52 protein-coding genes and 1 pseudogene (1 of these 53 cut by a window edge) are annotated in these 57,671 nt (G+C 45.8%); 23 read left to right on the forward strand and 30 right to left on the reverse strand.

Going from position 1 to position 57,671, the window contains the following annotated elements:
* The 3 genes from ACYOR7_RS13700 to ACYOR7_RS13710 all read left to right on the forward strand — a co-directional run.
* The coding region (locus ACYOR7_RS13700) for an Ig-like domain-containing protein (protein WP_479914286.1) at positions 1–807 on the forward strand (807 nt) is incomplete at its 5' end.
* A gap of 264 nt (positions 808–1,071) precedes the next feature.
* Positions 1,072–1,902: a hypothetical protein gene (locus tag ACYOR7_RS13705; RefSeq protein WP_479914287.1), complete on the forward strand. Its 831-nt coding sequence runs from the start codon at positions 1,072–1,074 to the stop codon at positions 1,900–1,902.
* Between the two features lie 763 nt (positions 1,903–2,665).
* Positions 2,666–3,202: a hypothetical protein gene (locus ACYOR7_RS13710; protein ID WP_479914288.1), complete on the forward strand. Its 537-nt coding sequence runs from the start codon at positions 2,666–2,668 to the stop codon at positions 3,200–3,202.
* Positions 3,203–4,043: 841 nt separating this feature from the next.
* On the opposite strand, the gene ACYOR7_RS13715 is transcribed toward ACYOR7_RS13710, so the two are convergent.
* The 3 genes from ACYOR7_RS13715 to ACYOR7_RS13725 form a co-directional block, all read right to left on the reverse strand.
* Positions 4,044–4,439, reverse strand: coding sequence for a response regulator (locus ACYOR7_RS13715; protein ID WP_479914289.1), 396 nt, complete (start codon positions 4,437–4,439; stop codon positions 4,044–4,046).
* Between the two features lie 98 nt (positions 4,440–4,537).
* A complete protein-coding gene (locus ACYOR7_RS13720) occupies positions 4,538–4,948 on the reverse strand; it encodes a response regulator (protein ID WP_479914290.1) in 411 nt (136 codons plus the stop codon).
* A gap of 394 nt (positions 4,949–5,342) precedes the next feature.
* Positions 5,343–5,663, reverse strand: coding sequence for a hypothetical protein (locus ACYOR7_RS13725; RefSeq protein WP_479914291.1), 321 nt, complete (start codon positions 5,661–5,663; stop codon positions 5,343–5,345).
* Between the two features lie 543 nt (positions 5,664–6,206).
* Between ACYOR7_RS13725 and ACYOR7_RS13730 the strand changes: the two genes are divergently transcribed.
* On the forward strand, positions 6,207–6,884 hold the full coding sequence (locus ACYOR7_RS13730) for an AIM24 family protein (protein ID WP_479914292.1): 678 nt from the start codon (positions 6,207–6,209) through the stop codon (positions 6,882–6,884).
* A 38-nt stretch (positions 6,885–6,922) separates the two neighbouring features.
* Here ACYOR7_RS13730 and ACYOR7_RS13735 read toward each other — a convergent pair whose 3' ends face one another.
* Positions 6,923–9,379 carry a sensor histidine kinase gene (locus ACYOR7_RS13735; protein ID WP_479914293.1) on the reverse strand — a complete coding sequence of 819 codons (2,457 nt, stop codon included), beginning with the start codon at positions 9,377–9,379 and terminating at the stop codon, positions 6,923–6,925.
* 39 nt (positions 9,380–9,418) lie between these two features.
* On the opposite strand from ACYOR7_RS13735, the gene ACYOR7_RS13740 reads away from it, so the two are divergent.
* From ACYOR7_RS13740 to ACYOR7_RS13755, 4 genes are all read left to right on the forward strand, one after another.
* A complete protein-coding gene (locus ACYOR7_RS13740; protein WP_479914294.1) occupies positions 9,419–10,387 on the forward strand; it encodes a hypothetical protein in 969 nt (322 codons plus the stop codon).
* Positions 10,388–10,704: 317 nt separating this feature from the next.
* Complete coding sequence (locus ACYOR7_RS13745; protein ID WP_479914295.1) at positions 10,705–11,379, forward strand: hypothetical protein; 675 nt, start codon at positions 10,705–10,707, stop codon at positions 11,377–11,379.
* A 2-nt stretch (positions 11,380–11,381) separates the two neighbouring features.
* Positions 11,382–12,107, forward strand: a complete 726-nt coding sequence (locus ACYOR7_RS13750) for a hypothetical protein (protein WP_479914296.1) — start codon at positions 11,382–11,384, stop codon at positions 12,105–12,107.
* Between the two features lie 214 nt (positions 12,108–12,321).
* Complete coding sequence (locus ACYOR7_RS13755; protein WP_479914297.1) at positions 12,322–12,558, forward strand: DUF4242 domain-containing protein; 237 nt, start codon at positions 12,322–12,324, stop codon at positions 12,556–12,558.
* Between the two features lie 659 nt (positions 12,559–13,217).
* Here the strand turns inward: ACYOR7_RS13755 and ACYOR7_RS13760 are convergent.
* The 4 genes from ACYOR7_RS13760 to ACYOR7_RS13775 all read right to left on the reverse strand — a co-directional run bounded on the left by ACYOR7_RS13760 (position 13,218) and on the right by ACYOR7_RS13775 (position 18,122).
* On the reverse strand, positions 13,218–13,388 hold the full coding sequence (locus ACYOR7_RS13760) for a hypothetical protein (protein WP_479914298.1): 171 nt from the start codon (positions 13,386–13,388) through the stop codon (positions 13,218–13,220).
* Between the two features lie 850 nt (positions 13,389–14,238).
* Positions 14,239–15,162: a mechanosensitive ion channel family protein gene (locus ACYOR7_RS13765; protein ID WP_479914299.1), complete on the reverse strand. Its 924-nt coding sequence runs from the start codon at positions 15,160–15,162 to the stop codon at positions 14,239–14,241.
* Positions 15,163–15,714: 552 nt separating this feature from the next.
* Positions 15,715–16,500, reverse strand: a complete 786-nt coding sequence (locus ACYOR7_RS13770; protein ID WP_479914300.1) for a hypothetical protein — start codon at positions 16,498–16,500, stop codon at positions 15,715–15,717.
* 200 nt (positions 16,501–16,700) lie between these two features.
* The gene (locus ACYOR7_RS13775; RefSeq protein WP_479914301.1) at positions 16,701–18,122 is read right to left on the reverse strand and encodes a multicopper oxidase domain-containing protein; all 1,422 of its coding nucleotides are present in this window, start codon (positions 18,120–18,122) and stop codon (positions 16,701–16,703) included.
* A gap of 642 nt (positions 18,123–18,764) precedes the next feature.
* On the opposite strand from ACYOR7_RS13775, the gene ACYOR7_RS13780 reads away from it, so the two are divergent.
* Complete coding sequence (locus ACYOR7_RS13780) at positions 18,765–20,387, forward strand: chloride channel protein (RefSeq protein WP_479914302.1); 1,623 nt, start codon at positions 18,765–18,767, stop codon at positions 20,385–20,387.
* A 75-nt stretch (positions 20,388–20,462) separates the two neighbouring features.
* Here ACYOR7_RS13780 and ACYOR7_RS13785 read toward each other — a convergent pair whose 3' ends face one another.
* Positions 20,463–20,975, reverse strand: a complete 513-nt coding sequence (locus ACYOR7_RS13785) for a hypothetical protein (protein WP_479914303.1) — start codon at positions 20,973–20,975, stop codon at positions 20,463–20,465.
* A gap of 178 nt (positions 20,976–21,153) precedes the next feature.
* Here ACYOR7_RS13785 and ACYOR7_RS13790 point away from each other — a divergent pair, with 178 nt between their 5' ends.
* On the forward strand, positions 21,154–21,480 hold the full coding sequence (locus ACYOR7_RS13790) for a hypothetical protein (protein ID WP_479914304.1): 327 nt from the start codon (positions 21,154–21,156) through the stop codon (positions 21,478–21,480).
* A gap of 1,232 nt (positions 21,481–22,712) precedes the next feature.
* A complete protein-coding gene (locus tag ACYOR7_RS13795) occupies positions 22,713–23,132 on the forward strand; it encodes a hypothetical protein (protein WP_479914305.1) in 420 nt (139 codons plus the stop codon).
* Positions 23,133–23,262: 130 nt separating this feature from the next.
* Here the strand turns inward: ACYOR7_RS13795 and pstS are convergent, their stop codons facing one another.
* A complete protein-coding gene (pstS, locus tag ACYOR7_RS13800) occupies positions 23,263–24,360 on the reverse strand; it encodes a phosphate ABC transporter substrate-binding protein PstS (RefSeq protein ID WP_479914306.1) in 1,098 nt (365 codons plus the stop codon).
* 1,451 nt (positions 24,361–25,811) lie between these two features.
* On the opposite strand from pstS, the gene ACYOR7_RS13805 reads away from it, so the two are divergent.
* On the forward strand, positions 25,812–25,943 hold the full coding sequence (locus ACYOR7_RS13805) for a hypothetical protein (RefSeq protein WP_479914307.1): 132 nt from the start codon (positions 25,812–25,814) through the stop codon (positions 25,941–25,943).
* Positions 25,944–25,963: 20 nt separating this feature from the next.
* Here ACYOR7_RS13805 and ACYOR7_RS13810 read toward each other — a convergent pair whose 3' ends face one another.
* Positions 25,964–28,528, reverse strand: a complete 2,565-nt coding sequence (locus ACYOR7_RS13810; protein WP_479914308.1) for a tetratricopeptide repeat protein — start codon at positions 28,526–28,528, stop codon at positions 25,964–25,966.
* A gap of 125 nt (positions 28,529–28,653) precedes the next feature.
* Between ACYOR7_RS13810 and ACYOR7_RS13815 the strand changes: the two genes are divergently transcribed.
* On the forward strand, positions 28,654–29,820 hold the full coding sequence (locus tag ACYOR7_RS13815) for a hypothetical protein (RefSeq protein WP_479914309.1): 1,167 nt from the start codon (positions 28,654–28,656) through the stop codon (positions 29,818–29,820).
* A 288-nt stretch (positions 29,821–30,108) separates the two neighbouring features.
* Positions 30,109–31,497 carry a patatin-like phospholipase family protein gene (locus ACYOR7_RS13820; protein ID WP_479914310.1) on the forward strand — a complete coding sequence of 463 codons (1,389 nt, stop codon included), beginning with the start codon at positions 30,109–30,111 and terminating at the stop codon, positions 31,495–31,497.
* 81 nt (positions 31,498–31,578) lie between these two features.
* Here the strand turns inward: ACYOR7_RS13820 and ACYOR7_RS13825 are convergent, their stop codons facing one another.
* The 5 genes and pseudogenes from ACYOR7_RS13825 to ACYOR7_RS13845 form a co-directional block, all read right to left on the reverse strand.
* On the reverse strand, positions 31,579–31,956 hold the full coding sequence (locus ACYOR7_RS13825; RefSeq protein ID WP_479914311.1) for a hypothetical protein: 378 nt from the start codon (positions 31,954–31,956) through the stop codon (positions 31,579–31,581).
* A 102-nt stretch (positions 31,957–32,058) separates the two neighbouring features.
* Positions 32,059–32,319, reverse strand: a complete 261-nt coding sequence (locus ACYOR7_RS13830) for a hypothetical protein (RefSeq protein ID WP_479914312.1) — start codon at positions 32,317–32,319, stop codon at positions 32,059–32,061.
* A 75-nt stretch (positions 32,320–32,394) separates the two neighbouring features.
* A pseudogene (locus tag ACYOR7_RS13835) lies at positions 32,395–32,502 on the reverse strand (winged helix-turn-helix transcriptional regulator); the annotation flags it as partial.
* Between the two features lie 140 nt (positions 32,503–32,642).
* A complete protein-coding gene (locus ACYOR7_RS13840) occupies positions 32,643–32,867 on the reverse strand; it encodes a hypothetical protein (RefSeq protein ID WP_479914313.1) in 225 nt (74 codons plus the stop codon).
* 1,996 nt (positions 32,868–34,863) lie between these two features.
* Complete coding sequence (locus ACYOR7_RS13845) at positions 34,864–35,469, reverse strand: cupredoxin domain-containing protein (RefSeq protein WP_479914314.1); 606 nt, start codon at positions 35,467–35,469, stop codon at positions 34,864–34,866.
* Positions 35,470–36,168: 699 nt separating this feature from the next.
* On the opposite strand from ACYOR7_RS13845, the gene ACYOR7_RS13850 reads away from it, so the two are divergent.
* The gene (locus tag ACYOR7_RS13850) at positions 36,169–36,504 is read left to right on the forward strand and encodes a hypothetical protein (RefSeq protein WP_479914315.1); all 336 of its coding nucleotides are present in this window, start codon (positions 36,169–36,171) and stop codon (positions 36,502–36,504) included.
* A gap of 191 nt (positions 36,505–36,695) precedes the next feature.
* Here ACYOR7_RS13850 and ACYOR7_RS13855 read toward each other — a convergent pair whose 3' ends face one another.
* From ACYOR7_RS13855 to ACYOR7_RS13890, 8 genes are all read right to left on the reverse strand, one after another.
* Complete coding sequence (locus tag ACYOR7_RS13855) at positions 36,696–37,337, reverse strand: hypothetical protein (protein ID WP_479914316.1); 642 nt, start codon at positions 37,335–37,337, stop codon at positions 36,696–36,698.
* 203 nt (positions 37,338–37,540) lie between these two features.
* Positions 37,541–38,041 carry a hypothetical protein gene (locus ACYOR7_RS13860; protein WP_479914317.1) on the reverse strand — a complete coding sequence of 167 codons (501 nt, stop codon included), beginning with the start codon at positions 38,039–38,041 and terminating at the stop codon, positions 37,541–37,543.
* Between the two features lie 283 nt (positions 38,042–38,324).
* A complete protein-coding gene (locus ACYOR7_RS13865) occupies positions 38,325–38,807 on the reverse strand; it encodes an Lrp/AsnC family transcriptional regulator (protein WP_479914318.1) in 483 nt (160 codons plus the stop codon).
* Between the two features lie 392 nt (positions 38,808–39,199).
* Complete coding sequence (gene sso10a / locus ACYOR7_RS13870) at positions 39,200–39,475, reverse strand: Sso10a family chromatin protein (protein ID WP_479914319.1); 276 nt, start codon at positions 39,473–39,475, stop codon at positions 39,200–39,202.
* 125 nt (positions 39,476–39,600) lie between these two features.
* Entirely contained in the window at positions 39,601–40,218 is a 618-nt protein-coding gene (locus ACYOR7_RS13875) for a hypothetical protein (protein WP_479914320.1), read from the reverse strand.
* 153 nt (positions 40,219–40,371) lie between these two features.
* Positions 40,372–40,638 carry an Sso10a family chromatin protein gene (gene sso10a, locus ACYOR7_RS13880; protein WP_479914321.1) on the reverse strand — a complete coding sequence of 89 codons (267 nt, stop codon included), beginning with the start codon at positions 40,636–40,638 and terminating at the stop codon, positions 40,372–40,374.
* A 651-nt stretch (positions 40,639–41,289) separates the two neighbouring features.
* Positions 41,290–41,415, reverse strand: coding sequence for a hypothetical protein (locus tag ACYOR7_RS13885; protein WP_479914322.1), 126 nt, complete (start codon positions 41,413–41,415; stop codon positions 41,290–41,292).
* 1,943 nt (positions 41,416–43,358) lie between these two features.
* Positions 43,359–44,051: a PepSY domain-containing protein gene (locus ACYOR7_RS13890; RefSeq protein WP_479914323.1), complete on the reverse strand. Its 693-nt coding sequence runs from the start codon at positions 44,049–44,051 to the stop codon at positions 43,359–43,361.
* A gap of 201 nt (positions 44,052–44,252) precedes the next feature.
* Here ACYOR7_RS13890 and ACYOR7_RS13895 point away from each other — a divergent pair, with 201 nt between their 5' ends.
* Together ACYOR7_RS13895 and ACYOR7_RS13900 are read left to right on the forward strand one after the other, a co-directional pair.
* Positions 44,253–44,693 (forward strand): hypothetical protein, encoded by a 441-nt coding sequence (locus tag ACYOR7_RS13895; protein ID WP_479914324.1) that lies wholly within the window; start codon positions 44,253–44,255, stop codon positions 44,691–44,693.
* A gap of 185 nt (positions 44,694–44,878) precedes the next feature.
* Complete coding sequence (locus ACYOR7_RS13900) at positions 44,879–46,075, forward strand: cytochrome P450 (protein WP_479914325.1); 1,197 nt, start codon at positions 44,879–44,881, stop codon at positions 46,073–46,075.
* A 689-nt stretch (positions 46,076–46,764) separates the two neighbouring features.
* Here ACYOR7_RS13900 and ACYOR7_RS13905 read toward each other — a convergent pair.
* On the reverse strand, positions 46,765–47,304 hold the full coding sequence (locus tag ACYOR7_RS13905; protein WP_479914326.1) for a 4Fe-4S dicluster domain-containing protein: 540 nt from the start codon (positions 47,302–47,304) through the stop codon (positions 46,765–46,767).
* An 841-nt stretch (positions 47,305–48,145) separates the two neighbouring features.
* On the opposite strand from ACYOR7_RS13905, the gene ACYOR7_RS13910 reads away from it, so the two are divergent.
* Both ACYOR7_RS13910 and ACYOR7_RS13915 read left to right on the forward strand, forming a co-directional pair.
* A complete protein-coding gene (locus ACYOR7_RS13910; RefSeq protein WP_479914327.1) occupies positions 48,146–48,277 on the forward strand; it encodes a hypothetical protein in 132 nt (43 codons plus the stop codon).
* Between the two features lie 13 nt (positions 48,278–48,290).
* Positions 48,291–48,458 carry a hypothetical protein gene (locus ACYOR7_RS13915; protein ID WP_479914328.1) on the forward strand — a complete coding sequence of 56 codons (168 nt, stop codon included), beginning with the start codon at positions 48,291–48,293 and terminating at the stop codon, positions 48,456–48,458.
* On the opposite strand, the gene ACYOR7_RS13920 is transcribed toward ACYOR7_RS13915, so the two are convergent.
* The gene (locus tag ACYOR7_RS13920; protein WP_479914329.1) at positions 48,455–48,973 is read right to left on the reverse strand and encodes an SRPBCC family protein; all 519 of its coding nucleotides are present in this window, start codon (positions 48,971–48,973) and stop codon (positions 48,455–48,457) included. The two genes, ACYOR7_RS13915 and ACYOR7_RS13920, sit on opposite strands and share 4 nt — an antisense overlap.
* Before the next feature lie 238 nt (positions 48,974–49,211).
* On the opposite strand from ACYOR7_RS13920, the gene ACYOR7_RS13925 reads away from it, so the two are divergent.
* A complete protein-coding gene (locus ACYOR7_RS13925; RefSeq protein WP_479914330.1) occupies positions 49,212–49,499 on the forward strand; it encodes a hypothetical protein in 288 nt (95 codons plus the stop codon).
* Positions 49,500–49,588: 89 nt separating this feature from the next.
* Here ACYOR7_RS13925 and ACYOR7_RS13930 read toward each other — a convergent pair whose 3' ends face one another.
* The gene (locus ACYOR7_RS13930) at positions 49,589–49,771 is read right to left on the reverse strand and encodes a hypothetical protein (protein ID WP_479914331.1); all 183 of its coding nucleotides are present in this window, start codon (positions 49,769–49,771) and stop codon (positions 49,589–49,591) included.
* A 420-nt stretch (positions 49,772–50,191) separates the two neighbouring features.
* On the opposite strand from ACYOR7_RS13930, the gene ACYOR7_RS13935 reads away from it, so the two are divergent.
* From ACYOR7_RS13935 to ACYOR7_RS13945, 3 genes are all read left to right on the forward strand, one after another.
* Positions 50,192–50,944 (forward strand): Lrp/AsnC family transcriptional regulator, encoded by a 753-nt coding sequence (locus ACYOR7_RS13935; RefSeq protein ID WP_479914332.1) that lies wholly within the window; start codon positions 50,192–50,194, stop codon positions 50,942–50,944.
* Between the two features lie 319 nt (positions 50,945–51,263).
* Complete coding sequence (locus ACYOR7_RS13940) at positions 51,264–54,260, forward strand: carboxypeptidase-like regulatory domain-containing protein (protein ID WP_479914333.1); 2,997 nt, start codon at positions 51,264–51,266, stop codon at positions 54,258–54,260.
* 52 nt (positions 54,261–54,312) lie between these two features.
* Entirely contained in the window at positions 54,313–55,026 is a 714-nt protein-coding gene (locus ACYOR7_RS13945; RefSeq protein WP_479914334.1) for an A24 family peptidase, read from the forward strand.
* A gap of 382 nt (positions 55,027–55,408) precedes the next feature.
* On the opposite strand, the gene ACYOR7_RS13950 is transcribed toward ACYOR7_RS13945, so the two are convergent.
* The 3 genes in view from ACYOR7_RS13950 to ACYOR7_RS13960 are tightly spaced (at most 19 nt apart) and all read right to left on the reverse strand, a layout consistent with a single transcriptional unit that may run on beyond the window.
* The gene (locus tag ACYOR7_RS13950) at positions 55,409–55,825 is read right to left on the reverse strand and encodes a hypothetical protein (protein WP_479914335.1); all 417 of its coding nucleotides are present in this window, start codon (positions 55,823–55,825) and stop codon (positions 55,409–55,411) included.
* Positions 55,826–55,840: 15 nt separating this feature from the next.
* Complete coding sequence (locus ACYOR7_RS13955; RefSeq protein ID WP_479914336.1) at positions 55,841–57,628, reverse strand: type II secretion system F family protein; 1,788 nt, start codon at positions 57,626–57,628, stop codon at positions 55,841–55,843.
* Positions 57,629–57,647: 19 nt separating this feature from the next.
* Positions 57,648–57,671: the 3' end of a type II/IV secretion system ATPase subunit gene (locus ACYOR7_RS13960; protein WP_479914337.1), read on the reverse strand. 1,677 nt of this gene lie beyond the right edge of the window; 24 of the gene's 1,701 nt are visible here — the last part of the coding sequence; its start codon lies beyond the right edge, outside the window — the gene reads right to left on this strand; the stop codon is at positions 57,648–57,650.

Genomic DNA, 57,671 nt, shown 5'->3' on the forward strand with positions numbered 1-57,671 from the left:
GGCAACGGAAACCTTTCTGCCGATAGTCAAAGCGTAGTAATCGACGAGAATTCGTCTGTGGAAATTACTCTGACAGGCTCTGGGCCAAATGGCTTCACCTATGAAATCGCAACGAGTCCAACACACGGAACACTGACAGGAACGGCTCCTAACATGATGTATACGCCCGATGCAGACTACTTTGGTACAGACTCGTTTACCTTCCACACACACAAGGGTGGAAACGACTCGCCAGATGCAACCGTAAACATCACCGTTAACGAAGTTATAGTTGACCCACCGCTGCCGACGACGAGTTGTGATGAAGGATATCACCTTGAGGCCGAAATATGCGTTCCCGATGTCATAGAGCCGCCAGTGCTTACCTGTGATGAAGGATATCATGTAGATAACAATTCGTGTGTCCTTGATCATGATGAGGAGGATCCATCGAACACCATCACCTGCGACGAGGGCTATCATCTAGAGAACAATACATGCATGGTAGACCAAACAGAAGAACAAAATAGTGATGGCAACGGTTCGTCCGATAATGGAAATGGCAACAACGAGCAACCTCAGACAGGTAGTTCCCACCACAACTGGGATGTCGCTATAAAATTTGCAGAACGAACGGAGAACATGGATTTCACACAGGTTCCAGAGAGCACGTCCGGACTTACTCTCTATCAAGCAATTAACGGGCCACTTGGCTTTAACTTCATGGACCTATTGAAGTCATTTGAGCTAAAGGATCTGAAAACATCAGACCTGACTCAGGGACAGATGGTGTGGCTATTGGAGCACTTTGACGAGCTGATGAAGTAATCACAGATGCGCTGGAGATTACCTCCTCTCCTTTTTATTTTCAACCTGGCCATCGTCTGAACCGTCCGCTTTTTTAAAACGGGATAATCGAAAAGTGATTCCTCAAATGGTTCCAGCTCCGATCGGTCATTACCTGCGACGACGGTGTGATTGAGAAATATTCCCGCTTGCAGCAACAGTAAGTTTTAACTACTGTCAACGTAGGCAGAGATTTAAATATAGATTTATAGATAGATTTAAATCTACTAGGATACAAGGGTTGTTATGAAGAACCAACTGATGGCGATGAATTGGCAGTCGAATAATTCCAAAACTGGTAACTCGTCTAATGCCAGAGAGGCTCTCCTATCTGAGCTAGGAGCCCTAGGTGTAAATACCGACGCCATCAGTTATGCTACTACAAGTCAGCTTTCCGGTCTCTGCCAAGGACTCAACAAAATAATAAAAGAAAACTATGTGCCAAAGAGCGGCCTCAGAAGAAAGGCAGAGGCCACGTTTCTTTCTACAATAACTTTGATGGCAACGATAATTTCAATAACCCTAACTGCCAATCTCACTACGCCTGTATCGGCGTACGGCGCCACAGGTCAAAGGGACCGACTTGTCATCTTTCTAGGGTACTCTGATAAAGAGGTAGCAAAGTGGCAGCGTCTGTATGATAGGTCATTTACAGACCTTCCAACTGAGTTTGCACCTCTCATAAAAAACCAAAATGTCAAGCTTGTGGCGGCACCACATACGAAAGACCTGCTTGGTGCCTATACCTCACTTTTGCCACAGCTTCGAAAAGACAACCCGACCGGTGTCTTTGTGTTCGTGGTCAAGCCAACGCAGGTCCGGGACTTTAGAATGGTAGCCTCTATGATGTATGGCGGAAGTTCGGATGTCTGGAAAGCACAAGGCGCGGCGGCAATCGACAAGGGCTTCGCAGTAGTGTTAGAAAATGAAGGACTGATAAGCACGGTGCAGCATGAAATGATGCACCTTATCGACTGCGGGACATGGCATAATGATGACTTTGGCGGCCCGCTTCCTAATGGTGAGATAAGGAAGTATCCCGGAGCTGCCTCTCTGACTTGGTGCAACGTCTCGTAGCTAAGCTCGCCATAACACGGCAATCTCGTCTGCCTTTTTGCTTGACTGCAATAGCTTGACATGCCACCCGCGCTCCCATGAAGATAGGCTTCTCTCAGAGGCGTGCAGAGGGAGCGCGGGTAGATGTGCTCGCTTCTTTTTTCTTACGAGAGATATTTGCAAGAAAATCAAGGTAAATATTCTCTGGGTAGTCAGAACTTAGAACGTCATCATAGCCTTAATGTCCCTATGAGTTCTAAATAAATGGCTTCTGAAGTGAGAAACAATATTTGCTCCCTGCCGGTGCTGCTCTCTCCCAATGCCAGAGCCAACAAATCGCAGGTATAGAATTATCATCCTATGCTGCTACCAATTTGTTTATCAATCATGCCCTTACCTGTCATGAGGGGATTGCAGTAGTTTGACTTGCAAAGGAATATGCATCCGTCACAAAGCTCAAAAGCCAGTCGGTGCGGGAAGATATGCAACAGGACAGAAGCGCTGCCAGATCTGTGAATTATTTATGAAGTGGGATGGGTTGTGGTGCCCATGCTGCGGGTACAGGCTTAGGACAAAGCCGAGAAATCTGAAGTACAAGGCAAAGCTGCGCGCCAAGACAAAGAATCAAAATAAAGTTATGCCAAAAAGTATGCCCGATAGGGTACCCCTCTTGATGAACTAGGGACCCTGAGGGACCCTTACTACTGGCTAGCCATGGCTACCTGTGAAGGCCACTAACTGCTCTTCTATAATGTATTTATGAAAGATGCTTATTAGATTCTTGATGCTGAGTAAAATATCAGTCTTGATCATTATTTCCGCCATCGCCGTATTCGTTCTTTTTCCAAACCTCTGTAGCATTGCTCTTGGCCAATCTGGCTCTGATAGCCAGAGTGGTCCTGCCGCGCCACAAGGCATATCGCTAAAACTTAAGGGAACAAGCAGCGGCGGATCGTACTTGGCAGAGGTTACTTGGTCTCCAGCTGAGCCGGGACAGAACAACAGCTTTTACGTGTCTATCTATGATTCCAATCACAAATGGCTACCGTCCGCGTTGTACAACTTCACCATCGACGGAGAAACAGAAGCAAAGAGGACGGGTGAAAATGCAAGCGAGACAACTAGGATATTCAGATATCAGTTTGCGCAACAAGGTGCTTACAGCATAGTTCTAAGCGACATCAACGGCTCTGGGGAATCTATCCAGATTCCAATTCAGGTAAATCCAGAGTTTCCCACATCTGCGGTTCTCGCATTGGCAAGTGTTATTGGGACAGTCGTCATTGTTGGAAGGACAAATATATTCAAACAAAACTACTAGAGACTACCCTTCACTGCCCGTTTCCCGTGAGAAAAGCTCAACTGTTACGCTCTTTGAAACTCTATGATCAGGCCTGTTTTAGTGCCTGCTGCCTCTATAGTACAGCATTCATTATTTTCAACGGGCAGCGATTCCAATGTCATGTTACATAAAGGACAGTTAGGAATCCTCTTTGCGCTGTCCAAGAGTGATGATATCCAATAGCATGAATTGCACAATAGCAAGGTAGTTTTACGATCTTTAGCCTGCATCATAGGGAACTAAAGGCAAGAAGGCAGACATATAAAAATATACTGTAATCTATGTATATCGTGCTCTCTCATATCGAACGATTGCTCTTGCTATCCTCCAATACGCTTCGGAGGGGCTCGCTATCCACTCGCTGATAGGAACCTATGCTGGTACCCATCTCTCCAAGCCTCAATACACATATCGTAGAGACCTGTGATGTACTTGTCATTCGATCGCAATCCCTCTGTTGCCGCCCTCTGCCTCAATGTTGCGACAAGTGTACCGGATAATATGGCCTTGTTTATTTCAATCAAGTTAGCGTTTTTATCAAAGAACTATCTGGCGCTTTTGCGTAACGCTTTCTCATGCTCTTGGCAAGACAAATCAAGAAACGCCCTCTTTTGCATTTTACAGAACTACAACTTCTTAATCTCTGTTATATTTGAGATTTTCATTTACAATACTCTGCATTATTGATTGGTATTGATATCGCGCTGATCACTCAGTCTGGGTCGCCCTCATGCTCATCATTTGTCGCGCCTTCTTCTTTTTGGCTCTTGCGCGTCATCATTTTGGGCGTTTCCTGCATTCGCATTTCCAAGATTCGCTCTTACTCTGTGACTGCTTTCTTCACATCCTTTTCGGACTGAAGGAGAGAACGAAGTACGTCACCAAGATTTTCCAATTCAAATGGCTTTTGCATGACCTCAACTTTATCCAATCCAGTATAATCGCCTACGCCTCTGCCATACGCTGTTATCATAAGAATAATTTGATGGGGGTTGATTGCAAGGATTTCCAAAGCCGCTGCCCTGCCATCCATTCTTGGCATTCTATAATCAAGAATCACGATATCAAAGGCCTCATTATTCTGGTTGGCTAGTCGATACTGTTCTAGGCACTCTATCCCATCCCGCGTTGTAATAACGTCAAAGCCCTCTCCCTCAAGAAAGATTTTATACATTAAAAGGATGTTTTTCTCATCCTCGGCTATCAAAACCTTCAATTCGTTATATAGAACCGGTGAACAAGCAACTATAAAAGTTAGCTATAACCAGATTAATCGACGGTCACATTTTTTACTTAAAGCCGCTGGCCCTTCATTTAGTATCTGCCGCTTGCAGAGGAATTTGATGCCTTCTTTTTCTTCTCTGCGAACCGGCCAAGCAGGCCAGTCAAGTCTGCAAGCTCAAAAGGTTTTTGCAAAATTGTCACGGATCTTTCTATTTCGAAGGAGGATTCGATGAGCTCTTTTACGTATGCCGTCACTATGACGATATTTTGGGTAGGTTCATGCTGCAAGATTTTGAGGGCCACTTCGCGTCCATCCATTTTAGGAATGCGATAATCAAGAATTATAACATCATAGCCCCTTTTTTCCTGCAACGAGAGCAAGTATTGCTGCAGGCATTCTTCACCATCAGTAGTAGCGGTGACATCGTGGCCTTCATCTTGCAATAGCCTCTTGTATAGAAGCAGGATGTTTGGTTCGTCCTCAACTACGAGTATTCGCATGACGGTCGGCTTTTTTATTGGGATTGCGAAGGGATCTTAAGAAGATTTCTATGATTCTCAGCTCATCATAGTTTTCTGAACAACTATCTGGTTCGTTTATGCTTTTGATGGCAAGGAAGCGCAGCAATAATTACTCCTTGTGTTTCCTAAACTGATCCTCTTATCGATTTTTCCCATCTCCGTTGCCTCCTGCTCTCGCATAATTGCGCACAAGAATTACTGTTGTTCCAACTTGTTTAGGTTGCCCTGCAACTGTAGTAGTAGTAGTTGTGCCAGGCATATAGAAAGAACCTTGCGCTTGGGTAAAGTAGTCGGTCATCGTGTTAGAGTTGATTGTACCGTTGCTATTGCACCTTTTGCACGTCGCGTAGATATTCTCAGAACACTTCGCCCATTAGGTTATATCCAGCTTCCTGCGGGAGCTGATGGAAATGTCAACGAGTTCAAAAAGGTTTGTAAACCTCCATCCGAGCCCTTTCTTTTCCGGAACCTTGTTCATTTCCTGACGGACCGCGTCTTCAAACACGGAAAAATCGCGGTTGAACCTGCCAACCTTTGAAGCCAGCCTGAAGTCGATATCCTCAATTAATCGCTCAATGCTCAGCTTTTGCTCCACGCTTTCTGTTTTTGCCAAGTATGTAAGCAGCCTCTCCCCCCCCCCCCTCTGCGCCTCCAGCCTCGCAATCTGCTTGGCAGAGTACTCATCGCAGTTCATGTTAAGAAACTCCTTGCCAAATCGCGATATTGCAGTCGGATGTCGTTGCTGATGGTGTTTCTGTCAACGCTATTCATTACTTGCTTTAGAGCCTCCCCGTAGAGAGTTTTTTGTCAAAACTTGCTTTTAGTTCAGAGTACCTGGAGATGATATCGGGGAGCAGCTCTGAAGAGACAACGTTGTTTTTCAAGAGATCATTTAACACCAACAGAGCGTCTTTGGCTATGGGATAACTTGAGCATAGAGGATGTTGCTTATCGTTTTTTCTATCCGAAAGGGTCTTTGCATTTCGCATCGGATTTTTGTGCTCAGCGAGGCGATTCATATTTTTAGAGCCGCAATAACTGGAATATCTGCAGTTTTGTACTCAAAAAAAATACACCAAAATAACTGACCAGAAATAGGTCAGCTTGCAACTGACGCCGTACAGAGATAGTTCATCAAGACAAGTTTCTTTAGTATATTCCGAGGAAGGAATTTTGGGAAAACATATTGTTGAATCTTCTTAAGTGACCACTACAATTGGCTTATCGGTAGTTATTCTTGAAGTTAATTGAAACAAAACATGAGCTGACTTTTGATGGAATGGAGATGACCATAGAAGGAGAATTGGTGCCCGTCGCGACAGTGAACATGACATCGTCATCCAAACCAATATTCTTCGAGCATCACATTCTGTTGTGGCGGGAGCCCACTGTTGACATTACAGCACGGATCTTGAAGGGGATAGGGAAACGCATGCTGGCAGGACTCCCTGTTGTCGTTACACAGGCTCAAGGCGATGGCCGAATCTCGTTTTCTCGGGACGCGGCCGGACAACTTGTGTTCCTAGAACTATCTGCAGGGGAGGAGTTGCATGTAAGAGAGCATCAGTTTCTCTTTGCTACTAATGATGTAGAATATTCGTTTTTCAGAGTAAAAGGTATCTCCAACTTGGTGTTTGGCGGCACCGGTTTTTTCATCGACTCCTTCAAAGGACCCGGACTTTTGGCACTTCATGGTTATGGCAATGTCTTGGAGAGGGAGCTTGCGACTGGCGAGCAGATAGATGTTGAGCCTGGCGCATTTCTTTACAAGCAGGCCTCCGTTAAAATGGATACGGTAAAACTTGGCATTAAGACAGGTCTGCTTGGCGGCACCAATATTTTCCTGAATAGATTTACTGGGCCGGGAAAGATTGGAATCCAATCTATGACGTTCCACCTCTATACAGGGGAGTAAGGACCTTCAAAAGCGGCTTACATCGCTAATATGTGGAGTTATAGCGGAAGCAATATTCTGAATGAAGCACCCCGATGTTGCTCCTGGCCGTCATTATCCTTATTACTATTATTGTAAGCCGAGATTTGTCCGCCATGCGCCTCGACAATGGCCTTGCTAATGTACAGACCTAGTCCTGTTCCGTGCTTGTTCAAGCTATTGACATCCTTTGTGACAAACTTTCCAAACAATTTGGGCATTATTTCCCTTGGAATGCCCGGCCCGGTATCACTAATTACAATTTCTACGAATGATCGCGATGGCAATGACGCCGCCGATGAGGATGGTGATTGAGAAACCGTGGCACCCGCTGCCTTATCCCTGAAACTCGCATCACCTAAGATCGAAGGCGTCAAGGCAGGAGTGACTGTGCTTTTACGTATGGTTACCGTACCTCCCCCCATTGTAAACTTTATTGCATTTTGAATAATGTTGTTCATCACCTGAGAGATACGGAGAGCATCAATACTCATTTCAGTATCTTCATCGATATTGATAACGATGTTTGGCATTTGTGCTGTCGTGTCATTATTATTATTGGGAACCTTGGCAGCAACAGATTCGGTTGCTACTGTTCCGTTCTTTTCTATATTTGTCACTTGGTAGGGCCTCACTATCTCCCGGATCAAGCTTCCAATTCTTACCTTTTGTTTATTCAAAACTAGATTGTTAGAATCAATTCTGCTTACCTCAAGAATGTCTGCAGAAAGTTGCCTTAGTCTCTGCGCCTGTCTAAGTATCACATCGATGGCTTCGTCCTTCTCTACATCACCATATTTTGCCATCTCCGCGTACAGAATGATGGGTTGAATTGGGTTCTTTAGTTCGTGCGATGCTATACCAATGAATTGCGTTTTCAAAGCATCTAGATGTCTCAGCTCTTCATTTGCCTTCTCAAGCTGCTGCTTTTGCGCCACAATGGTCTCATTTGATTTGGTGATCTCTTTGGTCTTTTCCCTCACCTGCCTGTCCAAATTGATGTTGTGACTGATAAACGAGGCTATGATGACCGTAAGAACGGCAGTAGCCGTGAGGATTGAAAACATCTGGATTCTACCCTGAAAGAGTATCGGTTCCACCTTGGCGTAAAAATCGGAAGTGGCCGACTCAAATATCAACATGTATTGTGGCTTGCCATAGTAATAAACCGGAAAGCCGCTTATCAGAAATTCCCCGTCTGCATTCTTGAAGACTACGTCTCCCCCCGAAGCCTTGAATCTGTCGCTTGCTATCACTGACTTTGGATCATCGCCGCTCTGAATCTCTTTGATGTCATCTCCAAATGAAGCGCCATTAGGATGCAGATGGCCAGTGTCAATGTTGCTTCTATCGCTATCGCTATTACTATTATTGGTTGTTGACGTTGTTGTGGTCATTACATACGTTAGCTGATTGCTGTCTAGCAAAGCAACTTCTTTGGAGGCAGAATTGATTACAGAATCATAATCTTCTGTCAGGTACCTTGCCGGTAGTGTCAGCACTAACATTCCAGCGTAGCTGCTGTCATTGCCTGCATCAAAAAGCGGCTGCGCAAATGATATCACTTTGGATCCCCCTTTGTTTTGATCATTGTTTTCGTCGTTAGTACTGTTATCAACTACACCTCCCGTTTCTGGAGTTGTTGCCTCTGCATTATCCTTGATATCTGCTGCCTCAAAAGAACCAGAGAACTTTGGCATGTGAAATTTCTGAACGTCCTTTGCCCAGCTGTATTCTAGAGTTCCGCCGGCTTTGAACAATGGCTCATTTGTATTTTTGGTGGGGCCGCCTCGGTTGTTACCTTCATCGCCATCAATATTAGCAACTTTGCTTTCTACAACCTTATTTTCCCTGTCAACAATTGTTATTTCAACGGGGCCATTGATACCTAGGCTGCCGTTGTTGTTATTATTTTTGTTGCTGCTATCTCCGTCCATTGTTCCTAATGCCATCGCCAATCCATTTTCTACAGAATTGAAAAGCTCATTCCTAATTTCCTCATTGTTGTCCAAATCTGAGAGGGTAGTCGTCAGCCGCGGTGTTGTTCCAGTCGCTGATGGTGACGATGGAAGCGCCAAAATCCTGCTGCCCGTAGTACTGCTATCAATGCGACCCATGATGCCTTCTATGGTATTGAATTTTAGGCTAGTAATCTTGGCAAGATTTTGTACAGTTGCAAATTGCTCTTCTCTACTTGAGGAAAAAACTTCTCCAAGTGTTGCAAATTCACTCGTAATCTGAAATAGAAAAAACAGGACATAGGACGCTATGATTATGGATATCACCACGGCTGTACCTACTTTCTCCTTCTCTAGGGAGCGGAATGGTTCCAAAAGAGGAAGATGAAAACGGCGATTATGCGAAGCTTTGTTGTCCTCTAATGTCCTTACCGCTACGGACCTTTCTTCTCTCTTTTCCCTAGCACGATCATCATCTTCTTCGCTATTTTCGCTCTTTCTTGGGTATTTAGAGGACATTTTTCCTACTTTTTCTAAAGGTTAGAACAGGTATGGTATATGCTTGCTTATAAGATATTAATTTATAGTTGTTCCTTACTAGGAAATATTACACGCCCGGAGATATCAATGCTCCCTGATCTTGCGGTTGCAAAGTTGCTGGCTGCTCCACTTAGAGTGCCTTGGGCAAGGCATCTATTGCTTGTTATCGGATTCTCAATTGCAATTGTTTTGCTAATTACTTCGGCGCAGGGAGAAACACAGGTCTTATTCCAGAATGATACCCTGGTGGTGACTTCTGCCGGCGCGTTTGCTCTCGCTCTGTTTATTTCGCACAATTTTGCGTTCCCTTCATATCGCAAGACCTTCGTAATGTTGATGATTGGCCTTGGATTATGGTGCGCGGCAGAAATAACATGGGCCTATTATGTCCAAGTCTTGCAAGTTGAGGTTCCGTTTCCGTCAGCAGCAGACTTGTTTTATCTTTCTGGATATTTTTTTGTCGGCTATTTTCTGTTACGTATAGTCCGACGACTGGTCAGCGCAAACAAGAGAAATGTGCTTGTCATAAGCACAATATCCGTTTCAATAGTGGCCAGCATAGTTAACATCTTTATCCTTGACTTGGTGCACGAGTCCTTTTCGGTCACATCTATGACTCTAGAAGAGTTGGCGACTTTAGCCCTTAGCGTTGCGTATCCTATCCTTGACGGGTTGCTTCTTATTCCGTCAATGATCATCTTGTATGAATCAAGGGGGAATAAAGGCCAGTACTTCTCATGGATTATGATGTCCATTGGCATGCTTTTGCTTGGAATTGGAGATACTGGTTTTGGATATACGGCGCTAAAGAATATAGAGGCGCTCGCGAATGAAGCCATGTGGGACATCATTTTTGCGTTATCGTATGTCTTTATCATTGGCTCCCTATTGCATGAATTAACTTCTCTAAGAAAGAAGGAAGACGACCTATTCTACAATTATTTCAACCAGGCTGATAACGGTGACTACAATAAGAATCCCGCCTAACAAGTCATCTGATTTTTTTGCTGCGGCTCCATGATATCCGGCGGTTGCTGCCTCGGCAGAGCTCCCACAACTACTCCTCTCTGTCCTAATTCTGAATTACATGGCCTGTACGTGACTTTGATGTGCCCGTCGTTGACGAGCGATACTAAAAAGAATGTCTTGTACAAATTACCGCTGCTCGAGATCTCTTAGTTATCACCAGTAGAGAAAGAGAACCGCTAAGCACACGCTAGTTCATCCGGGGAATGTACCAATCCCTTTTTTCCTCTCGTCTTCTCTCTGTTGCCTTGATGCAATTTTCGAAGAGGCATCTAACAATGACGAAAAGCAAAAGACGACTGTCGGCTGTCGCCTTGGGGTTAGCAATGGCGGCGATTGGCATGTTCGCCTACAGCAATGGATATGGTGGAACTGTTTTTGCCAGCCATAGTTTTGAAGCAGGCGTAAGTGGAAACAACATCCCTGACAATACGCATGTCAGGCTGGATGGTCTTTCACTCCCTGCTGGCGGAGTTCTACCAGTGTACGATGCAAGTCCAAACTTTGTCGCAGGTCATCTGCTCATAAGGTCACCATGCGATCCGGAAACACACGTACCAACTGTAACCGTAATTGCGGGCCACATCGACGAAAGTGCACATGGAACATTCGTAGACAAGGTACCTTTGTACTACATCTCTCATGCGTCAGGACCAAACAGCAATAACTGTGTCTTCCACGCACACATTCCCGACCCACTCAATGGAGGTGCTCCAAGGGTCACGGATATCGCACTGGTGAACTACTCTAATCAGACAATTGACTTTGGTGGAGGAGACATGGTTGACATCAATGTTCAGAGGGTTCTAGGGAACATAGCGGACGCGCCCTATACAACAACTCAGCTGCCTGGCAACCTGACAAACGGCAATCCCGTATTCGATCTCAATGATGACAACGCAGACAATGACGGACTTGGATTCGTGCACAAGGAGCAGGAGGGGGCACAATAAACATGAGTAACAAGAAAAACGCTATCTTTACAGCGACAACAATGGCCGCGTTAATACTCACCGCGGCGGCATTGCCACTTTTCTTGAATCAACAGCAGGCCTTTGCACACGCGCATACAGAGTTGGCAGTCAACAACAGCGAAAACATTGGCGGCGGCACAGAAGAAAAATCTGTTACTATGGTCGTAGGACATACCAGCGAGCCCACGTACGGAGCAGAACCCGGCATACATGATGGCGTGCACAATTTGGAGGTAATGCTAAGCGATGCGGCAACAACGCTTCCGCTAACCAACGCTTCACTCAAAGCTGACAAGTATTACTTCAAAGATATGCAGTCGTTTAACAACGCCACAACAGTTGAAGATGCAGACCAAGTTGTAAAGAACGTCACAATCACAGCAGTGTTTGGAGATCCCGGGCACTATGTGGCAAGACAGGTGATGCAGCCAGGAATTTACGGATACCACATTTACGGAAACATCAGCTACTTTGGCGTTGCAAATGTTCCAGTGGATACTACGGTGTTCTGTAAAGCTGATAATGGAAACACAACCAAGTTCAACAGCGAAGGATGGACAGGCGGATTTGGATGCACGGCGGACATTAAGGACACGGCATTTCCAAGAACAAATCCAATAGTGAATAGTACTGCTGCGGACGATGATAATAGCAGTGCACCGAGTTTGAAGGCACCAGATGCAGGTCCCGGCTCTGAAAGGTCATAAAGCGATTTAGGACAGAGAAAAGAAGGTGCCATACATACGGCATCTGACTTTTCTTCCCTTCTTTTTTTCTTATATTAATACTCGAATTGGATAAACAAAGGAGCAGGACAGAAGATAAACTATCTGTGCATTTGGGATTAGGAGTTGTTGAAAAGCAGGATTGATCAGCCGCTCAGGAAACCCTTTAAAAATCTCATTTGTAGAACTTTACTACATGCCAACCTTTCTGGACTCTCACAAGATGGGCAATGTAACGGAAGAGCAATTAAGACAGGCTATGAAAGCCCCGAAGGATGAGTACGGCGTGACGAACAAGAACATATACTTTAACAAGGCCGAGGACAAGGCTTTCTGTGTTCTAGATGCGCCAGATAAGGAGGCCATTCAGAAGCATCACCAAAAGATTGGCCTTTCATGCGATTCAATCACCGAAGTACAGAGCACGGCTTAGAAGAAAAAACTGCCTTGGATAAGCGCTACAGCTAGCTCATACGCACCCATGACGAGCCACCGAAGCAATATTCTTTAGTTATGCAGCTAAACTTTCATCTTTTATTACGTAAGTGACTCTCTCTCTGAATCGTTCACGCATTATGACTCGCAAAATTCCCTAGGATGCTTTGCCAAGCAAGTGTCAAATTGACCCCGACCTGCGGGCCCCGCCGGGAAAAGCCACAGAAAACCCGACGGGGCATACATGTATGTTGGCACGCAATTATGAGGGATTTTAGTAATAGTTTCAAGTGAATAATTTTAAGGAGTTATGAAAAATCTGATTCCGCAAAATTTAACTCGATTTTTAACCAGTGGTGCCATGGGACGAAGAAGAGATCGGGGCTCATCTCCGCTCTGTGTCCGTAAGTGGTTGCCACCTCTTGTCGACGGAGATGCGCCAGGATTTCCGCATTTTGCATCTGTTTGCTCTGTGTACCTGATGGTTTTATGTTAGTATACTAATCATCCCTTACTCTCAAACACGGGCAGGCTCCGCCGGACATTACTCCCTCGCGCTGGGGTTTATCACATCCGGCGGAGCCATCTAATTCCACGAATTCATCGCTACCAATGTTGGCTACCAGTAGTAACCACAAACAGTAATCTTGAGGTATGTTATTTCAGTATCTCCGAGTTAAGCTGTCTCTCTATTATCTTGGCGTCCCAATGGCCCCTGCTGCTTGCATTTGCCCTAGCTCTTTCAGCTTTGTCTTTAGAATCAAATACACCAAAGATTTCAATCGCTTTGCTATAAGGCGTCGTCAGGTAAACAACCCAGAGGTTCATAATTCCACATTGTCATTAACGCTCGCCTCGTTAAAGTTTCCTATTGGTGAAATGAGATTGGGTGCCCCGATAATCACTACCAGTTGTCGCTACTGATGGTAACAATTACCGAAAGTAGTCTGACATCTATCGAGCTGATCTCTGCCTCGGTATCTTCCAAATACATTTGATTACGCACATACATATTGGACTATTCGAATCTTCTAATAGCTTTGCATCTGTTTGCTCTGTACACTTTACTGTTTTAACATGCAGGGATAGTCATAACACACACAAATACACACCCTCTAAAGCATGGGCGGAGGGGCCCCGCCGACCTTTCCTACATCACGCAGATAGTGCTCACACGGCGGGGCCCTCGATTATTCGAGAGGGATTCTGGACTGGTCAACTGTTGACTTTTATCCTTGCATATGAGAGAGGGAGCCAAGATAGTGTAAAGTCATTAAAATGATATGTACATGATATGGATATGCAAGAATGTAGAGTAGCGACAGAAGCCTACCGAAAAAGGGACAACACTATCCTCTTCTCTGTGAAATGGTGGTCTGCAAATCGAGAGATTGAAAGCCACAAGACGGAATGCAGGTACTGCAAAGAATAGAATGTTAGCGATTCGACGCCTGCAAATAGTTGCAACGTACACTAGACTCTTTTATTTCGTGTCGAGAGAGATCTAGTTAGCCAACCGGTCATTTCACTGGCTCTGCCGGGGAATCCGTTCATACTCCCCACGCTCCATCCCCGGCGGGCTGTTTAGACGCCGACTTGCAACAAACAGGCGGGTGTATTATTATCATTATCTTCTTATTCCAACATGTAATAATTAAGAGACCAACACACACACTTCTCACCCACTCTTTTTCCTCTTTGTTGCTGCTCCCACTTCGTCGCCATCGTCGTCGTCAGTGGCCGTACGAACGCCTGCAAATACCTTGTCGTCTCGTAGATGCACCTCTCTTTGCGGCAGTGGTATCTCTATGCCGTTTCTGTGCAGAGCAAGTTTTAGTCGTTCAACCAACTCTTTCTTTACCGGAAACCATTCTGTGAAAGGCGCCCAGCACCAGGCGTTGATGTTGACTGCCGATTCGCCGATGCTGTCCACGTACACATCGGGCGTAGGTTCGATGAGGACAAGCGGCATGGAAGAGATGGTATTTTTTATTATTTTTATGGCCCGGGCGGGGTCTTCGTCAAGGGCAATTCTTATCTGAATTTCCACTCTTCTTGCAGCGGCGCCAGAAAAGTTGCGTATCTCTGAGGAGAATACCTCTGTGTTTGGCAGCCTGACGTACGTGCCGTCAAACATCCTAAAGCGCGTCGAAAGCGCGGTGACCTCAATTACCACCGCGGCAATGTCTGGCAGCTTGCCTGTGACAAGCACCGGGTCGCCAATCTTCATGGGCTTGTCTATGTACAGAAAGATTCCCGAGATCAGGTTTGAAAACAGGGACTGGGTCGCAAAACCTATTACAATACCGGCTATCCCGCCGGCCAAAAAGATGCCCGACAGGTCAAGCTTTGACATGCCAAGCGCGGACAGTAGGGCTATTGCGATTATCCCATAGTAGACCATGCGCCCAACGCCCTTGCGGGTCTCTGGCGGAAGCCTCGTACCGATGTACTTTGAAGTGAAAGCCTTGGCAAAGTACGCAACACCGACTCCTACGGCGATGATGACTATGGTAAGTATTATCCTGTACGCCTCGACTTCGGTCCCGAACACGTTTATGGTTCCCGGAATTCCAATCAGTTGGTTTGCTACTAGATTCATGTTCGTGTGTGTATATTTTTTCTCTCTAGCTGGCCCGATACCTCGCTGTGATGACGGCTCGAAGTATTATTGTTCTTCTGCGCACTATTATCATATAGTCTTGCTCCGTCCGTCATATCGGAAAACAGCAGAGACCTTCCTATAGAAGTTAGAAATCTATGAAATTACTTAAATGACTTTCTATAATCGCTGGCGTTCAATTCTGGTTTACGCGTCTGTCGCGCCGTAAACAGAATCTTCTACAGCTATGTCGTGTCTGTCTATCTATTTTGCGTATAATCACTAGATTGCATATGCAATTCCTTGTAAACGCGACGCTTATAGCACCAATGATGCGCTTGACCGTTGGGTAATTCAGTTTGCCTGGCTCTGTCCTAACGGAGAGCAAGGCCTTTGGGACAGGGCCGAACATACGCACTCCTTCAAATCAATTCCAGTTGTGAACTATTGAGACGCACCTGAGCGACAGGCGATTATTGCTTCTCCTATACGCATATACACACGTACTACGAATGACTGTGATTCTTTTGTTGTTGTAGTAGTATTATTGCGTCAATCCCCACTAGTAGTTTCTTGCATATTCATCTCTACTCCTACGAGGCGCATGGCAAACGACGCCTTGGTAGTATTGAAAATTATCTGGTCGTAGCTTTTTCCATCCTGCGGCAATAGTTCCTGCAAGACGGCGGAAAACATGCCCTTGTAATATAGCGACCAATTCTGTCCCATGTTGTGATGAATCATGACAAAGACCGAGGGTTCAGGGTTGGCTTCCTGCTTGACCAGCAACTCAAACCCTAAAACTTTGCACCTCAGCTCAATCCATTTCATAAAGCTCGTTAGATTATAGCCGGACTCAAATAGCAAGAAATCCCTTATGGTCTGATCCTTTTGCATCCTGCCTATCTCTTCAATTTCTTCTGAAGTTAGTCTCTCAAGCATGGTCAAGATCATGCTCTTGTGCAGGGGCATGAATCCTAGTCTTTCTTGAAAGCGTCCCCATGAAGTGTACTTTCTCAAGACAGTGATTATGAACGAGTTGACGCTTATGTCATCCTTGGCGGCTTCTTCTCTCAGAGATTCCAGCAGGTTGAACGGAATGCGCAGCAATAGCGGCCTGCTTTTGCTGGCTGGCGAGATTTTCTGCTGCTGTTTTTGTTGCCATCCCTTCTTCTGCTCTGGCTGGCGTCTTGCAGAATACTTATTGTTGCTATTATTATTACTATTGTTATTTTCCTTGTTATTGCTGCGAGTGGCTTCTTTGTCGTTCCTTTTTGATGATGAAGTAATGGTAGCTTTTGCATCTTTTGATGATGATAGTGGTGTCGTTGTCGTCACAATCATTGCAAGACTCTGAACGAGATGATAATACTTGTGAATACAGAGCAATCATGCGCAAATGAATGGAATTGAATGTCTCTGTAGCGGCTAGTTGGAGTTGTTTATTATGGATGACAGCGGAAAGTCAAGATAGCATAAAAAAAGGGAACGGGAAATTGGAGAGAGGACTTAGCCTCTCCTCTTTCTTCTCTCCTTCCTTACTTCACGTTCACCTTTCCTGTCATCCATGGGTGCAGGGAACAGTAGTAGTCGTACGTCCCTTGTTCTGCGAATGTGTGCTCAAATGTCTTCTTTGGGGAGATAAGCTCTGATGTAAATACGCCTTCTGTCTTGCTGGCAACTACGTGGAACGTGTTGTCATCATTCTTCCAAGTTACTGTGGTTCCTGCATTTACGGTAGTGCTGGCAGGTTCAAAGCTCATGTTGTTGTCAGCTGCGGCGCCCTTGGGCATAACCACTGTGTTGGCCTGTACAGTCGCGTTGCCTGTTCCATTATTATCTTCTTTGCTGTTGTTGCTGCCGCCATCTTTTGCTCCCATCTCGTGTCCAGCGTGATGGGACTCTGGTGATGTTGATGCTTCTTCCGCTACTATGCTTGGTGTTCCCGATGGGTCTTGCTTTTGCAGCTTTCTGGTAAGGTCTTCCTGCCATCCAATCATGCTGATTGATTTTGTTTTGGCAATGTCTACGCCGTCCACTGCACCTGCAGGAGCGTTTGTGACGTTAAAGTATGCCATCGTACCTTTTTCTTCTGGCAAGCCATGAAGGTGGAATAGGTATCTTCCCTCCCAGGGCCACTTGGCCTCAAATATCGCACCGTTGCCTGCCGCCACCTCCCATGTCTGCACCTTCATAGGGTCATTCTGCCAGATTCCTGATGGGTAGGCATCAAAGATGGTGCCATGGATGTGAAAGCCGTATGCCGGCGACGTGCCCATGTCTACATAATATACCCTGACAGTCTCGTTTGTCCTTACTTCCAAGGGATGGTCCCAGTACTGGTCTGCATAGCCGTTAAAGAAGACGTACTCGGGATTGTTTGTCAGCTGGTCCTTGGTGTCATATTCGCCTGACACCACCACATATTCCCTGGCTGGCGAAAGACCTTCCTTGGGATCGACTATCAGCGCGCCATAAAGCCCCATGCGTATGTGCTGCGTGACTGGCATCACATGGCAGTGGTACATCAAAGCTCCCGGAGGGCCTGCAATAAAGTCATACGTATATGTCCCTCCCGGCTCGACTACTTGAAAGACTCCATCGTCCTTTTCGTCATGGTCGCCGTGGAGATGAATCGTATGAGACATTGGAGTTTTGTTTATGAAGTGAAGGATGACCCTGTCTCCTTCGGTGGCCCGGAGAACAGGCCCCGGTATTGTTCCATTATATGTCCAAGCCTTGACCCTGACTCCAGACGCTATCTCAAGCGTCGTTTCTTCTCCAACCAGAGTGTACTCGACAGTTTTTGGAGAGGCGACTCCCTGCAAAGAAGAAGCATTCTTTGCTCCTTCTTCCTGCGCAGAACTCTGAAGTACTTCGGAATTGCCTGGCTGCAGAATAAAATACCCGCCAACACCCGTCAACGTCACCGATGCCGCTATTGCAACGGCAAGAGTCATAATAGGAAATCTCGTCGTCATCAAAGAAAATTTTCTCGATGTTGGCATTTAGCAAGGACGTTTATTCTGCAAGTGATGCTGGCGTACTGATTACATGTGATATCAGTATGAAGCATGAGCAAAATGCCTATACACATACACACGTGCGTGCATAGTAGTATATTGATGTGTGAATTTGACAGGATTACTATTAGTAGTAGTAATTGTGATCAAGAGTCGATTATTGTAGGCGTCGAAGTATCAAGCGACTGGACGTCACATAATGATGATGATGATGACAAATAGTATGTGTTAAATATGCCTAAGGGTTTAGAGGCGACTAAGTAAGTAATCCATCTATATCCTGCCATTCAGATGATGAGAATCGAGCTAAAAGAGATTTTTAAAGATGAAGAAAATTGTAAATATCCTATCATGGTCAACTTTCCAATCTAGTTTCAAGTTTCTGAATATTTCCTATCTTCAAAAATGGTCAATATTTGGAATATTGATCGGAGTCATTGCAGGAGCAAGCGCGATAGGCGTTTCAATACTCACTGCCTTTTTCACATCTCTCTTTCTGGACGTGGGAGCAGGATTCGTTCCACCTGTGCCCGGAATCGAGCGAGGAGGACAATATTCTTTTTTTTACAGATGCCTTGGATGTTTCCTATTGTAGGAGCCATAGGCGGCCTTGTAGTCGGCCTTATCTTTTACAAGACCAAATCTCGAGGAGAAGGAGGAGAAGAGAGGCACGGCACCGACTCTGTCATTGATGCATTCCACAACAGGCAAGGGGATATCCGGGCGAGAATACCCTTCATAACAGCCATCACCTCATCAATTACGATTGGTAGCGGCGGAAGTGGAGGGCTTGAAGGTCCAATGTCGCAGATTGGAGCAGGTTTTAGTTCAGTACTGGGAAGGATTTTCAAGTTTGATGCGTCAGATAGGCGAATTGCAGTTGCGGCCGGACTGGCCGCTGGAATAGGGAGCATATTCAAAATACCGCTTGGCGCAGCGCTGTTTAGTACTGAGGTTTTTTACAGGCAAGATTTTGAAGTTAAGGCTCTGGTCCCCTCGGTCATAGCGTCAGTAGCGGGATATACTGTTGTAGGGTTTATTCTCGGTTGGGCCCCGATATTTTCTCTGCCTCAAGACGCAGCCAAGTATAGCCATCCAGAATCTTTACTTTTGTATGGAATCATAGGATTGGTTTCTGCCGCCATCAGCATGGCATACGTGAGGCTGTTTCATTACGTCAACAGGTTCTTTTCGAACCTAAGGATACCCGCCTACCTCAAGCCTGCTATAGGGGGAGGCGCCGTAGGTGCCATCGCCATAGTGGCACCTCAGGTTCTGGGAAGCAGTTACGGGTGGCTTCAGCTGGCCATGCTTGGGAGCCCCTTGCTCTTGCCAATTTGGATAATCCTTGGGGTTATGGTGCTAAAGATAATTGCGACATCCGTGACCATAGGTTCCGGTGGTAGTGCCGGCGTATTTGCTCCAACCATGGTCATAGGCGGTCTCTTGGGGGCTTTCCTGGGGGGCCTTTTTCACTTGTTTGGTCTTTTCTTGTGGATTGATGTGTCTGCAACGGCCATTGTGGGGATGGTTGCATTTTTTTGTGCCACTGCCAAGACTCCAATTGCAACTATTGTAATGGGAAGCGAACTTACCAGCGGCTATGGACTGCTTGCCCCCATGATGATTGCCACCGTGGTTGCATATGCCGCTTCAAGCCTAAACAGTAGCATATTCAAGAGCCAGGTAACTTCTCGTAAAGACTCGCCAGCGCACAAACTTGACTATGACATGTCAGTATTGCGAACATTGAAGGTTCGTGATGCCATGAATTCACAAATTGTATTGGTCCGCAATACTGCTCGGACCAGCGATGTATTAGAACAGATGGAAGCCGGCAGAATCGAGCATGTAATAATTATTGGAGGAGGAAAAGGAGGAGGAGAAGATGATGGTGAAGACTTGCAGGCCGATGAACCCTATTCTTTGCCACAGCAGAAGGTCAAGGTGGCGACACTTTATGATGTATCAGCAGCAAATGCAGCCGGAATTTCCACCATGGGTGAAGTTAATCTCCGTGAAGCTCTTACAATAGCCGAGTCTGATTCGCTGATTGATGCTTTTAACATACTAATGTCTACCGGCAATGAAATTATCCTAGTTCATCATCAACAATCCAAGATCATAGGCTTACTTTCTTTTAGGGACATAGCCCAAGTATATCACCTGAAGATTCACAATAACAATAACCCTGACGAGTAATAACGGTGCCAGAGAACAAAAAGAAAGAAGAAAATGTAGGTTCTTGGGTCTGCCCATCTCTAGTTGTTTTTTTTACTATGCGGCATTTGTCACGTTGCCCATAAAGTTGTGCATCGTATTGTCTCTCATAGTGATGGCATCGATCGAGAACGCCACGGTGTATGGGTCACTAGATGCAGAGTGGGCCAGAAGTTCAGAGCCAACAAAGTCTACTGTTCCAGATGTGACATTTGACATTAGAGTTGTCACAGCATACGTTTTGCCTTCCATTTTCCATGTCTTTATTCCCATCAGATTTCCGGAGGCCTTTTGATTGGAAATGTCATGGATTGCTATTATATCTACGCCTTTTGATGCAGTAAACGTCACTTTGCCGTCGTAAACCTGCCCAGCTTGCGGCCATACAAAGTGAACTACTTGATGCGATTGATGGCCTTCTGCGTTGTGCGGGATTGAAGACTCTACCCAGCTTCCCGATATTCTGCGAGGGATGTTTTCAAGCGCTTCGGCACTGTGCGTGTACATGGCGGTTGAAATAGAGATGGTCAACAAAGAGACGATTCCTATTGCCGCGATTGTGGTTGCCAATATGCGATTTCGTGTAAACATTATTCTATTTGCATTATCATGTGGGTACATTAGTGTTTTCTCCTCCTGAATATAGTCGTAATTTCAAACTTTGAGTCTTTAAAAAATGGTAATCGAATACTGCAACTAACATTCAGTAGTAAACTCGTTAATACTCCGAAGTCGTAGACCCTTCTGGATGGCAGCAATTCCGCTGGAGGAGCTTGAAAGGATGGAAAAGCTAATCCACATTCTCGAAATCGTATTTACCATATTCAAGTATCTGCCTCTCATAATCGGAGTCCTTGCAGGCATATCTCTGATACTTGCAGCATTCAACTTTATGGAGAAGAGTTATGGATGGGCAATTGTCAATCTTGTACTCGGTGTTTCCGGAGTGCTCTTTGTAATCCGGTTGAACATGCGCCACCCACAACATTTCAACGAACCGGCTGAACTGGCGCATGAGCATGAGAGTACCCCGCCATCATCTTCTTCTTCTGCTGTTGTTGGAGCAGAAAAATAACTAAAGATAAAAATTCTTTAGCGGACTACTTTACTTCCTTTTCTTCTTCCTTTAGAGATAGGTATCCTTTGACTCCGCACGTTGGACATTCCTCAGTCAAGGCTTCCTCTCGCAATTTTCCCTTGTCAACCCTGACTGGAGCGCTCGATTTACACTGTGCGCAGTCTACCATTACCAGATAGTAATCATTATCCACAGAGAACTAAATGTGAAAAATCATATTAATGAGTTAAGTTTGAAGAATACCCGGCTCTAATGAGCTTGCGACACAATCTAACAAAGGCCAAAGGTTACTAGTCAGCTATTCCTCTACTGTCGGTACAAGGTAAAGAAGAATCATGTTTCTAGAGAACTAGTTTGTGCTAAAGTAATTTGGATAAAATGACAATGGTGTTGCCAAGGTAGGTGCGTTCATTTCGCTCTGTAGCCAAGTTTGTAATCCAAATCCTCTGGCAGGGCAGACACAATTTCAAGCAAGACCTCCCCACGGGCAATAGTCGTAGTGAAGAACTCTGCTTCCTGGTAGGAAGTTACATGTGTCATGTTCGTAGATCGTTTAGACTATGTTGGAAAGTCAAATAAAATCGGTTTGGCAAGTTTGTATATCAAGCATGTATGCAGTCGTGCTTGAGCAAGTTACATGCAGAGATGCACACGCTTCACAAATTGCCCCTAGCTGTTGTCTGGGTCGATATTCAACGGTAGGGGCAACGTTTCTTATAATCTTGGGAAGGTGCCAATCCTGCCAATGACGAGCCGGAAGAGCGCCTTCCATTGTCAAGTTCGCGACAACTGCAACGTGTCTCTTGTGTCTCGGTAAAAAATCTGCCCAAAGTAGTTGCAGTAGTAGATATATTCATTCAAACAAGATGATGACGAGAATCATTTGATAATGATAGTACTGCACTTACTCCCCTAGCAGCGCTAATCATTAACACTAAAGGCCAAAATGCCCATATGGTTAGTAAGAGCTTGATGATATTTTATCAAATAGCATGCTTGAAAAATAGCCTTGCAGTTGTCACATGCCCAAAACTGGTCCGACTTTGGCTCAGTCATAATGTTTGCGACGGCACTCAAACTTCTATACAAATCGCTTTGCGCTACTAAATCACTATTCTGCCCGTTCATCGCTAAATGAACCTCATGTCCATATATGATGGTTTTACACATCATTAAAATAGACGAATATAACGTCAGACCTTTATCTCCGTACATTACTAAGACTTCTGATGTCAAGTTCTACGTCTGTTGAGGAGAATACGGTAAAAGACGCTGCAGGCTTCGAAACTCAAGAAGAGGCAGAAGACGAAACGCCAGTGGCCGAAGAATCAAAGTCAAAGAAGATGACCAAGAGCAAAGGGAGGAGGACTACGAAGAAGTCAACCAGCAACTCTAACGGAAAATCCGACTCGGCGACGGCTATTATGCGAGCCATAGAAGCACAACAAGCAGACTTTTCCGGTGTTGCCCAGACATTATCAGTTATCGACGAACGCCTTAATTCCATTGACAAAATGCAGTCGCAGCTGGAGAGCTTCGAGGAAAGGCTATCACAAATAGAGAAAGTAACACAAGATACCTTATCCATTCTTCATCAGGTCAAGCTAAAGAAAAAGAAGAAGGGCAAGGGCAAGAAAAACAAAAAGTAAGGCATCCTGGGAATGAACGTATCCAAACAAGAGAAAGTAGAGGTCGGGAGGAGTCAAAGATGCGCCTTCAACTATTCCTCTCTCACTCTCCTCCCTTCCTCTCTCTCTCTGGATGCAATGACTCTTTAGGCTACTGAGTTTGTACTATCTGGTCAGCAAGGGACGTCTCCTTGTACGTCAACTCCTTCAGTGTTTCCATGTTGTGGTCCACCACTGTCTGCGGGAGAGGCACGTATCCAAGCGCGTCTGCGTACTTTTGCCCACTTGTTATCGCCCATGATACAAACTTGACCAAGTCTTTTGCCTTCTGCTCATCGACGTTCGGGTTTGTGCTCAGGTCTTTGTACAAGAGTAGGTAGCTAAAGCTAGCGATTGGATAGGACTGCGCACCCGGCGCGTTGAGAAGCGATACCGACTCCCAAGATTCTTCGCCCTTTGGCAGGTTTGACGTCATGTTTTGAACGGCGTTCCTAGTAGTTTCCAGTGTTGGCTCTACGAAATTGTTGCCATCCTTGTTCTGCAGGGATGCATAGGACATGTTTGTCGTCAGCGCATAAGCCAGTTCAACATATCCTATGGAATACGGAGTGTTCTTTATGGAATTTGCCACTCCCTCATTGCCCGGAGCTGCAATCCCTTTTGGCCATTGCACTGCCGTTCCTTTACCGACCGTGCTGTTCCATTCCTGACTTATCAGAGAGAGGTAGCTCGTGAAAACAAAGCTGGTGCCGGATCCGTCAGCCCTGTGAACTACGTTGATGTCCCTGGAGGGCAGTGGAAGGTCGGGGTTAATCTGCTTTATCTGAGAGTCGTCCCACTTCTTTATCCTGCCTAGGAATATGTCTGCCAGAATGGGTCCAGTCAATTTTACGCCCTTGTGTGGGACTTCGGGAATGTTGTACGCTGCAACTACGGAGCCAATTGTTTCAGGGATGTGCACTGCCGTTGCCTTGAGCGCAGACCTCTGTTTTTCAGACAGTGGCGCATCTGAAGCACCAAAGTCTACCGTCATCGCAGTAAACTGCTTTATGCCTCCGCCGCTGCCAATTGATTGATAATTCAAGGCCACGTTAGGGTTTTCCTTTGCATACTGTACCCTCCAAGTGTCTATCAGCGGAAATGGAAATGTTGCTCCGGCTCCATTCAGAGTCACTTGGCTCTGCGCAAAAGCCTGCTGTTGTCTTGCGTTTGTCGTAACGGCGATACTTGCCACAAGCAACAAACCCATTAAAGCTAATGGTGCTGCTAGTATGGAAAATTGCCTTCTTCTAGTTTTCATCGGAGAAAGGATTGGGACATTTTATTAATCCGTCACCGACATAAAATGGGTGTTCTATAGATGACTTGAGAGACCTCAAGTATTCTCTAAAAAAATATGGCGCCGTCTCATAAAGCTGTAGATGATTATTCGATCTATTTTGAAAAGTGTGCTAGAATGTTCTCGTATAACGTTGCAGGTTAATGTTGCAGTTTAACATCGCAAATCTCTAGAAGTAAAGCAATCGCTCTAGCATCTTGACGTTAACGTCTAACGCGCCCCCGCCTGCAGCACATCCATGCACGGACTCAAGCGGGGGCGGGGTGTGAACCTGCATTTCTTTGCCGTTCAGCCAAGTGGCGTACTACTAGTGTCAACAACCTGCCCCTACAGCTGCAACTTGGCAACTGCAAAGAGTAGGGGACGAGGTTTGAAACGTGCGACTTGTCTAACGAACATAACCGCACCCGGTATTGTCGTTTCCCTGGTCTGCGTTAATCTGACTTTCGTATATAGAATAAACTAATTACAATTTTATACGGTTCATGGTTTTGCTAGTAGATTGTTCTCTCCCACCCGCCAGAGACATGATAAGTAGTTTGAAAGAAATCCCTACAGGTCTTTAGCCAATACAGCGGGTAGGAGTGTCTAGATTGCCATTGCATTCTATGAGAATTATGAGATGACCAGCGGCCGTACGGCCGCCTTTGCTGCTTCACTCCCCTTTTTTTGACAATGTTAGAGTCAACTAGCAAAAGTATTCACAGCCATTATAGATTATAGTGCTATTATCCAGATTCTAGAAGGCTGCCTCTTTGATGCTGAAAGGTCGAAAATTCTCCATTGTTTCTGTAGGCGACTTTATTTCCCTTCGTTCACCTGAAATTCGCATAATGGCAATTTTGGACTAATCCCACGTCACATTTCATACAAAAGTAAACAACAACTTCTGCATCTCCGTTTCCACTAGTCCATCCATTTTGCATTTTGCCGTTACATTCGGGACATCGTATCTTGACGGTCTTCATGATGCCTCTCATGCATGAAGGACACTTTTTTCCTTCGATTCCTTCTCGGGTGTCTCTACTACGGCAAACGGGACATTCCGTAAGAATGAATGCCATGTAACTCTTTCATATAAGAAAAGATAATTCCCTTGATGTCAAAATCTGGTCTATATTATGACTTCCCATCGCATCTTTAGAATTGAGCTTTGAGACTCGATGGTAATTTGCATCAAAAAATGGTTCATTATGGAAGTATGTTCATTGGATAAAGAATGTTCACACACAGTATCTAATGTGTGAGGAATTTCCCTCACAGTCAAGCAACAAGAGGTTCAGAATCATTAGAATAGATGGTTTACCGTAGGTTTCAAAGATATTCCAATCCGCGAAGACTCGCTGACCCCTGTGGAGTTATTGGAAAAGGCAGGACTTGATCCGTTAGAATATGAGCTTCGTTCTCCAAGCAGTAAAGAGTCAATAAATCCGGAGACGAGGCTAAAGATAGAAGATGGAATGAAGTTAGACGCAGTGGTTAAGAACCGCTAGGGGATCGATCAGCTTTCAATTTACCCTCGATTCGAATTTGAAGTGTTTAGACTGCCAACGGAAATAGCCCTATTTTCTTTGGCCAGCGAGAAACTAGGATCAATCTCCAACGCCTTGTCATATGCCTCGATTGCCTCTTTATGCTGACCAAGGTCATCGAGTGCTACTCCTCTGTTGTTCCATGCTACCGCATTATCCGGATCAATCTCTAGTGCCCTGTTGGCCGCCTGCAAGGCGTCTTGGGGCCTTCCAAGCTTGTCAAGAGCTGTCCCTACATTAATCCAGGCATCCTCATAGTTGGGTCGAATTTCAATCGCCTTGTTGGCTGCCTGCAGAGCCTCATCATACCTGCCAAGATTAATCAGAGCAGTAGCCATGTTATTCCATGCCTCCGCAAAATTAGGGTCATTTTTTAGGATTAAAGGGTATATTGTCAAGGCTTCATCATTCCTTCCAAGATGGATAAGAGAAGCACCTACGCCATTCCATGCTTTCAAGTTATGCGAATCAATCTTTATCGCTTTCACATACTCTCCCAGTGCTCCCTCGAAATCCCCGCTGTTATAGAGAAGGGTGCCATTATCAATTAGTGATTGTATATCTGCGGGTGAGGATAGGGTTAACTCACCTTCCTCGCCCTCAGAAGGAGGAGGGATCGCATTTTCATTATTTTGCGTTGTGGAAGGCCGGTCTTTGGCTAATTGTTCGGATTCTAGAGGGAACGCAATCCGCGTGAATTGAATAATGGTGTTGAAATCCGCTTCCCTTGCCCATACAATGTCAAAGCCGTTTGCAGACAAAGCCACGCCGACATCCTCCGGCATGATATGTGTGTCATTCATATCTAGTATTATCGGGGTCTCAAAGGTAGAGTTTTCTTGATCCAGACTACTTGTAAAGTATAGAACTTCGTTGCCACTGGAGTGAGGTGAGCGAGTGACTCCTAAAAGGTAAACCTGACTACCATGATTTCCAACCGCGAGAATCTCAGAAGCCGCGTTATTTCCTATAACAACTGGCTTGTGAAAATTGGTTTGGTTATCAGAAATTCTGATAAGATATGATCTATCCAGATTCTGGTTATATCCAATATAGGCGTCGGTTTCACCAGATGAAATAGTTACCGGTCCAACAAGGAATCCCATTTGATTGTCCTGAGATGCGGTCAAACTCGACGCGGGACTGAATGTTGTCCCAAAGTCACTACTACCTGAATACATGAGGACTCGATAATGTACATATGCATGAGTTCCTGGAGTTGCTCCTTCTACAGTTGTTTCTGCTTCTATGATACAAGTGGCGTACACATTGTTTGCTTCGGCGCTTAAACGCAAGCTGTCTGTACAAGTCCATGGACTAAAGAGTCCGTGGGGTGTCTCGCCAAAAGTGATTCCCGCATCGGTACTTCGCGTCAACAGCATTTTGTCGCCTGTATGCCATGCCACGTAGACAATCTTATTTTCACTCGTGACCATTTGGGGTATTTTGTCAAGAGTGATAGTTGCATTGTTTGTAACTACCGCAGGAATGCCAAATGAACGTCCTCCATCATTGCTTCTCGCCAGAAATATCGGATGAGGACTGTCATCAGTTAGTCCGTAAAGGAGGACCAATACATTATTCTCTCCTATTGCTGAAAGCTGAGCTCCGCCTATGTCGTTGGATTCTTCACCCCATACCAATTGGTTGCCAAATGAATTCCCTCCATCTGTGCTTGTTGCCAATTCAACCATATTGGGCTGCTTGTTCCAAAGCACTATGACGTTGTCTCCAGATGCTACTAATTGTGGACTGCTAGCTCCGCCGTCTGTATTCACCTTTGTCGGATTGCTAAAGGAATTTCCGCCGTCTTCACTTTTGGAGAACAGGATGTCGCCTCCATTGCCATCATCCTCCCATACCAGATAGACATTTCCATTCCGACTCTCTGCGACCCTTGGATTCGCAAACTGACCCATTGCTGTCAAATTTACCAGTCCCCCGGGTCTGAATTGTTGAGATGACGCGAATTTTGCAGTTTGAACATTTGTATGGTTCAGGTAAATGAATACAGTAGCTTCTTGTGTAGAGATATGTTCTCCATTGCTAACTTTAAAACTAAAATGATCTTCACCTACGTAATCCCGGTCAGGTGTATATGTAACCATATCACTTTCAGAGCCTGTCCAACTCAAGACACCGTGAGAAGGATCCTTAGTTAAGGTGGCTATCAGATTCGAGCTAGCATTACTGCTAGCACCCCACAGAATAATGTCCAACGGGATATTGGCATTACCGAAGACCCTTTCTCCCATTGCCATCGGAATCGGGTCGTTCTGTTCGGCGAGGTGTTGGGACATTGTAACATTCAACCTTGCGTGCAGCATTGTTTCCTGTGGGACAGACGTCGATCTAGTATTTTCGATATTATGGGTGATTGTTTCGGAGGCGTTATCTGTCGAAATATTTGCTGCGGAACCGTCACCATGGGCTCTTGTGATTCCCGGGGGCATGGTTGCCACCAAGGTTGAGAAGAAGAATGCTACCACGAATGCAAAAATGGACATCTGCGGTCTTTTCTGAAAAGGTGCCAGCGTAACTTGCATGCTGGTCTCTCTTTATTAAGTCTGCTCTTGCATGTTATGCGGAATCTAATATAAGTGAAGGCAGATGAGCACAGACATTACTTAAATAGTGAGAGCCTCATTTGGATTCAAGAGCGTCCAAAAGATTGACGTCAATCATAATTTTTACCCTTAGAACCTTGTTGGTTGCATTCTGCTCACTAGCTCTTTTGTTTGCAAATGTGCAAGGAGGGATTTCCGGCAGCGGTCAAGTAATAATGAACTTCAGAAGAACCATTGCGTCTGCCGCTGCTGATGATGGTCAGAATTCACTGGTTGGCGAAATTGTCGAAATCCCGGGAATCGGGCCTATGCAGCTCACATTTGTAAATGGAACAGGCTATCAAGGCAGAGTATTTCCAAATGATAAACTAGAGGTGGATATCACTATCAATTTCAAGCCTCACGGAAAATATATGCCAACTGATCAGGATGTGGAAGACATTCAACAATCTGACTTTCCCATGTTAAACCTTCAACATGAAAGGACATTCCCGGATGACCGAACTATGATTTCAAAATGGAATTTCATCACCCCAGTTGAACTGACAGGATCAGATTCCTCATCTCTAACCGATGCGGCATTTGTGGTGAATCAGGCCGACCATCCTACCGCTCCCAAAATTACCTTTGTGGATGATTCGGGCAAGAATCCCGGTCCCGTAACTGGTTCACCGATACCGGGTAAGGGTGTGAAGAAGGCGGTAGACACCGTAGAGGGGGTTATAATGGAGATATGGAAACTTCAAGGAACATACAGTGGGACAGGGGCAGAGTTTTTCCATGAGGTTTGGAAGTACTCTGGCTGGTCTTTCGATTTCGCTGTAGCCGGCTTCGAATTTCAAGATATGAAGGACAAGATCCAGACAGCCAAAGATTGTGTTAAATCGCAGAAGTTTGGCTCTGAGGATATTAGACAAATAACGCTTCAGCATATCGATGATGCTGGGCAAGATATCATGGAGGCCATGCTAGTAAAGTTTTTCACAAGTACCGTATGGAAAGTCGTTGGTAACAAGACTCCTTCTCCCTGGTTTCCTATTGCCAAACTTGCGCTGAGCAAATACGCCGACTCTGTCGTCAATCCGATCATAAAGATGAATATAGATTACATTAACAAAATTGCTAATTGCTCGGAGTTCAAAGTCAAGGCACCTGTTCCTACAGAGGCTGAGTGTCTAGTTCTCCTCAAGAAGAATTTGAAAAATTTTGCACAGAATGGTTGTCTACCTGCCGTAGGCACTCCTCCCCCTCTAAAGAAATTTCACGAGTAGAGAAATGAGTCACGCCTGGCCTCAAAAAGCGCTTCTTCGTCAGCGGGTTTTGGTAGATGACGACGGCGATATGCTTCAAGTTGCGGAGCGAATCGCTTCAGCTGTATCAGGCAAGTTCAATCAGAAACTAGACAAATCCTCTCGCCAATGGGAATCGAATGGATGCTTGATTGGGCCTGAATGGTCGTCCACAAGAAATTTGACGTTGGTAACCATTGAAAACCATGGAACGCCGTCAAAAGTCATTAATAGTTTCTTCTCGATCTTGCACTTTGGCGAGACCATGAAATGAGCAGTTCCAACATCCCAGATAAACAAAGGGCCCTAATACTTCAGGGTGGGGGCGCATTGGGTGCATACGACGCAGGCGTTATCCAAGTATTGATTGAAGAATTGCCGAAAATTGATGCATTAAAGAATGAAACGGCAAGACCACTTTTTGACATAATCGCCGGGACGTCAAGCGGTGCAATTAACGCGGCCCTATTGGCTATTTTCTATAGGGATAACGGAACTTGGAAGGGGGCGGGTGATAGCGTTGCCAAATACTGGACAGGTGGCTCATTTAACATCGACAAGGATATTGCCTTTCAAACACGGTGGTGGGATGAAGAGCATCGTGGTGACTCGATGGCTGCTAGTAGTGAAGCTGCAAGGAGGTATTTCTCGGCGAAACATTTTCTTTTGGAAGGCGCCCCTGGTATATTCTCAAGACCGGAACCCCAGCCGGATAATAGATTCTTTGACTATGGTTCATTGCCAAATAACATCTGGTATCAATCCAAGAATGACGGTCTAAGAGAAACACTTGGCAAACTTGGATTTCCAATCAAAAATACAATTGAGGATCCGCGACTATTGCTAGTGGCAACCGATGTACAAGACGGTGCTACTGTTACTTTCGATAGCTACTCCACACAATCCGAAATTGGGCGCTATAGAAAGGAGGAGGAGTCTGATGTCCAGAGGAAACGGCTTTTACACTACGATAAAGGTATCACGCCGGAACATGTTCTCGCAAGCGCCTCTGTACCGCTATTCTACAGGTTTGAAAAAATAGGAGACGAAGAGCTTTGTGACGGCGGAGTCCTTAGCAACACTCCCCTTAGGGAGGTTCTGCATGCCCACAGAGACTACTGGTACAAGGTAATAGGACACAGCAATCCTGAAGCTAAAGTTCCTGCCCTTGAAGTCATTATAGTAAGCGTATGGCCCAGAGCAGAGAATGCCAGCGAGATGGTCCCAACAGACTATGACGGAATAAAGGGTCGATTGTATGATATACAACTTTCTGACAAGACTGAATACGATGAAAAAACATCAATGCTAATCTCGGACCTTGTTGGTATGATAAATGAGGTAAAAGCTCGCGCATTAACCAGTATCAAAAACGAGCAAGAAAGAAGAGATTTCCTATCGAGATATGATCAATTGCTCCAGAGTAAAGCCAAAAGCCGCGGCCGCGATGGAAAAACAAGAAATTATCTGGACGTAATAGGAGGTAGGGTTGGCTTGGCAGAAGAAATAGTTCGGATTGAATGCAAGTCAGACATTGATAGCATTTCAAACAAATTTTTTGACCTTTCCGAACGAAGCATGGAAAGGCTGATAGCACAAGGAAAGGAGGATGCTGAGAAGGCGATGGAGTATGTCCGAAACAAGATAAAAGAGCATTAGGAGGAGAAGGAAATTGACTCTTTGACATACAGAGTCACCTGTCCAGATGTTCGAGCCATCATGAAATAGGCATTCCGCTAACTAGAGCTGCTCACCACATGAATAGCAGAATCTCGCGTTTTGTATGTTGAGGATGTTACACTTTGAGCATTTCTTCATGCCGGTATTTGGTAGAAAGGAAAAGAAGTCTATTTTTTGGGACTGTTGTGCTTTCTCCATCTTTACTAGGTTTATGGCCACGCCCAGGAGAAGGATCTGAGAAGAGGGAACCATTTCCTCAACGGACTTGAATGACCTGTCAACGCTATTCATTACTTGCTTTAGAGCCTCCCCGTAGGGGTTTTTGTCAAAACTTGCTTTTAGTTCAGAGTACCTGGAGATGATATCGGGGAGCAGCTCTGAAGAGACAACGTTGTTTTTCAAGAGATCATTTAACACCAACAGAGCGTCTTTGGCCATGGGATAACTTGAGCATAGAGGATGTTGCTTATCGTTTTTTCTATCAGAAAGGGTCTTTGCATTTCGCGTCGGATTTCCATGCTCAGCGAACGGCTCGTTTTTTTATAGGCTGTCAAGAACGTCTGGCGGCACCGACATCTTTGACGATATTGGCTGTACGGGTTCTGTCCATATTGCATCCTTGACGCCATCTACACTTTTTATCTGTTCCATAACATCCAGCAATTCCGTATTATCATTAACAACTGCAATCACGTGAAGGTCAATAGCATGGTGACCGATGCTTTTTGAAACATGTACAATATGACTCATCTTGGCTATTTCCTTTGCAATTGACGTCGTCCTACCGGCTGTTGTGGCCACTAAGAATTGGATTTTATGCCAGCCGAACCTTTTGAGATCGAGGGTATAGTTCACCGTTAAAACTTCATTCTCTAGACGTTTTCGGCGCCTTTGAACTGTGGTAGCAGGAATGCTTAGCTTTCTTGCTATTTCTTTCGAAGTTATCCCGCCGCCATTTGATGAAAGCAGAATTTTCAGTATTTGCTTGTCTAATTTTGAAGAGAGGGTTCATTTTGTCAATATCTCTATACTTGCTTCTAGTACATCTCACTAATATTAAAGCAGTATTGGATGGTTTGCTATCCTTGAAAAAAGGCGATATGGCAGATGATCAGCCTACTCACTCACGGTCGGATAGCTCCATTTTTCTTTGTTTCAATCACCTGTACGATCTCCTTCCACACTGGCTCTCTTACTCCTTCCATCCCCTTGATTGTTTCAAGCAGTCTCAAAATCCCCTCGTTACCTTTCAAACTGGTTTCAACCCTCAAGTCGATGTTGTTTGGGCTGATTGACCTACTTGCGGAGCGTACGTCCTTGCGAAGGAGCAGTTTTCTTGCGACTGCCATTGTCTTGCCTCCTCGGGTCGAAATAAAAAAATCCACATTGCGCAACCTATGGGGAGTGGTATTCTTGTTTACCTTCTCTATCTGATCTATTTTCTTCGTACTATTATTCATTTTTTGTTCATCTCGCGTGGTCTTGAAGTTAGCGCATTGTCCGACCGATCGTTGCCATTAAACAGCAGAAAAGTTGTTTCTAGTTAACTTCACTGATGCTGCTTTTCTTACAGCATCAAGATACATAACGCTCATGTTGTATTTAATGATGTTGTATTTGAGAATGATGAACAATAATTGAAAGATTCCTTTGGCATCTCTTGTACAGATAAAAGGTGCAGGGCATGGATGGATGCACCAATATCCCGAAAAATTCAGCAAGATAGTACAAACATTTTTTGATATTAACTAAACAATATGTATGCCTGGGAAAAAGCCAATCTCTAGACAAGAGATAGGGGCTGAAGCTGTTGGCATGTGATTAGTGCTGCTCTCTTTCGGTGCTTTTCAGGAAGCCCGCACTTACTAGGCCGGGCCGGTCCATTCTTGCTACCTGTAAAACTGTGATGATATACAGGATAGCTGCAGACGAAAATCAAAACGATGTCTGATGCCTAAAACGAGTAATGATCCCAAGGGATCCAAGTGCCATGCGACAAGCTTCAGGATGATGTTTGGGAAGCAAGTTACAGGGAAAAATAATATGGCTTAAACAGATACACCGGCAGAGTTATGCTTAATATCGGGTCAGCAAGGTAAAGAATAGCCGGCCATGCTTTACGGTTTGTTGTATTTTATGAGCCAGCAACCGTTGGAACATGGCCAGCGCAATCGTCTAATCCTTGGCCCGCATCGGTTCTTAGTGAGGAACGAGCTGGTGCGGGTCGAGTTTTTAGTCTATTATGAAAGCCGTGTTATTTAAGTATGGACCCGCTGCTCTCTGGGCAAGAGGATTGAACTAACAACATCATATAGAGATGCAACCTCGTACTGTTATCCGTGCGCGTTAAATAAAATAGATGAGGCATTCTATCATGGAAGCGGAACTACTGACATGTCATGAATGTATCTGTCTAGATTGTCAACACGAGTATGCGGCAGTTTGTATCCAACATAATTGTGACTGTTGCATTCATGAAGAACCTACATGAAACTTGATTTGAGCCTCTTTTTCGTTGACCACTAGAAACATGGAGGAGGGAAAGAGAAGTAAACATCTACACATGAATTTCTTTCAGAATTTGGGCGGTTCTGTAGTAACTTTCACAAAAGCGGTCAGTTTATTGAACTATTGGGAGGTCAGTGAGAGAGACGGCGATACCTGTTGGCTAAGATTTACCGTTTAGCCATGTTGAATAGGCGGTCAGTAACTTGGACTAAAGGCAATGTCCGATGACTGGCCCGTAATGGAGGTAGAAGCCGAAGGTGAAGAACGCAGGCCGTTGGGCTATCTTGCCGAGCGTCCCTGATGGAGGTGAGGCTTTAAGAGTGTGCAGACTAGGCAAGAACGATCTTTCGCAGTGAGAGAGCAAAAATACGACAATTACAGAATATTTTTATATGTCCGCCTTCTTGGTTTTGGTTCCCTATGATGCAGGCTAAAGATCATAAGACTACTTTGCTGCTATGCAATTCGTGTTATTGGATATCATCACTTCTAGACAATGCAAAGAATATTTCCCACTGTCCTTTGTGTGGTGCCGTATTAGAATCGCTGCCCGTAGAAAAGAATGAATGCTGTACTATAGAGGCAGCAGGCGCTAAAACGGGCCTGATCATAGAGTTTCAAAAAGCGTAACAACAGGGAGTATCTCACGGCCGACAAGAGCATGAGAACGGGCTTCTGGAATCGACTATAGATGTCAATCCGATAATCGAGTTCGAATCCCTGAGATCATGTGAATGATCCTCGGACGCTGAACAAATTAAGAAGAGCAGAAAAGGATTTTTCCCCAGCAATGAATAAAGATTTGAAAAAATAAAGAGGGGATAAAGTTGGTGCCTCCTACTTGACAACAACGTCTCCTGTCATCCAAGGATGTACCTGGCAGTAGTAGTTGTACGTGCCCGCTTTGCTAAAGGCAACTTGGAACGAATCTATTGGCGGCAGTCCAGGAGGCGACATTCCTTTTGGCCATATCCAGCCAGAGTTTACGTACTTTTCTGTGCCAGTGATTGTGTAGTTGCCGTTAGGTGGAAGATATGTTACATTTCCTGACGAGTCTATTACACTTGGCATGAACGAGCGGTTGTTCAACGCAACAATTACTTTAGTGCCGTTCTGGCCGGGCATGATCACAGGTTCTGCGTTTGCATTAGGAACCGCAGATTTGATGGCCGTGCTGTTATCGATGACAAACGGCGCTGCAAAGTCAGCAAACGTACTGTTGTCAAACATGAATGTCACGGTGTGTGGTTCGCCGACTCTTGTTGGATTGTAAAATGCCACTTTCTCTCCTACCTTGATTTCAACATGATTTGGAAAGAACATGGTTAACGGCGCCACATGGCCGCCCCCGCCCACCCGTACTGTTGCCACACCATCTTTATAGTCAAGGTACTTTTTGTTCAATTGGTATTGAACTGATGGCCTTTCGTCATTCTGATTCAATGTGCCACCATTGTCACTGCTGCCACTCTGCATAGTCATACTTGTACTGTTGCTGTTGCCTTTCTTTTGTTCTGTCCCTTGCTGCATATTTCCACTAGGTTGTGCGGAAATCTGGGAAACAGTAAAACTCGCTGTTGCCACAAGGACTCCGAGAGCGAGTATGGTTCCCAGCATCACGTTTCGATTTACCATGTCGCTGCACAGAATTGTCCAAGTATTAAGTTGACCAGTAAATTTCTTACTAAGACATGTACATTATTGTGTTTCTTGAGGTACAGTATTCGATTTTAATGTGAATTATTTGATGATTGATTCGCAGGTCTAGACATGTGTTAGTCGGACATGTTAAAGATATCCAACAACCCGACCGAAGACTTGCCGTGCATTTGTCCATGGATTGTTCTGCTCATTACGCACTTATTTTGTATCAGATAGTGTACGAAGCCATTGGAACTTGGAGCGAATTGTTTTCAGCGGTATTGGGAGGTTCGGCAATAATCAAGACCATCTCTATTACCTGCATCTAGGTAGAGAAGAATGATGGTACATGTGCAGACAGATGAGTGACGATTGACAAAACATTACAAATGATTAATACTCATCGTAGATGCTGGTTAACTAATGATTTGCACGAATAATGTAATAGCTTTTGAATTTTTCACAGATCAATTATTTTAGGAACCACGTTTAATTGAAAATGTGAGTATAAGGAACAGTAAGAAGGCCGTACTATTTGTCTCGAATGAAAAGAAACGCAAAGTAGATTTCTTTATCTCTACTTCGCATGGAATGACTATGGCATTGGGGAAAAAGTTACTTAAATGCCCAGAAGTAATCTCTGCCAGCAGGAGCATAGGGCAACCAACGATTGACTTGAGGATTGAGACATTCATGAGTTGCAATGGAGAAATCCTAGACATGCTTGAGCATATAAAGGCCATGTATGGAGTTCGCGATGTGATTTGGAGCGAAATTGTTCAAGTTATTGGCAGGAAAGAAGTAGTAGCAGCAGTAGCTCCTCCCATCAGAAAGTGAACTATTCTTCGCAAATGTCACCTGCATGTCAGTCGAATGCATGATCATATACATATGTATTCGATAATCTCAAAAAAATGTACTTTAATTGCGGACATTCAACTTCTATGTGAATAAGACTTCAATGAGAAGATTGGCTCCTAGGCGAAAAAAAGAAAGAAAGGAGATGCCAAAAGGCATCCAAAGCTACTCTACCGTCCCGGCATCGTGCTATTGCTTGTCTGTTGTTGCTGCTGCTGTTGTTGTCCTCCCTGTTGTAGTTCCTGCGCTTCCATACTCTGTATCTCCTGCAGCTTCTCCGGACTGAGTATCATGCCGTGAATAGGCGTTGGGCCAAAGTGGTTTCCTACCTTTCCAGGGTTAACCCACACAGACATCATGTTGTTTTGGAACTGAAGGAACCCTTCCACATGCTGTGTCGGTCCATTTTCAGTCGTTACAGTCATTGTGCCGTTAAACACAGTGTTATTGTTGCCCATGTACAATACGTCGGTCTGCTTAAAGTCAGAGATGCGATGAGTATGGAATTTCGTGCCGTCTGTAATTGAAACCATATCTATGATGGCGTCAAAGCTCTTTACTGTCGGCTTTGTCTGGTTGTTTCCTTCAAAGATTGGCTTGTCAGTTACCAGTTTCCATGAACCTGCAGACAGCCATTGGGAAACGCCTGCATCATTAAGTTGGGTGCTTGTTATGATGCCAGAGAGTGTTGACTGCCCTTGCTGCTGTTGTGCGAATGCGAGCGGAGTCGCCATTGCCGACGTGCCAATAGCCAGACTTGTGACTATCAGCAACGGGATCAATGTCTTTTTTCCAATAAGACTATTTGACATTGAGAAGGATCATCGTAAACAGAATACAAATGGGTGCTGGAAGCAGCAATACGGCTTTGACTTAGGGTAGTTGACAACTTTGAAAAGAAACGTAGTTTGGCTAGAGCGTCTTGTTATGACCAATTTCTATCTACCAGATTTCCAAAACTCATTACGCGAAAGACTCTTTACATGAAGAAAAAGCCGACGGATCTGCTCTCTTTCTATTCCTCGTCTTCCTTCTCTGCAGCCGCTGCTTTCTGTGCTAGTTTTATGCACAATTGCATATGTCTATCTTCCTGTCTCAAGATCGCATTTACACCTGTAGCGAATTTCTTGTTCTTTACCTTGCTTGCAAGCTTGCTAAGCACCTGGTAATGAATTACCTCTCCACCTTCAGCAATGCTTAGGAACTCAAGGGCATCAAGTTCGTTAGGGTCTTCACCGAGATACGTCTTCATCATCTCTGATGTTTTCTCTACAGTTTCTTGTGCATGTTCTTCAATGCTATCTGAGTTTAGTCCTTCAGATTCGGCAACGGTTGCGATCAGTGTTTGTAGCTTCTCTTCATGTTCTCCTGCTTCTTCCTTCATCCCGATTACCTTGGTCTTCACTTCTTCGTTGAGTAAACCCTTTGAGTCAAGCTCTTCTACAGCTTTTTGTGCGGCCCTTTCTAGGCCCAAGCATTCGCCTATTGTTTCTTCGAGTACTTCTTTGGACACCATATATGCTCCTTCCTCGTCATTAAACTAATAATGAGTTACCAAGTGATTGGGAGAACATTTCTCCCAATCAATTCGTAATGTGTATTCCACCGACCCCGTTTTCTTAACGAGGATAGAAACCAAAGGTTCGATCTGGTGATAACATCATATGATCTGCCGCCTCTGACAAGAGTCTGTTTGAGGCTAACGCCAATCCAGCCTCGCTGGTTGAACAACTGGTGACGATATATATGCAAAAGTAACCAACCACCAACTATAACGCGCAAAGAAAAGAAACATTCGGTTAGAGCGAATCGATAACATCCTCCGGCACTGCCGCCTTTCTCACCATGGTCTGTACCGGTTCACTCCACATTGCTTCCTTTACGCCGTCCATGCTTTTTATATGTTCAATCAATTCCAAAATCTCCCCATTATCTCGTACCACTGCAAGCAAGTGGAGGTCAATCATGAATTGACCTATACTTTTGTCTACGGAGATAACGTGATTCAATTTGCCAAGATTGTTTGCAATAGCGGCAGTTTTGCCATTTGCTGTTGCAACAAAAAATAACACCCTACGCCATCCATAATGTTTCAAGTCAAAGTCATAGTTCATTGTCAACCAGTTATCTTCCATTTTCCTCCGATGTCTTTGAACTGTGGTAGTAGGAATATTCAGATTCTTTGCAATTGCTTTGGAGGTTTCCTTGCCACCATCTGGTGAAAGCAGAATTCGCAGTATCTGCTTATCCAAGTATGAAAGGGAGATTCTTTTTCTTCTCATACGGTTGTCTGGCTGGGTATGATCCGAGCTGTTCGGACGCGATTTTCTTTTAACCATGGAGAGATGCACTCATTTTTTGTTTTCTCTTGTCACCTTTCCCAGAGCGGAGAAGGTGCCTCAACAAAAACGAGCCGTTCGAAAAAGAACAGCGCCTCCAACGTTGGCTATTTAGGCAGCAATTTGGATTCGATATCATAGTATTAAGGAGTTGCCATCCACTTCACCAAAACCACCAGATGCTACACTGACACTTGGGTCCACTTTTAGGTCCGCCAAAAACACGGAAAACAATGGACCCAAGAAGGCTTTGACTGTTTTTTCAAGATTCAAAACGTTTCGTGGATAAAGCAAGTATTCAAGAGAAAAAAATCGATAAATCTCTTGGTGTCGCATCAGTCTGCAAGCATTAGGGCATTTTCATTGCTGGGAGTCAATAGCTGCTGCATCTCTACGATTTCAGTCAAAAACGTCTTGCCCTTCTCTGTAGTCCAATATTGTTTATCGTCTTTGTGATATTCCAATAAACCCTTTTCCTGCAGAAAGTCGAGGTATTCTCTTGTCTGAGGAAATGACAGGTATGCACCGTACATTATCCTAGTTTTTAGTGCTCCACCTACTGCTATCTCTAGGATCTTTGAAGTTATCTCTATCCTAGTACGATATGCCACGCTGAGCTTTCACAATAATAATTTAAACGGGTTTAAGCAGTTGTTGTTATTCCTTCTTTTCTAGTGTCCCTGGTGCTAAATAGGGCAACTCAACTCGATATCTTGAGGGAGCTAGATGTGCATTCCTAGGTCATTTCTTCTCCTTTTAGGTTCTTTTGGCGTATTGTTGGAGAGCGTAACACTTGTTTGGCCGCCACACCGTCGACAGTCAGCGCAAACGAGTCGTCTGAAATAGTTGCGGTTGGACGCTTGCCAGAGGCATTGTAAATCGCTTCGACTATGGTGTTGCAAAAGAAAAGTGAACACTTGTAGCCCATGCCATGTCGAACCGACATGTACGTCTGGCCATCATCTAGCGTCCTTCTTATAAAGTCAAATCGCGATGCAATCGACCATATCTCTAGGCTTTCAGCCAAGGCCTGCTCAGTGTATTCACCATGTAAAATGAACTGCAGTGACTTGGGATTCGTCTTGTCATTGGCTGCAGAAACCTTCAGTATCTGGTCTTCAGAGAGCTCTTCCATTATTGCCTTGAATCTTGACTTGGAAGTAGGTACCATCGTTCCCTTGGCAGCGCCTGAATGGCACCACAGGTATTGGATTAGGCTTTTGCGCACAAGCGAATTAAGACTCATTCCTTCCTCTTCTGATTCTTCCTTCAGATGATCAACAAGGTCCGATTCTAGTCGAAACGTTATGACTTCGGTCTTCCTCTTGGAATTGTTGTTGTTATTACCAGCCATCCGCCTACCACGTTCGTCATATTCTCTCTTTTGACATATAAGTAAATGGACGGCCTTTTCTCCGGCTTGTGATATAAACCTGAGAAACAGCTTCATTTCAAACCCGTTTATTCTCTTGTTTTTGTGCAATCAATCATGACCTATCTGACAGAATTACACCTTTGATTTCTTGAGTAACAACTCCTCACGTTCCTTCGGATATAACATATGTTGAAGCTCTTGGTATCCATTCAAAAAGCGCATTCCTTTCTCTGTAGTATGGTACAGCCTATTTTCTGGAGTATATTTCAAAAGCTCATTTGCCTGCATGAATTCGAGATAATCATTTAGTTGAAAGTACGATAGAGCGGCACCATACATTATGCTAGTTTTTGTAACTCTCTTGCGCGCAATTTCGATAATTTTGGCAGCTATTTCCATTCGGTTGCGATATTTAACCACACAAAATCTTTACGAAAAGAACTATAACGAGTTTATAGCATACCTATCTTCTGCTCCTCTTCGCTGTTGGAGTGCAAAATCAACAATTAGATGTACTTTGGTTAGTGTTTATCCATATGGGGCAATCCAGTCACATTTTCGGCAATTGTGATTTTTTGAACAATTATGCTTTGTTTTCGTATATTTTGTGAACAATTAAAAGTCATGCCTGAGACGGTAACATGATGACTTGCAAGGGTATTTGCATCCGTCACAAGGCTGAAAAACCAATGGGCATAGGAAGATACGCTTCTGGACAAAAGCGATGCCAGATTTGTGAAATTTTTATGAAATGGGATGGGCTCTGGTGTCCATGCTGCGGGTACAGGCTTCGTACAAGGCCAAGGAACTTGAAATACAAGGCAAAGCTGAGAGAGCGAACACAAAAAGTCAGCTTGACTGTAGAAAGAGTTGGAGAAGAGTATATCGCAGTCCCGCTGTCGAGTTAGATGATCAGATCGTGAATGATTATTTCTTTAGTCATTCCTTTAATTCCTCCATTATGAAGGAGAGTATCTATCACGTAAAAGACTCTATTATCTTGGATTTTGATTTCAAATAGGGTCGCCAAGCGGTATTGTCCGTCTAAAACTAACTACTGCTACCACTACTACCCTGCGCTTCAACTTCTTCCTCCTCACCTTCAGGCTCCTCCAGGTCCTCTTGTAACTTTTCCGGCTCTTCGCCTTCCTTGTACGGGAGGTCTGCTTCACCCATGGTATTGCACACAGGACACTTGAACTGGCTCGTAAGCCCCTCGAGCGCGATTGGAAATTCTTTCTGAAAGACTCCTGCACATTTTGAACAAACTAATGTAGTTTGAATACTGTCCTGAGAGAACTTGGAAAATTCAAGAACAAACGTCGCACCAGGTGATTTCATTGTTTGACTCCATCTGGAAAACAGTCTTTGCAATATCTTTGAAGCATTATGTATCCCAGTGTTTCAGTCAATACCTCTACGCTCGCTTCTTTTGAACATAATGTACAGTTAGATTTTATCGCGTTCTTTCCGGGCAAATATTGCCTTATTTGTTGTGGTTGTTCCATATACTCATATCAAAAAACCACTATTAATGAGATTCTGCATTTTTTGCGCAACTGAACTGCATTGTACACCTAACTCATTTAACCTATTATCGCGCTTCTTTTCTCTGAAATATTCTCAAGCGCAGAACCGTTTGCCCGATGGTTCCCATGGTAATACCCTGTTGCTAAACGTTCTTCATGGATTAACTTACTATATTTGCATCAAGGCTTCAAAACTCTTCGAGCGGACACAGAGCTCTCATTTGTAGCGCAAACGCTGCCATCCAGAGGGGTCGGTAAATCATTTCTTGACTTCTACTGCTGAATTTTGATGGCATTAAATAGCCTGAATTGCTGATCCTGCGAAAATCAACTACGTCATAATTAGCAAGGGTCTATGGTAGAGATACCATCATCAATCTTGGTCTCTTGCGTGCTGGTAAAAAGGCAAACCATCTTGAGAGCCAAATAAAGGAGGTCCCGGACGCAGATGTCCGGGAATGTCTCGAATAATTTTCCAGTCCTCTTTCGCCTGCGTTCCTCCGTGTGAATTAGTTTTGAGCACCTGAAATACACTTCATTTCATCTAAATCCCACAGTTTGTAGAGAATATTGCGGCGAATCTTGCCGTATTTGTTGCTGTTACTGTATAACTTGACCCTTTCCATACAATGGCTACAGATATTCTTTCTTCTTGCTACTAATAGCTCGCTTAGTGGGTAAATCTTGCTGCAGTTTGAACACCAGTAGTAGAGCAGGCCTCTTTGCGCTCGCGCATCGAGAGAATTGAAATCAATATCCTCCTTCGCGCATATGCTGGCAGCCGTGTCCATCAATAACTGGTCTAATCCCTTCAATATTGGTTTCATCGGTTAAATACATGAAACCGTTAGATTTATGATACGCGTGTACATTGCAATAATTTTATTCTCTAAAGCAAATCTCTTTTTGCCAAGGTAGGTTTAACGCTCTAGTCACGCGTCTCCGCTCCGGCTTTCCTCTCTCCAAATAGCAAAAAGACGAACGGCTAATGGTTGTGTGCAAAATACACAAAGGAAGCCTAACAAGTTGTTGTCTGTCCTCAATCTAATGTCTGGTTTTGCTCATTCGGTGATTCATTTTTCCAGTGATAAACGGAAATGTTGACATTAGATACCCATTATTATTCTGCTATCCAAGATACGGTGATCGACCATGGACGCCTTATCAGGCAAATGACATGGCCGGTCCGTCTAATCCTCTGCCCGCGTCAGCCGAAGGATTGACGTGGGCGGAGTTTTACCTTCTGTTAATTGTCTCGCGTATATATTTTGTAGTCTTGAAGCGTTATACGCCATACCCGCAACTAAGCACAGCATAATATACCGCACTCAAATTCGAGGGTTGTCTCAGGTGCTGTGCACGTGAAAAAGAGCAAGCCAAGCTAACCATGATCGATTGTCTGTTGCCTGTTATGCTCCTCCTCTACCTTTACTCCCTCCTCCCCTCATTTTTTCGCTGCCTTTTCTTGAGCAGATAGTAATGTGTGAGAAAGATGCCAGAGACAATAGCCTACGGGCCTTGTGCGACATTTTGCTGCAATGTACCAAAAAATACGCCATTGTCGCACAAGGAACGTCCGTACCGGAACCGCTACGGCGTGCCTCCGCCCGTTTCTGTCTTTGCCTCCTCGGCACTCTGTCCGAAAATGCCTCTGATTCCTAGGTCGCCAATGGGCGTCCCTTCTGATACAGAGGTTATGCCTCCCGTGGCCGCATCGACGTCTATTTTGTAAAGCACCCCGTTGTCAAGGTCTGCCACCGTGATGCTGTATACCAGCGCGCCTCCTTGCGCAGGCTCAAAGTGGCCTGCAATTGATATGCTGTTTTGAATTCTCTTTTCTGCCAAGTCCATGGCATCGACCAGCGTCGCATTCAGGTCTTCAAAGCCTGCGGGAAGGCGAACGGCATTCACGGACGGTCCCACAGAAGTCGAGATTACCTTTCCGTTGCTTGGATCGACGAACACATTGTAGATGACATTGCTGTCGGTATTTGCCACTGTAATGTTGTATGCCAAGTAACCTTCAACCGCATCAATCTGGCCCGCAACCGCGGTGCTGTTTTGAACCTGGCTTTCTGCCGTCTCGACAGCGTCAAACAGCGTCGCATTCAGGTTGTTGTTAAGAAATTCCACAGCCCCCTGCCTTAGGCTTATGGCACCTGCCGCTGCCTGGGTACTCTCTGGGCCGGCCGGCACCTGCTGCGCAAAAGCAAGCGCCGGCGTCACAACCATGGCCAGCGATAGAGCTGCTAACACCATGAACTTTGTGCTTTCTGTCAGCATCGATATCATCTCGCTACAAAAACGCGATCATGATTCTTAAAACTTGAGTATAAATCATGATTATCAAGATTGCCTAAGATACTCATAGTGACGCCTTCATGGAAATAATGCTGAAAAATAATTCGTTTTTTATATGACGCCAATTTTCGGTTACGAGAATCAAATTTCAACTTATATTATTTTCAATCAAATTTTCTCTCCATGAATAATAATAAAAGAAAAACCACTAGGCTTGCTGCCACAAGTCTGGCGTTTGCCGCGCTCTTGATATTTTCCGCGGCGTCCGTGGGCAAATCGGTATCTGCACAGGGCAACGCGACTAGTACTGAAGGAGCGACAAGGACTCCGCTCCAATACATTGCCAACATCAAACAGCTCTTGGGCGAACTCCAAGGCGCTTATAACACTGGGAATTACACGCAGGCCGAAATGCTTGCAGAGCAGGCGTATCTGGACAACTTTGAGAATGTGGAGGCGCCACTCGCTGGAGCAGGCCACAAAGACCTCATGGAACAGATAGAGCACATGTTGAGAGAAGAATTGAGACAAAAGATCCGCGACAAGGTCCCTGCCGACGAACTGACGGCATTCATCTCTACCATAAACGCCAAGCTCGGCGAAGCAGAGAAGGCGCTCAGCTGAGACGTCGCATAATCCGCCATAAAAGGACGAGCGTACTGGTCTCGGCATGAATTGTGTTGGTGTTTTTTTTCCTACCAACAACGCTGTCTTTTCAAAAAAGAGAATGAAATTACCTTACTTGCGCGCCTAAGGCCGTTCTAGGAAAGACGCAACTCATAATAGTTTTTTTTGTGAATTTGATCTGGATGCAGAAAAGCACGAGCTCGCAGCTTGACGCAAAATTAAACCCGTTTCCCTTTTACTCTGACATGCGAAAGAACAGTCCTATCAAATACGATGAAAAGGCCGGCATATGGAACGCCTTCAGGTATGACGATATAAAGAAAATCCTTACCAACTTTGTAGACTTTTCCTCAGACTTTACAAAGGCGTCGGAGCCGGAAGCCAGCGGCCCCTTTCGACGCTCACTGCTGTCATACGATCCTCCGCAGCACAGATACCTGCGCGGCACGATTTCGTCGGCTTTCAGCACTACTACCATCGAGAGGCTGGAGCCACGGATAAGAGAAATCGCAAACGGCATGATAGACGAGGTGATAAGGAAAGGCTCGATGGACCTCGTGCGGGACTTTTCGTACCCATTGCCCGTGACCGTGATAGCAGAACTGCTCGGCATACCCGCCAAGGACAGGGATCTCTTCAAGAGGTGGGCCGACGAGCTTTTGAAATCCATAGACGAGGCAATTGAGACAAACGACCGGAGCAACGCCAAGTTCCAACGACTGCAGAAGGAAATGGATGATTACTTTCTGAAAGTCATTGCTGAAAAGAGGGAAAAGCCAGGGCATGACCTCGTGACGCAGCTGCTCAAGGCAGAGACTGACAAGATAAAACTCTCGCAAGAGGACATACTGAGTTTTTGCGCCCTGCTCTTGCAGGCAGGACACCTAACTACTGTGAACCTCATCAACAACTGCACGTGGTCGCTTCTGGAACACCCGGAGCAGCTGGCGCAGGTTACGGACAACCTGCCTTCCATGCTGGCGCCTGCAATTGAGGAGACCCTACGCTACCGCTCTCCGGTGCAGGCTTTGGTCCGGTTCACCACAAAAGACGTGCAGGTCGGGGACAAGACCGTGAAGGCCGGCCAGCGAATCGTCACGTGGATAGGCTCTGCAAACCACGACGAGGCTGTTTTTGCAAACCCGGAGGAATTTGACGTCACACGCAACCCAAACCCGCACATCGCGTTTGGGGCAGGGATTCACCTGTGCCTGGGCGCGCCACTAGCGCGTCTGGAAGGACACATTGCCATGGAAGCGCTGCTGCGCCGTCTGCAGGACATTGAGCTAGACACCAAGCCAAGAAATCTCGAACCCATAAACGGCAGCGTGTTCCTGTATGGCGTAAAGAGCCTGCCCCTGCTGTTCAAGGCTCGATGACACTAGGAAATTGGCTAGATCAAGTTAATTAGAGGTTGTATTGGTTTTTGCATCGAACATTCTTCTTGAAACATGCACTCTGCGCTTTCTGCGAGTTTGACTTTCTAATAGCCGACCTGAATAAACATGATGAGGAAACGTACGAGTGCCCGAACTGCCACAAGTTATGCAACATCAAAGACCTGTACCTTTTCGACCGTTAGCAACAGAAGAGTTTGACAAAGAAAAATGTGGTCAAGGGACCACTATTACTATTCCTTCCGAGCAACGTCCTCGTGCGCTCTCTTGAGATGGTATCTCAGTGCCCCCTCACTTCCACCCACGTCCTTGTTGCAGTAAACACATCTCCAAACTTCTTTGATTATTCCCATTTCGTCACTTTACTGAAAAACATCATTTTAAAAAATTTACAATCCTGCAAAAATTGCCTATGCCTGCTTTTGCCAAATCGCTTCGCAACTCTTTAAGCATACGCTGTCGCAGGTGTGCGGTTATCTAACATTACTTGAGGCAACATAGGATTCCTACGAAACAAAGGTTGGAAAAAAGAGAGAAGTCATCAGATCAATGCCCTCTTTATTGTGTCAGCGTGGTGTATCTTGTATACTCATTTACACACATTCAACTGGTTTCAAAAAAGAGCAGTGGGGGACAAAAAAAGACTCTCTGCTCTGTTTGTCGCTATTTCGTTAGTGTGCGTGTGGTGGAGCCTGAGAGCTGCTTGCCAGTTCCGCGTTAAAGGTGCCTGCAGCCTTTTCATGATATTCCAGGTTGCTCTGATCTACCTTTACCGCTTGCGGCGGGCACACTGAAACGCACGCCATGCACCAGATGCAGTCGTGTTCCCTTATCGGGTCCGACTTGTCTGTGAAATCCAGGCGCCCGTCCCTTGAATGGTCCTCGCCCTTGCCGGAGCTCGTAGCATTTTGCATTTCTATTGCAGGCACATCCTGCTCTGTCCTGTACCACTGGTACACCTGGACAGGGCAAGCCTCTATGCAGGCGCCGTCGGCTATGCACGAGTCCCAGTCGATGGCGACCATGGTGCCGTGGACGCCCAGCGGGACGATCTGCTCGCCCCTTGCCTCGTACGCTTTTTTGACGTCTTCATTTTCCGCCGCTTCTGCCGTCCTTCCCGGACCCCACACAAAATGAAAGTGCTCTCCGTCCGAATGCATATGCTTCCCTATTACCTGTTGGTTTTTCGGAAACTCTGGGTCTATTGGCATCTTGTACTCTTGATCAACAATTCTTTTAACTCTTTGGTGATTATCTAGAATTTACTACAATAATTATCTAAAATTACATGATAGTTTTCATCAAGACAAAGTGAACGTAAAACATGCACATATTAACATCAAAAGCGCGCGGAGCAGCCTGCAGCGGCATTTATGGCCGGCGCGACCGAATTTTGAGGAACAAAGTTCCCCAGTGGTTATAACGCCCGCAGCCTGTTTTTTGATCAAATGCAAAAGCCCTTTGAGACAAGGCCCTTCGTGCCAGTAAAGTACAAGCCGCCCCAATACTGCGGAACCTGCTCAAAAGAAGCTACAACAGAAGCGCTATTCAGGCTGGAAAACTGCATAGTAATCCAGAGATACTGCGACAGTTGCGCGTCCACCGCCGAATACGATATTGACTCAAGTGCTAGACGGCCATCCGCACAGCGGGCATCCTGATTTACTAATCAAAATCTTGCACTAGCTAATACATGCATCCCCGTAAAAAACGTGGGACCCGATAAAGTCCCATAAGCGCATTATTCTAACTGTATTTGCAGGTTATCCCTCTACATTGCAGTACCCGCAACCGCACCTGCGTTCCCCAAATGATTCGCACCTGCTTTCTTCCAAGGTATATGCTATTATTTCTTGTTCCATGGGTTTGATCTACATGATGCAGTTTAATCGCTTGCTAACACGAGGTTTTGAAACTTCGCACGCACGTTTGATTTGTCAGCGGCCATCCGGCTGAAGTCGAACCGCTTATGATTACTTTGACCACGTTTAGAATGGTAATAACCAAGAGCTAGCATCCTTAATCCCTTATCCCTGCGTTTATCAGGATGTAATGAATCTGCTCGAATCTATTCCATGGATAGCCCTCGGCTTTGTGCCAACGTTTGCGGCAATGGAAGCTGCGTGGAGGGTAGCGAAGTGGAGACAGGCAAAGCTGTTTGGCGCGGCGCATGTGAGGCTATAAGGAAGAAAAGAAAATGGAAACTATAAGCCTTGTGTCTGTCGTACTGGGATCTGTAGTCCTAATCGCGCTGGCGGCATCAATAGCCGTTGACGGGATAAGAAGTAAATCGGCAGGCAAAGCTATTTCCGCCGTAGACAGCAGGTGGAAAAAGCTAAAAGTAGAAATCCCTTCTTCCGCCTAACTACTGCCGCCACCACTGCCGCTGATACTACCACTACTACTGCCGCCGGGCAGTGGGCCTTCCTTCCAACTCTCTTCTGCCCTCTGCTTCAGGGCCGCATTCATGCTTTCAATCTGCTTGGTAAGCAGCGGATGCAAGTTCCTTGCTACGAGCGAGACAATGTCTCCTCCGAACCGCGCGGTCTGAAGGAACGTCACCCTGTTGTGCGCAAGGGGCTGTATCGCAAGCCGGTGCTCTACGCCAAAGAGGTTTCCTCCATTTTTTCCGCCCCACGCTATTTCGCGCTCTGTCTCTGCGTCTACCACCACGAACTCGCCATGCACGACCTTCTCGTTGGCAAGCTTCATCTCCATTTCAAGCTTGGAATTTATCTTTAGTTCGCCGCTTATCTTTAGTATGAACGGGTTCCATTCGGGATACTTTGGAAAATCCGCAATTATGTTCCACACCATAAACGCCGGGGTGTTGATTACTGTCGTCGTGTGGATTTCTTCCACAAAGCCAGATTGCCGCAAACGCTATTAAATTAGACTGAACAATGTGCATGATTTTTCAAGAAGTTCCATCTGACCTTTGAATTCTGTGGAAATGTACAATCGGCTTGTTAAGTAAAGTAATACCTACGGGTCAGCATTATCTCACCTAACGCTTAACATAGGAAATATCTCAAGAGTGCGGCTGTGGCCGCTGGGAAAAGTACAGACTCATGCAGCGCGGGCGCGGCCAGAAAGAGCAAGCGAGTGGGACAATAGCTTGACAGTAATTCGCCGCACCAACAATGACGTAGACGAAGGAGTGATTGCTTTCAGCGTATGGCTGCAGCGCTCACGAGCTAATGGCTCTTCTGCAACGCCTATATGCCTAGAGGAATTCGTACCGCACCGCCTCGTACTCTTGCGCGACCATGTAATACAAAAGGACGTTTCAGTCGAGATCTCTAACGGTATCCCGCAGTGCAAGGAGTGCAACTCTAACGACTGTGCGCACGTGGGTTTTGCCATCTGCGCAGAACAAATGCACGGGCGCTTGGTCTTGGAATGATGTCTTGACGACAATAAAACCTTCTTTACTCATTCCTGTTGGCTCGTTGTGCTCGTTTTCGAGAATCTGTAGACGTTGTCTTTTTTTTCTTAATCTTCATTCCTGCGTCCCGCAATACCGAATGCGTAGTCAAGTTCTTCCATCGTATTCTCTCTGTCGAGAAATGGCTCAAGTAGGTCATGGTCTTCAAGGCCAAAATACTCTGTTAGCGCGTCGATCTGGTCTCTGGTAAAGAACGGATGCGCATATCTTTGCAGGAGCTCGTTTTTCATAAAGCTTGAGCGACGTGCGAGCTACATTACCAACAGGTTCAAAAGAGGCAAATAATGAGGACACTCATATCATTTAATCCCGATGGACTTTCACTTTCTCTATCTTGAGGGAGGGAAAGAGGAGGCTATTTTACATGTCAGGGCCCTCTGCCAATACTTACGTATACCAGTCTGCTTGGATCTGATGATTTGAGTTATCTTACGCTAAATTGTCCACAAGCTTATCTTATTCGCCTGTTTCGGCGATAATCTGACATGTTGACTATTATTGGAATTGATGTGAAAATTAGTTATACAGATTATATACTAGTGAATAATTTAGCTATTTGCTATAAGGTGTGGTGACCAATATGTTCATTCCCTGCCTTGTCCTTGAGCACTCAGGCTATATTATTATCGTATAGTATTGTCGACTAGAAAGTGATACCGGTGGCAACATCGCTAACATCCGAACAATTCAATGGTCTCCCGCTCGCAGACAAAAATGACTGCATAGAGGCGTTCAAGTCTAAAGGACTGGGCAAGGGGTGCCAGTCCCGGCATGAAATCTTGGAGGAACTGGCAGGTTTGGGAGTTAACACAGAAGAGCTGGCCTCATTGTCAATAGATGGTCTGGCCAACCTCTTGAACGGTTTACGCGTTTTGGTTAACAGTACTCGTGATCAGCCAAGAAAGCCCGGCAGGCCAAAAAGAGATGAGAACGCCATGCCGGTTTTGACAAGTGCCGACAAGACTATACTGCACCACCTATTTTCATCACAGGGGCATACATCTTCCCTTAAACTATCCAGAGAATTGAACATCCCTCTGAGTACTATTCAAAGAAGAAGGAAGAGGCTGCAAGACGGCTTGATCGAGACTCGCTATTCCCTCAAGATAGAGAAGCTTGGATGGAGAAATGCAACGCTGCTGATTTCGACGGCAAGTGGGAAAATAGAAACAATAGGGCAGGGAATTCTGGACATGAGCGACCTTGTATCTTCGGTTAGCCGGGCTATGGGAGGCAGCGACTTTGATCTCAGGGTCGAAGTGATATTCAAGACAAATACAGATCTGATGATGCTAATAGACAGGATAAAGTCAACAGAAGGGGTAAGCGGCCTCATCTGGAGCGAATCGTTGAAGCTGATTGGCAAGAGAGAAACCAACAACAAGATTATCGACTCCACCTAAAATGCAAAAGGCCGAAGCTTTTGCAAATATGCCTAGAGAGGAGTCAAGTCAGCAATAGGGACGTGAGTGTGAATAAATATCTCTCTCTGTCTCTCCCCTCCTTCTCCTCATTGTCATCATACGCAAACTAGTCCTGGTTGCGATCATCCTCTGTTTTTTTGAATGCCTGATAATATTTTTAGACATATAGTTAGCTGTTTAGGTTCTATATGTTGAGCCTAGGATAATTCGCTAGTATTTCATTAGGTAATTGCTCGAAAAATCCTTTCATAATGAGCCGGCAATTTTCATTGAGCAACGATCGACAATCCTGTTGGAAATGAATCCCGCTGGAGACAGTCGCTTCAAAAGTATCACTACCACCGCCGGAAAAGATGCGCACAAAACCAAGGTCAAGGCCGCAGGCCTAGTATTACTAGGGATACTGGCAGCTTCGTTGCTCTCCATTTCAACCAATTTTGCACAGGCTGCTACTACTACAACAACAGCCATTGATAACCGCGATACCTTTCAACTTGTCGTTATCCCTATCGCGCCAAAACTGCCTGCAGATGGCAATAACTACTTGGTAACGGTTCAGCTGCAGACAGCCAAGGACAGCAAGCCGCGGGAGGCGCCATATGACATCGATGTCACCCTGCTGACCTCTGACAATACGGTCGCTTCATTGCAGGACAAGGTGACAATAAAAAGCGGAGAGTCGATGTCGACAGCGACACTTACGTCCACTAGCAAAGCAGGCAAGGTAGAGATAACAGCCGTTTCCCAGGGAGTCGCGTCCGGCTCTGCATCTGTAGAAACAATAAACCTCGGCTCGCTAGAGCCGACCAAGCTGGCGGTCTACTCTGGCGCCAGCTCTTTCCTTTCAAACCCATCGCTTTCGGGCAAGATGTACGTCCAGCTGTTGAACTCGGGTGACATTCCTGCCATTACAAACAGCCCGCTAACTGTGTACCTGTCTTCCGGAGATCCCAAGGTCGGAACTGTTCCAAAGTACGTAGTCATCCCTGCAGGCGCCAGTGGCGTTGGTTTCAACTTTAGCCCAACAACCCTATCTGGCAAAGCAGACGTGATTGCGTCTGCCAACGGGTTGTCGCCGGCAAAAGTGGGCGTAGAGACAGAGGGCTCTGCCGCAACAAAACTGGTAATAGAATTGGCGCCGCCCACCATGCCCGCTCCAGTAGGATACTACTCGGACTTTATCGTACAGCTCCGCGATGACAGCAATTTCCCGGTGCTTGCGAAACAACAATTGTCTATCGCGCTGTTTTCATCAGATACAAGCGTAGCTACTGTTCCCAATTATGTTGTAACGATTGAGGCAGGCAATTCCTACGCGACCGGCAAGGTCTACTCAAACGGCAAGATAGGCAGCGCAGTCATATCTGCCTCGGCCCCTGGCCTCACTTCTGGAGCTGCGACAGTTGTCACAACAGAGCACAATGAAGCAAGCGACAGCAGCCCCAAGGTGATAAACGTCTATGCTCTTCCGACAACGATTGTTCCCAACAACAACGAAAAGACAGCAATAGTCGTCCAGGTAACTGACAGCGCAGGCAACATCTATTCACACAAGAGCTACCTTTACGTTCCAATAACGCTGTCAAACTCAAACCCCGGTGTCGGCTCGTTCAGTGATGGCGGCAACATGGTTGGGGAGTTGCATTACGCAAAGACGATGTTCAAGTCGTCCTTCTACAGCGGGGAAAGCACGATTACCGCGCTCTCGAGCGGCTATTCCTCTGGAATGGCGCTTGTTAGCACCACAGGCTCTTCTCCCTTCTCCCTTGCAGCCATGCAAATGCCCTCCGTTGTACTGGCCAACGGCCAGTCTACGGGATCTCTTGTAGTTAGCCTCCTTGACGAAAATGGGAAGCCGACAGCGGCACAACAAGACGTGATGGTGAGCCTCTCGTCTTCCAATCCCGAAATAGCTTCAGTCGAACCCACACAGTTTATCCCTGCAGGAAAAAGCTATGGTCAGGTAGAACTGCATACAACGACCAAGGCAGGCAAGACCGTGATCACGGCGCAGGCTTCTGGACTTGCGTCAAGTTCTATTGACTTCAAGACGGTTGGCCTCACCGGCGACTCGTCCCAATACAGCCTTGGCCTTGCTACAGTTCCAAAACTACCTGCAGATGGCAAAACGTACAATGCAGTGTTTGTACAGCTGCAGAATTCAAACGGCAATCCCGTCCCTGCAGCATCAGACATCCATGTAGTCCTCTCTTCCTCGACCAACACGGTAACTACTGCGAAAGAAGTGACAATCAAGAAGGGATCAAGCTATGCCGTCGGCGAACTGACTACGAGCATGTCTCCTGCCAAGTCCAAGGTTATTGCATCAAGTACGGGCTTTGAAACGGTATCGGCAGACTTGGAGACCACTGTACAGCCCCTTACAATCGCGCCGTCTTCCGCGCTTCCGTCAAAGGGCAACTTTGAGAGTGTACCTGTGGCAGTAGATGTGCTCTCTGGCAAATTCCCCATTGCAAATGCAACAGTCCTAGTCGGTGGACTTGCAGCCAACACCACAACCAGCACCACTGATGCGAACGGACACGCCGAATCCACATATGTCCCAACCTCGCCTGGAAAGAATTCGATAACGTTCACCGTGACAAAGCCGGGATATCAGCAAGTAACCTTTACTTCAACAATCCAGCTCGATCAGACTGTTACCATCAACGTCGACGCAAAGACACAAGCCGGGCAGCCAGTGCGGCTACAGGCAAAGGTATCAGGGCCAAGCGGGACCAAAACCCTTGATGTCAAGCCCAACTCCGCGTCAAGTCTGGCCGATGTGAAATGGGGCACGTACAAGATCACAGTCCCGGCAGAGATCAATGCAGCTGACGCCAAGTACAAGTTTGCAGGGTGGTCGGACGGCGCTGTCGCAGGAAACACGCGAACAGCCGACGTGATAGGGGATAGTACATTCACCGCAGTGTACTCTGCCCAGTACCTTCTGGCAGTTACTAGCGAAAAGGGAACGGTAAGCGGCGGAGGTTACTACGATGAGGGCAAGACAGCCACTGTCTCAATAAGCTCAGTTACGGCAGGCAACTTCCTCGTAGGCTCGTCATTCAACGGCTGGACCGGCGACATCCAATCTGCGTCGCAAAGTGCAAACATTGTAATGGATGGTCCAAAGGCCATCAAAGCACAATGGGCAGATAGCTATGTCGTAATATTTGCCCTGGTCGGCGCGGCAGGCGCAGGAGGATTTGTGGCATACCTTAAAGTGATAAAGCCAAAGATGGAAGCGAAAGCGAAAGCCAGGGCGCCGGACTTGGACTGGTACAAGTCCTGATCGGAGAGTGTACGCGGTGTATCTTGAACTGAGGATCGCTACATGTGCTTGCATGCTGGCGATAGCCTCAATTCTTGACATCCGAAGTAGAGAGATACCTGACAAGGTCTGGTTGATCTTTGGAGGAGTGGGAGCAATTCTTACCACTCTAGAGTTCCTCGACACCCCTGCAAGCAGCAGGACCGCTTTTTCTATCCACTATGTCATAGGAATGTCACTGATATCTTCCATAGGGTATGCCACGTACAAGGCGGGCCTGTTTGGGGGTGCAGATCCCAAAGCTCTAGTCGCAATAGCCATCATACTTCCGACGTACAGTGCAGGAGGCTTTGCCTTCCATGACTTTGCTGCCATCAGCACCTTCTCTAATGCACTTGTTGCCTCGACAACTGCCATGCTCTACAATGTCGTCAGAAATTCCCTTTCTGTTGCCAAGGGAATTCCGATTTTTGAAGGAATGAGCGAAGAAGGCAGAATGAAAAGGGCACTGGCATTTGCAGTTGGTTTTCCTTCAAGTTCTCCTGGAAGGTACGTCTTTGCAATGGAGGCGGTTGATGATTCAGGAAAGAGGAAATTTCGGTTCAACCCTGCAAGCTATGATGACTTTGCGCCGTCGCAACAACAAAGACAGCGGCAGGAAGAAAACAAAAGAAAAACTTGGGTCACGCCCGCCCTTCCGTTCATCGTGTACATTAGCGTTGGATTTGCCATCAACTTGGTGGTGGGCGACCTCTTTGCCTTGTTTTTCAAGCTAGTACTGCCTTGATGCTATAAAGAAGTATTGAAGGCAAGCCACTCTCTGTCCTCTCCAAGCGTGCCGTCGATACATTATATGTTGTGTTATTATCCTATCAGAAATTATGCCTGTCACGCGGGATCATCATATATGTGTGCAGAAGATGCAAAGTATACAAAGTTACAGTGCTGAAACTTTTTTTGCATGTCTCTGACTTAGCAAGGGAAGCCATATCCTGACAATAGATCGTACTGCCCAGCCGCCAATCCCAAGAAACGCAAGTAACACCAAGATTCGTCCCAGCTCGCCTAGCGGGCTAGTGATAAAAGATGCCATCCATCCGCTCTATTTCTCTGCCGGTACATAACCCTGCTAGAGTCCCGCCCTTTAATTCTCTTCAGAATTCTGCTTCTTAATGCTCTTCGTTATACATGAAAGCAATTGGAAGCTCATCTTCGAGAATTGCCGTTATCTTGGCATGGTTCTTCAAGATTGGTAGCAAGTGCTTCTCTATCCTCTCAAACACCTCTAGCCTATCTTGAACCGATTTTATGGCTTCATCTAGTATGGAAAGCTCGTAATTGGGAGTGGGATTGACAAGAATCTTGAATCCTTCTACCTCCTGCTGCTTTGTATTTCCCAGCAACTCTGATCCTCCCCACTTTGGTTTTTTCTTTCCGTCGCCTTTTGGTGAACTATCAAATCGTCTGCTTGCCTCGTTCAACCTCTGCGTGTGGGAAAGAATCCTCTTCTTCGCCTCGACTATTTCCTGGATTACGTAACCCGCAAAGTCCTCCGCTGTAGAGAAAAATAAGAGGTTGATGGCCAATCATGATCACCTTTCTCACTTTGCCATGAACGTCGTGATCATAAAGACCGTCAGCAGGCATATTGCGGCAAGTGCGGCAGCATGCTTGTACCCTGCTCCGAGACTGCCTTCGGCCATCTTGCCACCCACTAGCCCCATGAGCCAGCCCTGGAATATCGCGGCATTTATCATGACATCCATGAGCATACCGGTATCGGTATTGACCTGCACTATGCTTGTTCCCTTTGGCGCTATCGCCGCCAGCTGGGATGTCATCATGGTGATAATGAGAACTGTAGATGCAATGGTGAGGACGGCTCCGATGTACGGCAAAAAGATGTAGGGCTTGAACATGCTCTTTCTCTCCTTTTCCAGATCCCTACTTCTTTGGGTAAAGTCCGCTAGAGCATTGAATAATCCTGTAGTTCCGCCGCCGACCTCGACTACCTCAAGAAGTATAAAGCCGATAGAGACAACGAACCAGCTGTTGAGGTCTCTGCCAAAGTCCTTGAGGACTTTGTTGAGAGGCACACCCCACGAAACCTGGGAGGCCATCCTCTGGACGTGCTTGGTAAGCTCGCCATAGTTCCTGTTCGCAAGCTGCTCAATGCATTTTTCAGGAGCCAAGCCTGTCTTTCTTATCTCTGCAAGGTCCAAGACAAAGCTTGGAAGCATTTTTTCCGCAGCCTGCTTCTTTCTTGCCTGCTTCATCTGGATTATGGCCGCTGGGGTGGCAGAGATTATCAGCCCTATTGCGAGCTTGACGTACATGGGCTGGTTTATCGGAACCAGAAACAGCATCACCGGGATAGCGGACAGCCCTGCCAGAAACACAAAGTGCTCTTTCATGTTCTTTATCGGCTCCTTGACCTGGATGGAATGGAGAATGTATAGGAACGCACCTGTCAGGATGGGCATGATACCGCCAGCGTACAGGTACATCATGTCGTAATTGAACTGTGTCTTTGAAACCATTGCTTGGACTATTTGCAGAATAAAGAGCGCCGTTCCCATGACAACCGTTGCGGCAAGATATGCCTCGGCCATGGTGCCCACAAATTCTGTTGATGCCTTCAGCTTTATGGAGCGGTGATTGAATATCTCTTTTTGCTTCATCTCCATAAAGCTCTTGATGTCTCCGCCGGTCCTCAGCACTGCGATATAGCCTGACAGAAAGTCAGAAAAGATCTTGTTTGGAGTATACCTTGCGGCCTTTTCAATGGCGGAAATGGGGTCCATCGCCAGGATGTCGACGTTCTTTACTATCCTTCGGGCCTCTTTGGCAGCTGCCGGATACAGCTTGCTTGTGCTCAGCCTCCTGAAAAGTTCTATTGGGGACACGCCGCCTGTTATCAACACCGAGAGGTATCCTATCACGAACGCAAGCTCTCCATCAATCGCGTTTGCCCTACCTCCCTTACTCATCGAGGGCAAAGATAGTCCAATCGTCAAGGTTCCAAATGGGACCATGACCATCGGTATGTAGAGAAAGTTTTGCGTGGCTGTAAACATCAATATTCCAACTACGGAGGCGGCTCCCGTCAGTGTCGTAAGAAACAAGATTATTGAAAGGAACGCCTGAGGAGCAAGGAAGTAGTCAGACTTGAGTAGATCATCTCCAAGCGTCGGCATACTCTTCTCGACTTTCGAGGCCATGTCGCCAAAGTATCTGATTGCTATTGCGGTAAACTTGTCCTGGAAGTTTAGGTCTGCTCCCTTGTTCTTTTTTCGTTTGGCTACTGCTGCCGGGGCTCTTCTCTTCTCAGTTCTTTTCTTGCTGCTGCCAAACCAGTTCTTTTCCTTGGCGGACCCTGTTATTGCCATGACACCAATCATCTCCTTCTTAGGAGGGGGCCTGTCCCAGCTC

The organism is Candidatus Nitrososphaera sp. 86-2, from assembly GCF_056726185.1.

What these genes read in the sequence shown, in the direction of transcription:
- ACYOR7_RS13930 (WP_479914331.1), bottom strand. Translation starts at nt 49,771, where the DNA reads ATGAAAAACGAGCTCCTGCAAAGATATGCGCATCCGTTCTTTACCAGA.
- ACYOR7_RS13710 (WP_479914288.1), top strand. Translation starts at nt 2,666, where the DNA reads ATGCTGAGTAAAATATCAGTCTTGATCATTATTTCCGCCATCGCCGTA.
- ACYOR7_RS13825 (WP_479914311.1), bottom strand. Translation starts at nt 31,956, where the DNA reads ATGGCCAAAGACGCTCTGTTGGTGTTAAATGATCTCTTGAAAAACAAC.
- ACYOR7_RS13705 (WP_479914287.1), top strand. Translation starts at nt 1,072, where the DNA reads ATGAAGAACCAACTGATGGCGATGAATTGGCAGTCGAATAATTCCAAA.
- ACYOR7_RS13890 (WP_479914323.1), bottom strand. Translation starts at nt 44,051, where the DNA reads ATGCTGACAGAAAGCACAAAGTTCATGGTGTTAGCAGCTCTATCGCTG.
- ACYOR7_RS13820 (WP_479914310.1), top strand. Translation starts at nt 30,109, where the DNA reads ATGAGCAGTTCCAACATCCCAGATAAACAAAGGGCCCTAATACTTCAG.
- ACYOR7_RS13795 (WP_479914305.1), top strand. Translation starts at nt 22,713, where the DNA reads ATGTCAAGTTCTACGTCTGTTGAGGAGAATACGGTAAAAGACGCTGCA.
- ACYOR7_RS13780 (WP_479914302.1), top strand. Translation starts at nt 18,765, where the DNA reads ATGTTTCCTATTGTAGGAGCCATAGGCGGCCTTGTAGTCGGCCTTATC.
- ACYOR7_RS13720 (WP_479914290.1), bottom strand. Translation starts at nt 4,948, where the DNA reads ATGCGAATACTCGTAGTTGAGGACGAACCAAACATCCTGCTTCTATAC.
- ACYOR7_RS13740 (WP_479914294.1), top strand. Translation starts at nt 9,419, where the DNA reads ATGCTTGCTTATAAGATATTAATTTATAGTTGTTCCTTACTAGGAAAT.
- ACYOR7_RS13885 (WP_479914322.1), bottom strand. Translation starts at nt 41,415, where the DNA reads ATGGGTGAAGCAGACCTCCCGTACAAGGAAGGCGAAGAGCCGGAAAAG.
- ACYOR7_RS13895 (WP_479914324.1), top strand. Translation starts at nt 44,253, where the DNA reads ATGAATAATAATAAAAGAAAAACCACTAGGCTTGCTGCCACAAGTCTG.
- ACYOR7_RS13750 (WP_479914296.1), top strand. Translation starts at nt 11,382, where the DNA reads ATGAGTAACAAGAAAAACGCTATCTTTACAGCGACAACAATGGCCGCG.
- pstS (WP_479914306.1), bottom strand. Translation starts at nt 24,360, where the DNA reads ATGGGTTTGTTGCTTGTGGCAAGTATCGCCGTTACGACAAACGCAAGA.
- ACYOR7_RS13760 (WP_479914298.1), bottom strand. Translation starts at nt 13,388, where the DNA reads ATGAACCTCTGGGTTGTTTACCTGACGACGCCTTATAGCAAAGCGATT.
- ACYOR7_RS13860 (WP_479914317.1), bottom strand. Translation starts at nt 38,041, where the DNA reads ATGGTGTCCAAAGAAGTACTCGAAGAAACAATAGGCGAATGCTTGGGC.
- ACYOR7_RS13790 (WP_479914304.1), top strand. Translation starts at nt 21,154, where the DNA reads ATGGCAGCAATTCCGCTGGAGGAGCTTGAAAGGATGGAAAAGCTAATC.
- ACYOR7_RS13955 (WP_479914336.1), bottom strand. Translation starts at nt 57,628, where the DNA reads ATGGCAATAACAGGGTCCGCCAAGGAAAAGAACTGGTTTGGCAGCAGC.
- ACYOR7_RS13840 (WP_479914313.1), bottom strand. Translation starts at nt 32,867, where the DNA reads ATGGCAGTCGCAAGAAAACTGCTCCTTCGCAAGGACGTACGCTCCGCA.
- sso10a (WP_479914321.1), bottom strand. Translation starts at nt 40,638, where the DNA reads ATGGAAATAGCTGCCAAAATTATCGAAATTGCGCGCAAGAGAGTTACA.
- ACYOR7_RS13875 (WP_479914320.1), bottom strand. Translation starts at nt 40,218, where the DNA reads ATGGCTGGTAATAACAACAACAATTCCAAGAGGAAGACCGAAGTCATA.
- ACYOR7_RS13915 (WP_479914328.1), top strand. Translation starts at nt 48,291, where the DNA reads ATGGAAACTATAAGCCTTGTGTCTGTCGTACTGGGATCTGTAGTCCTA.
- ACYOR7_RS13775 (WP_479914301.1), bottom strand. Translation starts at nt 18,122, where the DNA reads ATGACTCTTGCCGTTGCAATAGCGGCATCGGTGACGTTGACGGGTGTT.
- ACYOR7_RS13810 (WP_479914308.1), bottom strand. Translation starts at nt 28,528, where the DNA reads ATGCAAGTTACGCTGGCACCTTTTCAGAAAAGACCGCAGATGTCCATT.
- ACYOR7_RS13940 (WP_479914333.1), top strand. Translation starts at nt 51,264, where the DNA reads ATGAATCCCGCTGGAGACAGTCGCTTCAAAAGTATCACTACCACCGCC.
- ACYOR7_RS13945 (WP_479914334.1), top strand. Translation starts at nt 54,313, where the DNA reads ATGCTGGCGATAGCCTCAATTCTTGACATCCGAAGTAGAGAGATACCT.
- ACYOR7_RS13725 (WP_479914291.1), bottom strand. Translation starts at nt 5,663, where the DNA reads ATGAACTGCGATGAGTACTCTGCCAAGCAGATTGCGAGGCTGGAGGCG.
- ACYOR7_RS13855 (WP_479914316.1), bottom strand. Translation starts at nt 37,337, where the DNA reads ATGTCAAATAGTCTTATTGGAAAAAAGACATTGATCCCGTTGCTGATA.
- ACYOR7_RS13865 (WP_479914318.1), bottom strand. Translation starts at nt 38,807, where the DNA reads ATGAGAAGAAAAAGAATCTCCCTTTCATACTTGGATAAGCAGATACTG.
- ACYOR7_RS13745 (WP_479914295.1), top strand. Translation starts at nt 10,705, where the DNA reads ATGACGAAAAGCAAAAGACGACTGTCGGCTGTCGCCTTGGGGTTAGCA.
- ACYOR7_RS13910 (WP_479914327.1), top strand. Translation starts at nt 48,146, where the DNA reads ATGAATCTGCTCGAATCTATTCCATGGATAGCCCTCGGCTTTGTGCCA.
- ACYOR7_RS13755 (WP_479914297.1), top strand. Translation starts at nt 12,322, where the DNA reads ATGCCAACCTTTCTGGACTCTCACAAGATGGGCAATGTAACGGAAGAG.
- ACYOR7_RS13735 (WP_479914293.1), bottom strand. Translation starts at nt 9,379, where the DNA reads ATGTCCTCTAAATACCCAAGAAAGAGCGAAAATAGCGAAGAAGATGAT.
- ACYOR7_RS13765 (WP_479914299.1), bottom strand. Translation starts at nt 15,162, where the DNA reads ATGAATCTAGTAGCAAACCAACTGATTGGAATTCCGGGAACCATAAAC.
- ACYOR7_RS13905 (WP_479914326.1), bottom strand. Translation starts at nt 47,304, where the DNA reads ATGCCAATAGACCCAGAGTTTCCGAAAAACCAACAGGTAATAGGGAAG.
- ACYOR7_RS13900 (WP_479914325.1), top strand. Translation starts at nt 44,879, where the DNA reads ATGCAGAAAAGCACGAGCTCGCAGCTTGACGCAAAATTAAACCCGTTT.